At 67.0% G+C, this 57671-nt stretch carries 38 protein-coding genes and 6 pseudogenes; 19 read left to right on the top strand and 25 right to left on the bottom strand.

From position 1 onward, the window contains the following. Positions 1-316 precede the first annotated feature (316 nt). The gene (locus tag AB0M70_RS37785; RefSeq protein ID WP_365827609.1) at positions 317-502 is read right to left on the bottom strand and encodes a hypothetical protein; all 186 of its coding nucleotides are present in this window, start codon (positions 500-502) and stop codon (positions 317-319) included. 190 nt (positions 503-692) lie between these two features. Between AB0M70_RS37785 and AB0M70_RS37780 the strand changes: the two genes are divergently transcribed. The 5 genes from AB0M70_RS37780 (at position 693) to AB0M70_RS37760 (ending at position 5969) form a co-directional block, all read left to right on the top strand. Continuing rightward, complete coding sequence (locus AB0M70_RS37780; protein ID WP_365827607.1) at positions 693-1343, top strand: sigma factor-like helix-turn-helix DNA-binding protein; 651 nt, start codon at positions 693-695, stop codon at positions 1341-1343. Next, positions 1327-2277, top strand: a complete 951-nt coding sequence (locus AB0M70_RS37775; RefSeq protein WP_365827605.1) for an HAD family hydrolase — start codon at positions 1327-1329, stop codon at positions 2275-2277. The genes AB0M70_RS37780 and AB0M70_RS37775 overlap by 17 nt, the downstream gene beginning before the upstream one ends. A 585-nt stretch (positions 2278-2862) precedes the next feature. Continuing rightward, complete coding sequence (locus AB0M70_RS37770; protein WP_365827603.1) at positions 2863-3456, top strand: hypothetical protein; 594 nt, start codon at positions 2863-2865, stop codon at positions 3454-3456. A 440-nt stretch (positions 3457-3896) separates the two neighbouring features. Next, positions 3897-4436 (top strand): Scr1 family TA system antitoxin-like transcriptional regulator, encoded by a 540-nt coding sequence (locus AB0M70_RS37765; RefSeq protein WP_365827601.1) that lies wholly within the window; start codon positions 3897-3899, stop codon positions 4434-4436. A 399-nt stretch (positions 4437-4835) separates the two neighbouring features. Then, positions 4836-5969 carry a pentapeptide repeat-containing protein gene (locus AB0M70_RS37760; protein ID WP_365827599.1) on the top strand — a complete coding sequence of 378 codons (1134 nt, stop codon included), beginning with the start codon at positions 4836-4838 and terminating at the stop codon, positions 5967-5969. A gap of 1733 nt (positions 5970-7702) precedes the next feature. Here the strand turns inward: AB0M70_RS37760 and AB0M70_RS37755 are convergent. The 4 genes from AB0M70_RS37755 to AB0M70_RS37740 all read right to left on the bottom strand — a co-directional run bounded on the left by AB0M70_RS37755 (position 7703) and on the right by AB0M70_RS37740 (position 10298). After that, positions 7703-7846, bottom strand: a complete 144-nt coding sequence (locus AB0M70_RS37755; protein ID WP_365827597.1) for a hypothetical protein — start codon at positions 7844-7846, stop codon at positions 7703-7705. Between the two features lie 102 nt (positions 7847-7948). Next, positions 7949-8671, bottom strand: coding sequence for a hypothetical protein (locus AB0M70_RS37750; RefSeq protein WP_365827595.1), 723 nt, complete (start codon positions 8669-8671; stop codon positions 7949-7951). 103 nt (positions 8672-8774) lie between these two features. Then, entirely contained in the window at positions 8775-9209 is a 435-nt protein-coding gene (locus tag AB0M70_RS37745; RefSeq protein ID WP_365827593.1) for a lasso peptide biosynthesis B2 protein, read from the bottom strand. Between the two features lie 195 nt (positions 9210-9404). Next, entirely contained in the window at positions 9405-10298 is an 894-nt protein-coding gene (locus AB0M70_RS37740) for a LysR family transcriptional regulator (protein ID WP_365827591.1), read from the bottom strand. A gap of 101 nt (positions 10299-10399) precedes the next feature. Here AB0M70_RS37740 and AB0M70_RS37735 point away from each other — a divergent pair, with 101 nt between their 5' ends. Beyond that, positions 10400-11488, top strand: a complete 1089-nt coding sequence (locus AB0M70_RS37735; RefSeq protein ID WP_365827589.1) for an alcohol dehydrogenase catalytic domain-containing protein — start codon at positions 10400-10402, stop codon at positions 11486-11488. Positions 11489-11997: 509 nt separating this feature from the next. Here AB0M70_RS37735 and AB0M70_RS37730 read toward each other — a convergent pair. Next, positions 11998-12294: a hypothetical protein gene (locus tag AB0M70_RS37730; RefSeq protein WP_365827587.1), complete on the bottom strand. Its 297-nt coding sequence runs from the start codon at positions 12292-12294 to the stop codon at positions 11998-12000. A gap of 248 nt (positions 12295-12542) precedes the next feature. Between AB0M70_RS37730 and AB0M70_RS37725 the strand changes: the two are divergent. Further along, positions 12543-12737: pseudogene (locus tag AB0M70_RS37725) on the top strand (hypothetical protein); the annotation flags it as partial. 57 nt (positions 12738-12794) lie between these two features. Here AB0M70_RS37725 and AB0M70_RS37720 read toward each other — a convergent pair. Beyond that, positions 12795-13655: a hypothetical protein gene (locus AB0M70_RS37720; RefSeq protein WP_365827585.1), complete on the bottom strand. Its 861-nt coding sequence runs from the start codon at positions 13653-13655 to the stop codon at positions 12795-12797. Positions 13656-13826: 171 nt separating this feature from the next. Here AB0M70_RS37720 and AB0M70_RS37715 point away from each other — a divergent pair, with 171 nt between their 5' ends. After that, positions 13827-14114, top strand: coding sequence for a hypothetical protein (locus tag AB0M70_RS37715; protein WP_365827583.1), 288 nt, complete (start codon positions 13827-13829; stop codon positions 14112-14114). Between the two features lie 43 nt (positions 14115-14157). On the opposite strand, the gene AB0M70_RS37710 is transcribed toward AB0M70_RS37715, so the two are convergent. Beyond that, on the bottom strand, positions 14158-14520 hold the full coding sequence (locus AB0M70_RS37710; RefSeq protein WP_365827581.1) for a hypothetical protein: 363 nt from the start codon (positions 14518-14520) through the stop codon (positions 14158-14160). Between the two features lie 1125 nt (positions 14521-15645). On the opposite strand from AB0M70_RS37710, the gene AB0M70_RS37705 reads away from it, so the two are divergent. Both AB0M70_RS37705 and AB0M70_RS37700 read left to right on the top strand, forming a co-directional pair. Beyond that, a complete protein-coding gene (locus tag AB0M70_RS37705; protein WP_365827579.1) occupies positions 15646-15768 on the top strand; it encodes a hypothetical protein in 123 nt (40 codons plus the stop codon). A 75-nt stretch (positions 15769-15843) separates the two neighbouring features. Then, a pseudogene (locus AB0M70_RS37700) lies at positions 15844-16076 on the top strand (helicase associated domain-containing protein); the annotation flags it as partial. Positions 16077-16117: 41 nt separating this feature from the next. On the opposite strand, the gene AB0M70_RS37695 reads toward AB0M70_RS37700, so the two are convergent. Beyond that, positions 16118-16324, bottom strand: coding sequence for a hypothetical protein (locus tag AB0M70_RS37695; protein WP_365827577.1), 207 nt, complete (start codon positions 16322-16324; stop codon positions 16118-16120). Positions 16325-16492: 168 nt separating this feature from the next. On the opposite strand from AB0M70_RS37695, the pseudogene AB0M70_RS37690 reads away from it, so the two are divergent. Beyond that, positions 16493-16670, top strand: a pseudogene (locus tag AB0M70_RS37690) (IS5/IS1182 family transposase); the annotation flags it as partial. 246 nt (positions 16671-16916) lie between these two features. Here AB0M70_RS37690 and AB0M70_RS37685 read toward each other — a convergent pair. From AB0M70_RS37685 to AB0M70_RS37670, 4 genes are all read right to left on the bottom strand, one after another. Further along, positions 16917-18134 (bottom strand): MFS transporter, encoded by a 1218-nt coding sequence (locus AB0M70_RS37685; RefSeq protein ID WP_365827575.1) that lies wholly within the window; start codon positions 18132-18134, stop codon positions 16917-16919. After that, a complete protein-coding gene (locus tag AB0M70_RS37680; protein WP_365827573.1) occupies positions 18131-18538 on the bottom strand; it encodes a helix-turn-helix transcriptional regulator in 408 nt (135 codons plus the stop codon). Before AB0M70_RS37680 ends, AB0M70_RS37685 begins: the two co-directional genes overlap by 4 nt. A gap of 690 nt (positions 18539-19228) precedes the next feature. Then, the gene (locus AB0M70_RS37675; RefSeq protein ID WP_365827571.1) at positions 19229-21118 is read right to left on the bottom strand and encodes an ATP-binding cassette domain-containing protein; all 1890 of its coding nucleotides are present in this window, start codon (positions 21116-21118) and stop codon (positions 19229-19231) included. Between the two features lie 67 nt (positions 21119-21185). Continuing rightward, entirely contained in the window at positions 21186-21584 is a 399-nt protein-coding gene (locus tag AB0M70_RS37670) for a hypothetical protein (protein WP_365827743.1), read from the bottom strand. On the opposite strand from AB0M70_RS37670, the pseudogene AB0M70_RS37665 reads away from it, so the two are divergent. Continuing rightward, a pseudogene (locus AB0M70_RS37665) lies at positions 21525-21815 on the top strand (tyrosine-type recombinase/integrase); the annotation flags it as partial. The gene AB0M70_RS37670 and the pseudogene AB0M70_RS37665 sit on opposite strands and share 60 nt — an antisense overlap. 110 nt (positions 21816-21925) lie before the next feature. On the opposite strand, the gene AB0M70_RS37660 reads toward AB0M70_RS37665, so the two are convergent. The 3 genes from AB0M70_RS37660 to AB0M70_RS37650 all read right to left on the bottom strand — a co-directional run bounded on the left by AB0M70_RS37660 (position 21926) and on the right by AB0M70_RS37650 (position 33655). Then, entirely contained in the window at positions 21926-22387 is a 462-nt protein-coding gene (locus AB0M70_RS37660) for a hypothetical protein (RefSeq protein ID WP_365827569.1), read from the bottom strand. A gap of 4 nt (positions 22388-22391) precedes the next feature. Continuing rightward, complete coding sequence (locus tag AB0M70_RS37655; protein ID WP_365827567.1) at positions 22392-29243, bottom strand: polymorphic toxin-type HINT domain-containing protein; 6852 nt, start codon at positions 29241-29243, stop codon at positions 22392-22394. Between the two features lie 137 nt (positions 29244-29380). Continuing rightward, positions 29381-33655 (bottom strand): LamG-like jellyroll fold domain-containing protein, encoded by a 4275-nt coding sequence (locus AB0M70_RS37650; protein ID WP_365827565.1) that lies wholly within the window; start codon positions 33653-33655, stop codon positions 29381-29383. A 553-nt stretch (positions 33656-34208) separates the two neighbouring features. Here AB0M70_RS37650 and AB0M70_RS37645 point away from each other — a divergent pair. From AB0M70_RS37645 to AB0M70_RS37635, 3 genes and pseudogenes are all read left to right on the top strand, one after another. Further along, the gene (locus tag AB0M70_RS37645) at positions 34209-34829 is read left to right on the top strand and encodes a hypothetical protein (protein ID WP_365827563.1); all 621 of its coding nucleotides are present in this window, start codon (positions 34209-34211) and stop codon (positions 34827-34829) included. Further along, entirely contained in the window at positions 34771-35172 is a 402-nt protein-coding gene (locus AB0M70_RS37640; protein ID WP_365827561.1) for a hypothetical protein, read from the top strand. Before AB0M70_RS37645 ends, AB0M70_RS37640 begins: the two co-directional genes overlap by 59 nt. A gap of 1235 nt (positions 35173-36407) precedes the next feature. After that, positions 36408-37373 (top strand): annotated as a pseudogene (locus AB0M70_RS37635) (P-loop NTPase fold protein). A 143-nt stretch (positions 37374-37516) separates the two neighbouring features. Here the strand turns inward: AB0M70_RS37635 and AB0M70_RS37630 are convergent. Continuing rightward, positions 37517-39955, bottom strand: coding sequence for a hypothetical protein (locus tag AB0M70_RS37630; RefSeq protein ID WP_365827559.1), 2439 nt, complete (start codon positions 39953-39955; stop codon positions 37517-37519). Positions 39956-40171: 216 nt separating this feature from the next. Between AB0M70_RS37630 and AB0M70_RS37625 the strand changes: the two genes are divergently transcribed. Continuing rightward, positions 40172-40456 (top strand): hypothetical protein, encoded by a 285-nt coding sequence (locus AB0M70_RS37625; protein ID WP_365827557.1) that lies wholly within the window; start codon positions 40172-40174, stop codon positions 40454-40456. A gap of 96 nt (positions 40457-40552) precedes the next feature. Here the strand turns inward: AB0M70_RS37625 and AB0M70_RS37620 are convergent, their stop codons facing one another. The 3 genes from AB0M70_RS37620 to AB0M70_RS37610 all read right to left on the bottom strand — a co-directional run bounded on the left by AB0M70_RS37620 (position 40553) and on the right by AB0M70_RS37610 (position 44351). Then, positions 40553-41200, bottom strand: coding sequence for a hypothetical protein (locus AB0M70_RS37620; protein WP_365827555.1), 648 nt, complete (start codon positions 41198-41200; stop codon positions 40553-40555). A gap of 136 nt (positions 41201-41336) precedes the next feature. Then, the gene (locus AB0M70_RS37615; RefSeq protein WP_365827553.1) at positions 41337-41498 is read right to left on the bottom strand and encodes a hypothetical protein; all 162 of its coding nucleotides are present in this window, start codon (positions 41496-41498) and stop codon (positions 41337-41339) included. Between the two features lie 627 nt (positions 41499-42125). Then, on the bottom strand, positions 42126-44351 hold the full coding sequence (locus tag AB0M70_RS37610; protein ID WP_365827551.1) for a DUF262 domain-containing protein: 2226 nt from the start codon (positions 44349-44351) through the stop codon (positions 42126-42128). Between the two features lie 773 nt (positions 44352-45124). Between AB0M70_RS37610 and AB0M70_RS37605 the strand changes: the two genes are divergently transcribed. The 3 genes from AB0M70_RS37605 (at position 45125) to AB0M70_RS37595 (ending at position 48230) form a co-directional block, all read left to right on the top strand. Beyond that, on the top strand, positions 45125-46417 hold the full coding sequence (locus AB0M70_RS37605) for a sigma factor-like helix-turn-helix DNA-binding protein (protein WP_365827549.1): 1293 nt from the start codon (positions 45125-45127) through the stop codon (positions 46415-46417). A gap of 309 nt (positions 46418-46726) precedes the next feature. Continuing rightward, on the top strand, positions 46727-46903 hold the full coding sequence (locus tag AB0M70_RS37600) for a hypothetical protein (RefSeq protein ID WP_365827547.1): 177 nt from the start codon (positions 46727-46729) through the stop codon (positions 46901-46903). Between the two features lie 394 nt (positions 46904-47297). After that, complete coding sequence (locus AB0M70_RS37595) at positions 47298-48230, top strand: hypothetical protein (protein WP_365827545.1); 933 nt, start codon at positions 47298-47300, stop codon at positions 48228-48230. A 429-nt stretch (positions 48231-48659) separates the two neighbouring features. On the opposite strand, the gene AB0M70_RS37590 is transcribed toward AB0M70_RS37595, so the two are convergent. The 5 genes and pseudogenes from AB0M70_RS37590 to AB0M70_RS37570 all read right to left on the bottom strand — a co-directional run bounded on the left by AB0M70_RS37590 (position 48660) and on the right by AB0M70_RS37570 (position 57575). Further along, positions 48660-48953, bottom strand: a complete 294-nt coding sequence (locus AB0M70_RS37590) for a hypothetical protein (protein WP_365827543.1) — start codon at positions 48951-48953, stop codon at positions 48660-48662. Between the two features lie 381 nt (positions 48954-49334). Continuing rightward, on the bottom strand, positions 49335-49943 hold the full coding sequence (locus AB0M70_RS37585; RefSeq protein WP_365827741.1) for an SMI1/KNR4 family protein: 609 nt from the start codon (positions 49941-49943) through the stop codon (positions 49335-49337). A 261-nt stretch (positions 49944-50204) separates the two neighbouring features. Further along, positions 50205-50533: pseudogene (locus AB0M70_RS37580) on the bottom strand (transposase); the annotation flags it as partial. 287 nt (positions 50534-50820) lie between these two features. Continuing rightward, positions 50821-51378 (bottom strand): SMI1/KNR4 family protein, encoded by a 558-nt coding sequence (locus tag AB0M70_RS37575; RefSeq protein ID WP_365827739.1) that lies wholly within the window; start codon positions 51376-51378, stop codon positions 50821-50823. Positions 51379-51425: 47 nt separating this feature from the next. Continuing rightward, positions 51426-57575, bottom strand: a complete 6150-nt coding sequence (locus AB0M70_RS37570; RefSeq protein ID WP_365827541.1) for a LamG-like jellyroll fold domain-containing protein — start codon at positions 57573-57575, stop codon at positions 51426-51428. Between the last annotated feature and the right edge of the window lie 96 nt (positions 57576-57671).

Below are 57671 nucleotides of genomic sequence, written 5' to 3'. Positions count from 1 at the left end.
TCTCCCCCCATCGCCGAACTGCACCCAGCCCTGGCCGGACGGTCGCGATGCTGCGGCCCGAGAATGTGGAGCGACGTCATGCCTTTGATCATCCGCAGGGCTTCACTCGACACACTGGCCGTGATGAGCCTCGGCTGCAGCGCCATGGCCCGTCCGCCGACAAGATCTTCGGCCCTTTCAATGCGACCGATATCGATGCCGCCGCAACCAAGTAGCGACGACCGTTACGAGGGCCATGGCGACTCACCGGTTCCACAGGACCAGGAACAGGGAACCGTGAGTGACATGGGCGAGAGGCAATCTCCTGCCCCTGGCCTCAGCCGATGAGCTTGTGCAGTACGGGAATGGTCACTCCGGCTGCGATGGCACCCGCCAGAGCTGCGGCGATCGGAGAGCTGCCGTCGAGGCGGGTGAGGACGCCGACAAAAACGCCGAGGAGTACGCCGGTCAGCAGGACCAGTGCACTGTGCACCGTCAGTAAGGGGCTTTGTTGCGAAGGCACCGCTTCTCCTGTGGTGTTGGGGACTACGGTGCTGGTTCATATGTCGTCGGGAGCGCACCGCCCCACGGAGAACCTTTTTTCGAAGTGCGCCCCCGATTTTTTGGTCGGGCCGTGGGCTGTCGGCGAGTGGCAGACATACAAGGGAGACATGACCCCAAGTCCGTCTGGGCAGCATGGAGACGAGCAGCTGGTGAAGGCGCTGGCCGACGACGCTTTCGCCGGTCCGCGTTACGCGCGCTTCGCCGAGGAGCTCGCCCGTTACGGCATCTCGGTGTTACAGGGCTTTATGTGCACCGGCTGGGTGTTCGTCCTTACGGCTCGGCTCGGGTTCCCTCTGCATCCCACCGAGCGCGAGCAGGCGGAGCTTGCGGCCAACCCCGAACTGCGCCGGGACCTGGCGACCATGACGGTGGCTCAGACGCTGCCCCGCTTTCGCGCCGAGGCCCTCCTTGGTGGCGGCTGGAAGCCCACCGGCGCATCACTCACCTCCTACTTCACGGGCGCCTGCCTGCGTGTCTTCCCCAACGAATTCCGGCGCTACCGCACAGCGCAACGCAGGTGGGACCGATCCTGGGAGCTGGCAAAGGCCTGGGGCGAACCGCGCAACGACGCCGCAAACACCGAGGCCGCGCTGGGCGCTGCCCGGGTGCAGGACATATTGCGTAGCCTGGAACCACGTCCCAGGGCAGTACTGCTGCTGACCGCTCAGGGCTACTCGCAAGCGGAGATCGCTGAAATCCTTGGCTTCTCCTCGGCAAAGGCCGTCGAGGGCGTGCTGTACCGCCTGCGGCAGAGGGCGAAGAGGAGCGGAGAGGAGGAAGACGATGGCACGCACCACTGAAGCCGGCGAAGTGCGCATCGACAAGGATCCGCACGCCTTCCACGTCCTGGGATACACCACCGAGGACGACGACTTCCAAATACTGCTCGAGGGCTCGTCGCTGGGCACCGACGGCGCACGTCGCCTGCGCGGCCGCACACCGCTGGAGGACGCCCGCGAAGCCGCCGCGCAGAACGGCCCGACACCTGAAGGGCCCTGGCAGGTGCCGGGACTGAGGACCGTCGTGGTCGACGTCCACGATGACGGGTTCGCACGCGACCTGATCCGGCGGGCCAGGCACGTCATCTTCGACTTCGACGGACCGCTGTGCATGCTGTTCGCGAGTACACCTTCGGGGCAGGTGACACGCAGACTCGTCGACTGGCTCAGCGAGATCGGCCTGTCCCCCTCGCAAGACCTCGCCACGGGCAGCCCGTACTCTCTCCTGCGGGCGGTTGCTGTCCAGTACCCCGGCAGCGATCTGGTGACCGGATTGGAGGAGCGTCTCACCAACGAAGAGCTCATCGCCGTTGCAAGTGCGTGGCCCACCGAGTTCGCCGATCCGCTCATCCGCACCTGGAATGCGATGGGAGCACGCCTGGCGATCAGCACCGGGGTTTCCGCGGTCGCGGCCCAGCGCTATCTCGACGGCCGGGACCTGACCGGAACCTTCTCTCCGCATCTGACCGGCCGCACGGCGGACGATCTGGACCTGGACCTGAATCCCGAACTCGCCCGCCTCGAAAGCGCCATGAGCCTCATGGACGCCCACCCCGACCACACCCTGGTGATCAGCAGCAGCCCCGCTGCCGCCGCGGCCGCACAGCAGGCAGGCGTTGCCTTCTTCGGCTACGGACGCAGCCCACAGCTCGAGAAGGAGCTGCTGGTAGCCGGCGCCCCCTGCACCACGCCATCACTCGAACTCGTCCTGAGGACCCTGCGGGACTTCGCCTGACGCACACACGCACCACCCCCTCTTGCGGCCCCGGGATTCACACGCCACGGATCATCCTTCACCTGCCAAGCCCTCCCCCGCTACAGGCTCTCAACGACAAACCCGCCCGAACGCGGGGACGCTGGGATGACGTGCAGGAACCTCAGCCCGCCCGTCGGCAGGAATCCACAACGGCAAGCAAGATCCGCCCGTCCAAGTCCGTCGTACAGCACCCCGACGCACGGAGCGGGTCAGTCGGGCGCCCAGCACTCCACTCACCACGGCCAGGCCAGCGTGGAGCCAGCCCCGCCCTTTCACCCGGACTCCATACGTGTAAAGGCTCCTACGTGCGATCGACTGCAGCCCGGACCGTGACGCGCAGGGGGCGCGCCCGGGGCAGCCGCGAAGAGTAGCTCACGACCCGTGTGGAGGGGTGCTGCCGTATTGCGGTCGAGGTCGAGCTCGGGCGCTGCAGCAAGGACGGCGCCCAACTCCGCGTCGGTAGTGCGCCGATGGTGGCCCTGTGTCTGGAATCAGCCTGCACGCTGGCCTGGCCGCGCGTAGGTTCACCCTTAAACGTGATCAGGGGGATGCATGAACTGGGCCATGAGCAATGACTACGCAGCACTGATCACCACGTTCATCGTCGCGGTGATTGCGGTCGGCACGATCCAGGTCTACACGTTCTCCAGGCGTTGGGGAGATACCTTCACGGCGGAGGGCTCCAAGCTCATCGACGCCAGGCAGCGCCTCCTCGAACTGTTCCGGCAGGGGCACGACCCGACCAGCGCGGAAATGGAGGCAGCTGGGATGGGCCCCCGGTGGTATCTCTCCGTCCTGCTGAAAGGCTTCCCTCCATACTTGGCCACCGGCCTGTGGGTACTGGTCTGCGCTGTTCTCGTATTCGTCCAGGCCCACGTCTTGCGCTGGGCCGCCATGGAGAACAAGCCCAAGGGAGCAAAGCTCGCCGAGACGTCCTTTTGGGTAGTGGTGATTGCGGTGGTGATCTTGGTCGCCGAAGGGCTCATCCGCGGGCTTCTCGAGGCACAGGTGAACACCCTGCGGGTCCAGCGACGCCTGGCGCCGTACTCCAGGACGGAACGGCACGTCATGGAACAGGCGCTCAAGGAGTACCGGCGCACCGGTCAGCTTCCCGCGCCGTCCGCCAGCCACCCGCCCAGCACGCCACCCACTCCATGATCGCCAAACGCACCCACGAAGCCGCACCACCTGAACTGCACATGTGCCCAACCCCGACGTCGTGTGGCCCTCGCTCTGCGCCTACGACAACCCTCGTGCAGAGTCAGCCGGTCGTGCCGAAGCACGATAGTTGGCGCCAGCGGCGGGCACTGACCTGCGGCCCTGGTGGAACGAGGCTCGATAGTTGTCACCAGGTCAGCACGCTACTTGTCACCAGCAATGCGGAAGGCAGCGTAGTTGTCACCGGCTCCGGTGGCCCATCGGCCTCAGGCCACCTGCCCGCCATCACCATGCCTGACCGGTCTTGCGTCCGCGGTTACCACCGGGAGGTAGGGGCAAGCACCATGGCGAGGAACACCATGGCAGCGGGTGCGATCTGCGGAGGCTGAGGCTCGCCCGGGAGCAGTCCTGCGGCAGTAAAAGGTTGGGAGGTCTGCCCGTTGTCGCTGCTCGGTGTTCCCGCGATGCTCCACTACTGCGCCAATGTCATCTGGGGGAATCTGCAGACGCCCGCCTATGCCCGCTCCATGCTGCGCGTGGTCGCCGAGGCCCACAACACCGGCCACGACACCATCGAGGACGCCGTGGCCGCGCGCACCGCCCGGGCCGCGCTGATCGGCAAGGAGGGCCGCACAAGCCACCAACTGCTGAGCGAGCAGGCCCTGCGCACCAACATCGGTGGCCCCACCGTGATGCGCGGCCAGCTCGACCATCTCGCTGACGCCATCAGCCTCGACGGGCTCACCCTGGGAGTCATCCCGGCCCGCGCGCTGATGCCCTGCCCGCCCCCGGCGACCTTCACCGTGTTCGACCAGCAGCTGGTCGACATCGAGACCGCCTCCACCCTGATCCAGATCGCCGCCCCAGCCGAAGTCGCGGCCCACGTCCACACCTTCGAACTCATGCAAACCATCGCCCTCTACGAACACCAGACCCACGACCTGATCATCGCCGAACGCAACAAGCTCCCCTCCCCCTGACGCACACCCGACAGACCCGCCACATCCCCCAACGCCATCGAAGGGAGTGCTGGGATGTGGGCTCACGGCGAAGGCCCCCGCCCGGACACACGCCGAGGGGCGCCCCGGACGCGAGCCCGAGCAGATCCCCGAGAGGCAGTTCGCCGATCCCGCCTCCGTGCACCCCGCCGGGCCATGTGCTCCGGGCTTCGCGCACGCCTGGGGAAACCCGGAAGAACCCCGCCGCCCCTGGGCGCTTTTGCCATGTCAGGAGTCTGCCTTTCTCCCCCAGGGCGGTGCGCAGCCAGTCCAGAGGCGTTTGGGCCAGCAGCCAAGGCAAAGGGCACGCCAGCGGCGGGCCCTTCATTGTTCCGGCCGAACGGCTGCGCTCATGGCGGGACCTGGGTGATCCTGCGGGGTGTGATCCCCAAGCTGATATACCGCCGCCGGGAGCGGCGTGGCCTGAGGCTGTGGAACGTCGGCCTCGTCCTGGTCCTGGCCTTCCTCGCCGCGCTCGCTATCGCTGCCGCGGTGTTTTTCGCCGGGTGGGACCTGCTGGGCGCCCGCGGCCTCAAAGAGGAGCGCCGGCTGACCTCGCAGACACTGTTCGATCTGGTGAAGCTGGCGTTCGGGGTGGTGGCGGGGGCCGGTGCACTGGTGGCTTTGGTGGTGGCCTACCGCCGTCAGCGGGTGGATGAGGACGGCGCGCTGCGCGAGGCCACCCGCCTGCACACCGAACGCTTCACCACCGCGGTGTCCCAGCTGGGCGAGGAGTCCGCTGCGGTGCGCCTGGGCGGGGTGCACGCGCTGGCCGGGCTCGCCGACGACGCGCCCACCGACCTGCTGCGCCAGACGTGCATCGATGTGCTGTGCGCGTATCTGCGCCTGCCCTACACCCCCCAGGCCGACCTCCCGCCAGACGATACCGCCGCCCGGCATGCCTATCTGGCGCTGCGCGAGGTGCGGCACACCATCATCCGCCTCATCCGCGACCGCCTGTCGGTAGACCGCGAAGAGACGCATGTCTCCTGGCAGGGGCACGACTTGGACTTCACCGGCGTCGTTTTCGACGGCGGCGACTTCACCGGCGCAGTCTTCGCCCCCGGGGCCACGGTCTCCTTCCGCGGCGCGCAATTCTTTGACGGCATGGTCAACTTCACCCGGGCGCAGTTCTGTGGCGGCACGGTCAACTTCGACAGGGCACAGTTCTTGGGCTCCATGGTCTGCTTCGACGAGGTGCACGTCTGTGGCGGCGCCGTCGGCTTCGCCTTCGCGCAGTTCTGTGAAGGAAGGGTCGAATTCGACCGGGCCCGTTTCTCCGGCGGCACGGTTCGATTCGCCTGCGCGCGGTTCTCCGGCGGCACGGTGTCCTTCAACCAGTCCCAAATCTCCGCCGGTACGGTCGACTTCACCGCGGCGGACTTGTGCGGCAGCATGATCCGCTTCGATGGCGCCGAAGGCCACCCACCGACAGACCTGCTGCGCAGGACCGGGAGGCCGCTACGAAGGGGGCTGGGGGGCCTGCCGGCGGCATGGCTGACGTCGACACCCTGACGAACCCGACACCCGGCGACACAGCACCCCGCTCATCATGTCCTCCTCCCGGCCCACGTCCTCGTCCTCGTCCTCGTCCTCGTCCTCGTCCTCGTCCTCGTCCTCGTCGAGCAGGATTCCATCGCAGTCGAGCCGTCGGCCTCACGGCACTCGACCGTGCGCGCGAGGAGACCCTACCGGCCGTGACGGACTCCATCACGAGCGTCCCCACGATGGCCGACGGGTGGTGCAGCAGCAGGTAACACCGGCGCTGCACCAGCCAGGCCAAGCACCCACCCCCGTCATACACACAGGGACCACCTCCCCCACCCCGTGCGGCCCGGGCACCTTCGAACGACAACACGCCACTCCCGCTGCACAACCAAGACGTGACCTCGCCGACAGACCTCCAGGTCTCAGGCTGCCACCATCAGCCCGCTCCCACCGGCCGCCGCACAGCCGCCGCGGGCACGGAGGGACCGGTGCGGCAACACCGGTACCCGGCATTCCGGTCGTCCTGAACCACACCGGCCGCCGCACCCCGGCCCACCGCACCGCCCCTCCGCGGTCCATGACACAAGCGCCTCCCCTCGTCACCGAATTCGCCCGCCGCTCTCCTCGCCGCCGCGCGAGGCCCTCTCTTCCATCGGGAATCTTCGCGGGGACATCTGCCGCTCCCAGGTCCGGCCTGCCAGGAGCGCCGTTCAGGTAGCGGGCCAGGGTGGCAAAGACCCGTCGCCCGCCCGGCTTCAGTGCAGCGGCGCCAGCCGCCGGCAGTGCGCGCGGATCAGTGAAAGCAAACGGCCCGAAAACGCTGGAGAGCACGTACGCCCGCAGAGCGGACATCCTGCGAGGTCCGGCACCGGGCCCACCGCTTCCCGCCGGCCCCAGCACGGCGCCTGACACACAGCCCTCGCATCAACTGACGCCCGCAACGACACCGCTGCCGCCTTGCCCTCACGCACCCCAGGGAATCCGCAAGCGTGCAGGGCTGCCCGTTCACTGTCGGCTGCACAACACCGGGTCTCGCTTCGCGCAGCGACACACCGCATGGGCAGTGAACGTGGTCGGGCTCATCAACCTGGCGTGTGGCAACGACTGCGTCAACAAGTGAGCCGCATCCCACTGCGTTCCTCCACCTCATAGCCCAGCTGCTGCGCACCACCGCTGAACGGCTGCGCACCCAACTGACTTCCCACCCATGCACCGAAGGCCGGTTTCAAGGCGGTTCGCCCGGTGACAGGCGCGGGGCGGCCTGACGCAACCGCCCCGCAACGTCGCCTACGGTGCCTGCCGGTTCACGTACGCCACAGCGCTCATACCGGCAGAGAAAACGAACGCAACGACAGCCCCGCCCACAGAGACGGCGGCGAGCGGGGACTGCCCCAGAGCAGCGAAGCAGGCCCCAGCGGTAAGCCCCATCACCATGGAGATCAAAGCGACAACGACCACGTGATACACACGGTGGTTGCAGGTAGAAGTGTGTGCGGACAAGTAAGGCACTCCCAGGCATCGTCAGAGCGCCGTCACGGAGCCAGGGCAGGATGACCTACCGCCGGATCTGTGTCACGACGTCGCCGCCCAACGGGCGTCGCCACAGGAGAGCGCCGGCCAGGCGCCCCTATAGGTGCGGTGCCACCGCACCGTGAAAGTCAGCCACCTGCACTGATGCACCTCGCCCTTCGAAAATCTCCTCGTCCGCGCCCATCCTAGCCAACGCCACCGGGATGCGCACGAGTTGAGGCCGCCACAGCTCACACCCCGGCGCTGCGGGTCTCGGCTACACACAGCAGGTCGGGCCGCTGCTCCGCGTCCTCGCCGAAGGTCTTCTCGCCGCCCCGGACGCAGGCGCCGCACGCTGACGTGACGCCGCCCACCAAGCACGACGACGCAGACATGGACCGCCCCTGCAGCACCCCACATAAACGAATCCAGGAATCCAAAGCGTTTCTGGCCCTCTCGGTGACATCATGCATGGCGGTGAGCTGGTTCTTCCAGGCCTACAGGGCGCCCTGGGCTGCCTGGGGGCTCACGCAGACCTCGCCGATGAGAACCTCGCAGTGCGCTTCCTGCTGGTGGCTGGTGCACCCGCCATCCCGCCCCGGCGTCCCTCCGAACAGGTCAGGTGCCGCTGGGGGGTCGAGCGCTGGTTCGCCTGGCGGGTGGCCGTTGGAGGTCCGCATCGCGAACAGGGCGGTGCCGGCGGCGGCCAGGGCGATGTGTCCGGTGGCGACGAGCATCCCCAGTACGATCCATGCGGTGATCATGGCCAGGCTGGAGAGGGCGTCTCCGCCCAGCCGTACCCGCAGGGCGCGCAGCGCGGCGGACAGTGCCTCGTTCTCGAGGCGGTCGGAGACCTGCCGGTAGCGTTCGGTGAGGAATTCACCCATGTTGCAGGCGCGGATTTCCGCTGCCGTGGTGCGGGCGGTGGAGTAGTTGCGCGCAGGGCGGAGCGCAGCCGGTTGTCGAACAGGGTGGCGTGGGCTGTGGCGTGTTCGATGCGGGCGGCTTGCAGCCAGCACGGCCGTGGCGGCCTGGGCCGCGAGCATGGTGCACAGGGCTCTGCGGTCGGCCGCCCAGCCGAGGCGGGCGGCCGACCGCAGAGCCGACGGGAGTCGGCGGGCGATGGCCCAGCTGCTGACCGAGGCAGCGGCGGTGTGATGCGGGTCGGCCTTGAGGCGCATGACCGGTGGCGCGCCGGGAGCAGATGCGGATGTCGTCACCCATCCCGGTGTAGAGACAACTCCTCCCGTGTGCACACGAGTTACGGTTCTGCACGACGACGAGGGCCACCTCAGGCACCACTGGCGTCAACTTGACGCCTCTTCATTCACCCTTTCGAGTCGGCGGTTCGGGTGTGATGAGGAGGGGGGTCCACGGGCGGACGGGGTCATCCTCGTCCAGACCGAGCGTGAATCCGTCGCCCTGGATCCAGGCGTGTGCCTCGTTGGGCAGGGCACGGGCACCCAGCACCCAGGAGACGCGGCGCCTGCACAATCCCAGCGCGAGCACCGTGGCCAGGGACACCTCCATGCAGGCGATCCGCCCGCCCCACCAACTCGGACGTGCCGCGAGGGCCGCTTCGTGCACGCGGCGGGCGAAGTCGGGCTCGGCCGGCGGGAAGCGCCGCAGCACGCTCATGGCGCGCATCAGCCAGGGCAGCGGGAAGCGATGGCCTGGGATGGCCAGGGCCAGGCAGATGACGGCTAGCGCGCACACCAGCAGCGGTGCGGCCGAGGCCGTCGTGTGGCGCGGAGCCATCAACGGCATGGGATTACCCGCCGCCCCCACGGCCTGCGCGAGGCTGCCCGGTGCTCGGCCAGCAGTCCATGTTCGTGCAGGGCCGTGACGAGGGCGAGGCCGATCGCCAGTACTGCGAAGAACAGGCCGACGGTGACCGCGGTGCCCACCCGCGAGGGGAAGGGGGACGCGATCGTGCGCGGCCTTGGCTGCGGTTCAGGCGGTCGAAGTGATCGCTCGGGTGACGGTCATGATCGCCGGGGCGGGGTGACCGGGGAGGCGTGCCACGAGCACTCTGCGGATCTCGGGGGGTGCGCCGTCGATGCGCAGCAGGCTTACCCCGGGCGGCAGCACCGGTGAGAGCCGGGACGGCACCGTCGTCACGCCGAAGCCGCCGGCGACCAGCTGGAGCTTCGTCAGCCAGTCGCGCGTGGAGTGGATGACGCGGGGCCGTCCGGGCAGGCCGGGCCAGACGCCGAGCAGCGGCTCGGAGCTCGATGACGGGGTGGCGATCCACGCGGCGTCGACCAGCTCGTCGACGTGCACCGTGGTGCGTCCGGCGAACTCTCCGGTCGAGGGCGCTGCCACGACCAGTTCGGTGTCCGCGACGGTCTCGACGTGCAGGCGCGGTGAGTCGCCGTCGAAGGGCCGGTGGGGTGGGCGGGACGTCAGCACGGCGAGGTCGAGCGAGCCGGCGCGCAGCGCCCGGATCAGAGTGGGCGTGGTGCTCTCGCGGGTGGTGACCGTGGTCTGTGGGTCGGCCACCGCGAGGTGTGCGAGTGCGGCGGGCAGGATCGCCGCGCCCGCGCTCGGGACTGTCCCGAGCCGCACCAGTTTGGTCCGCGGGACGGTGCCGGCGAGCTCACGCTCGGCTGCTGCGAGCGAGGCCAGAACCGTGTGGGCGTGCCGCAGCAGGGTCAGACCGGAAGGAGTGAGCCGTACCCCGTCCGGGCGACGTTCGAAGAGGGTGGTGCCGGTACTGCGTTCGAGGGCGGCGGCCTGACGTGAGACGGCCGACTGCGTGTAGCCGAGTCGCTCGGCTGCCGCAGTGAAGCTTCCGGACTCGGCGATCTGCCGCAGGACCCGCAGTCCCGCGCTGGAGATGTCCATGCGACCTACGCATACCACGGATGCCAGATCTTCGCTTCCGGCATGCCCACCCAGCTCCTAGTGTCGATCTCACGAACACGGACGAACATGGAGGTCATCACGTGCGAGCAGCAGTTCTGACGCGGTTCGGCGCGCAGCTCACGGTGCGGGAGGTGCCCGACCCCGAGGCCGGGGGCGGCGAGGTGGTGGTCGAGGTTCTCGCCGCCAATGTGGGGCCCTACGCGGGCGAAGTCTTCAGCGGCCAGCGGAACTACCCGCTTGTCCCGCCTGTCGTGCCCGGTGTCGGCGGCGTGGGGCGGATCGTCCACGTCGGCCCGGACACCACCCGGCTGCGCGTCGGCGATGTGGTGTGGTGCGACTCGACGGTGCGCTCGCGGGACGACGCCCTGACGCCCGACATCACGCTCCAGGGCTGGAGCTCGCGCGGCGAGGGCGGCGCGCGGCTCGCCCGGTATTGGCACGACGGTGCGTTCGCCGAGCTCATGCGGGTCCCGACGGAGAACGTTTTTCCGCTGCCCGCCGCGGCCGGGGACGATCCGGCCCGCTGGGCCGCACTCACCGTGCACGCCATCCCCTACGGCGGGCTGCTGGCAGGCGGGCTCGCAGCCGGCGAGACGCTGCTCGTCAGCGGGGCCACAGGCAACCTCGGCAGCAGCGCGGTCGCGGTCGCGCTCGCGATGGGAGCGGGCCGCGTGGTCGCCCCGGGCCGCAACAAGGCCGCCCTCGACCTCCTCGCTGACCGGTTCGGTCCGCGTCTGCGCCCGGTCCCGCTGACCGGAGACGAGGCCACCGACCGCGCGGCGATGTCCGCGGGGGCCGACGGCCCGATCGACATGGTGATCGACTTGCTCCCGCCGAGCGCACCCAGCTCGGCGTCGCGCGCGGCGGCCATGACCGTGCGCGAGTACGGCCGCATCGTCCTCATGGGCGGCGTCGGCATGCTCGGTGGCGACGACCTCGCACTCCCGTACCCATGGATCATGCGCAACTCGATCACCGTGCGCGGGCAGTGGATGTACCCGCGCACCGCCAATGTCGGCATCATCCGGCTCCTCGCCTCGGGCACTCTGGATCTCGCCCCCGAACGAGTCCAGTCGTTCGGCCTCGATGCTGTTAACGACGCCATCGCGTACGCCGCCGCGCACGGTGGCCCGTTCGACCGCACCAGCCTCACCCCATCGGCTGGCTGACAAGGCCCCTGATCCCCACCATTCGCACGACCGCCATTCTTACGAGCGCAAGCGGCTATACGGCTGCTGTTTGACGTGCACGAAGCCAATCGGGGCTCGGCCGATTACTGCCTCCTGGCGAAGCTGCCAGTGTCGACCTCGGTGAGGATGCCGAGTTTGACCAGGCGTTTCAACTTGGCTCGGGCGCCTTCAACGTTCTTCGGCAGCAGGTTGTGGTCGAGGGCTTCGCAGATGCCCTTGGCCCGCAGCGCTCCGGTCGCATCGTTGAAGACGGCGCGGCCACCCCGGCCAGGCTGCCGGCCTCCTGACAGGCCTGCGGCACCGGGCGTGGCTGCTCGGCCTGACCGAGCCCGAAGCAGAAATCGTCGAGGACACCCTCGCCCGCGCCCTGTGCGAGGATGACCGGCCGGACGAAGCCGCCGAGCTACTGCACACCGCATGGACACCCGCACCACCCACGCCTACGAACGCATGCCCTGCACCGCCCTGTCCTGAACCGAGCACGTCGCTCAGCCCACAAGCCGAGGCCCCGGGGACAACCCGGTGTCCTCCGGCCGACCGGGCTGCCTCCACGGTCCTGCATCGGCGATACCCGCCAGCCGCAGCATCCGCGCGAACGTGTCACCCTCCACGTCCTGCTGCGAAGAACGCCCGCGCATCGCTATCGCCCGGTCTCGCATCGCCTCCCCCCTCTCCCGCATCTCCACAGCCCTGGCCACCACCTGCTGGGCCTTGTCCCGCATCTGCATGAACCGTTCGGCTGCGCGGACAGGGTCTGTCAGCTCCGTTCCATCACGCTCTTCCATCAGCAACCCCCGGGGGCCGGGCGAGAACCAACCGTCCTGGCGACATACGCATGATGCCCACCCGAACGGCAGCCCGTGAGGCTTTCGACGGCCTGCGGCGTCAAACAAGGATGAATTGACCAATCCCCATGCATCCACACCTACAGCCAGTCGGCGAGTGACATCAAAAGACGTCGCGATTGATCACGCTGAGACGTGATCAATGACTCCCCAACGCATCGCGAAACGACTCCCGCTCGGACCTCCACAGCCAGTGGGTGGAGCGGGAAGGCGCGGACCGGCCGGTGCCACGCGGCCACGGCGAGCAGATCGCCATCGACGGCGAGACGGAACCGGTGACCGTGAACTGGGGCGTGTGGGTCTCCAACACTAAGTCCCGGCGGGACAAGCTCAGCTCGGAGCAGCAAGAGGCGCTACGGGAGCTGGGCGTGGAGTGGGCGTGATCTGCCCCGTGGGTGAGGAGCGCGCGGGGCAGCGCTACGGCATTTCGCTGCCGCCTATCAGCCGACTGACGGCGGCAGCGAAATGTCGTAGCGCTGGTAGAGCTCTCGGAAGAAGGTCGCGACTACTCGTGGACCGTTGTGCCCGTCGAGCTCATGGCCGCCGAATCGGTAGACCTCGTAACCGGCCAGGCTCAGCTTCCGGTCTTCCGACACCATCTCGGCGTACAGCTGCGGGCTTGCCTTGCCGTCGACGGAGTAGTGCTGCTGGCCGTCGACCTCCAGGACCACGCGCACCCTGTTCGGCAGCAACAGCAGGAAGTCCATGCGCTGGCGAGCCAGGGGGTCCGGCTCGGCCCGGGTCTTCGCCGTGTACGGGTCGTAATGGAGATACACCTGCGGGATCAAGGCAGGCAGCGCGTCTCCGCCCTCCCGGAAGTACAAGGCCGCGTAGGTGTGGAACAGGACCTCTTCCGGCGGGAAGGCGAGCGATTCCGCGAGCCGTGCACACAAGCTTGTGGCGGCCGACTGCTGATCCTTCGCTCCGGCCGGGTCCGTCTGCTGCCACCAGCTGACGAGCTCTACCCATGACAGGCTAGCGGCGGCGAGCGGCCGGGTGTACGCCAGGCAGTATTCGGCGTTGCGGACGATGTCCAGGCGGTTGCTGACCGCGTCGCGCAGAACTATCTCGGGCTTTTGACCGTTGGCTGCGAAGATCAGGTTCTTGAACTCGCCGTCGACTCCGGTCATGCCGAGCGAAGCAAGAACCTGCTCCAGCTCCGGGACGTCATACTCCTCAACCACCTTGCGAGCCACAGCGGTCAGTTCCAGGATCGCTAGCGGCCTCAGCCGCGTGAGGACATAGCGGAACTTGCTCTTGAAGGCCTCGTCCCCTTCACCTGGCGCGAGCCCCAGGCGCATGCATTCAGCCGGAACCTCGTTGGACTTCAACTCGGCTACAGCGCTGGCTATAGCGGAGCGCAGCGTTTCCGGTTTTGACCGCATCTCCCATGGTCGGAGATTACTGGCCCGCGTCCAGACGATCGACTGCCTTCCATACGTGCCTGCACGTGGCTGCAGTCCACCCTGTGGGTGCGCAACAACCGGCACCCGCGCCGGGCCGCGCCCACCGTGCCGCTCTTCCGTGGCGGCGACCTGGAGTTGCTCCTGGTCCACCCGGCAATCAACTTCGAGCAGGCCAAGGCGACGCCGAAAGGCCGGCCCTCCCTGCTCGCCAAGCTCACCCCGCATACCCCTGTTGACGCCGACGCGACGGTGAGCCGAGGGCCTCTGACAAAGGCGTATGAGAGCACGGTGGCCCTCTCCTCGACCACGGTGAAGCCCCCGTCTGCTGTATCGCGGACGGGGGCGCTGTGGTAGTGAGCCGGGGACTGGGCGCGTCCCGCGGCTTGTGGCCGGGGCCTCAGCAGTCGGCGCGGAGGCTGTAGACAGGATTCCAGTTGCCCCTGACAGGGCCGTAGTTGGCCGGCGTCTCGTAGATCCGGGTGCCGTTCGAGCCGAACATCTTGACCTTGCCGTTCCCGGGCAGGCGGTTGTTCCAGTACCCGCCTCCGCTCCAGGACCGCGTGCTCTCGGACATACCGCAGTACAGGACGAGCCTGTCGCCACTGTCGGTGGTGGCACAGAAAGCGCCGGACACGGTGCACGAAGCCGCCGCCGCGCGGCTGGTGCCGGGGGTGTCGGTCGCGAGGGCGCTGGTGGCGGCGCCCGTCAGCACAGCGGCCGAGGCAGCGAGGAGTGAGACTGTATTGCGTATCTTGCGCATGTACGCCTGCTTTCGTGTTGGTCCGGATGCTGTGACAGCACTGTGCCGAAACAGTCCTGTAGAAGGCTGGGACAAACCTTGAATCCACTGATGGCCTCATATGCGCACCCGCAGCCGCACCCGCCCCGGCCTGCAGCTCCCGAGGCCCCGCTCCCTGATGGGGGCAGACCGGCTCGTCTCAGCGTCGGTAGGTCCGACCGTTCGAGTGAGGACCTGCTAATGAAGCCTGCATGCACGTTCGAGTTCGGCCGCACAGGGTGTGCAACTGGCGACCTCGCGTATGCAACTGGCGCGTATTCGGTGGGCATTGGGGCGTTGCCCTTGGCTGTACGCTCCGAGCTGGCTGACTGGGCCGTTCTGTCACCGGGTACGCAGTCGTTCATCTGCCCCACCGCCGCAGGTTGGATGGCCGCCCGAGCATTCCCCGAACGGCCACCCAGCGCACCAGCAGCTTCTAGGGCAAGGCCTAGACGTACTTGCCGCTCACTCCAAGGGCTCCGAGTCCTGCCGGGCAGTCGGCCACGGCACCTTCGAAACCCGTATTCGTGCGCCTGACCGGGTTAGCTGGGTCGCCGCACCGCACGGTGACCTGCACGTCGCGGCCACTGCCCGGGCAGAACCGCAGGCCCCGGCCGTGGCCGTACCTGTGGTCTGTCCACATGCTGCAGTGGGCTGCGGCGGTGTAGGAGGCCTGGGCTACGGCGGTGTAGGAGGCCTGGGCCGCGGGCGCAGACGCTGCCTGGGCGGGCACAGTCATGGAGACGGAAGCAGCTGCAGCACCGAGTGCGGCGGCTGTCAGGGCATGGCGAAATCGCATGAAGGGTCCATTCCTGTCGGGTTGAGCCCTCCTGCTTCGGTGCAGGAGAGGCCGGTGAGCTGACGGCCGGCGACTGCATACCGTCACTGCCGTCCGTCCGCGTCAAGAGCAGGCCACCAACGATCGGGGCCCAAGCAGACCGTGTTCGTCCTCGCTCGTGGGCAAGAGTGACTCAGCGGTTGATCGGGGATCGACGTCATTTGGTCTAGCCCAAATAAGGACATCTTGATCAGGCTCCACATGCCTTTCCTTCTCCACTTCGCCGCCGCGGCCTGGCCCGCTCCCGCTTGGCCGGAGGACCTCGGCCGATGACGGAACTGGAAATCGCGCTGCGTCGGTTGCAAGAAGGCAGCCATCCCACTTGGTTCGCAGCCTGGCGCGAACAATCGCTGCGCCGTCTCTCGCTGAAGCCGCGGCGGCTGTTCGACTGATCCCGCAACTCACGGACAGATCCACAGCAACCACAGGCCACGGGTTACGTGTACCAGGCTTCCAATTCAGGTTCTGAGGCCGCCACGCAGTACTACGAACGCGAAGGGCACCTACAGGTCCCCAGGAAGCACGTCGAACGGATCGTCATCGGCGGCGGGGCCGACGGTCGCGACGGCGGGAGCGGCGGAGAGCAGGAGGAACGAGGGATCAAGCTCGGGGCATGGGTCGGAATCAGCGGAGCAGGGCCGAGACGCTGACGCGGGAGCGGATGGAGCAGCTCTCCAAGATCGGGATGCGCTGGACGTGATGGGCAGGCGCAGCAGTGGGCTGGCCCACTGCTGTTTGGTCTCAGCGACGGGTGGTGTACATGTGCAGGATGACGCCCATCGGCTCTTCCGAACCATCCGGGTTCTTCTGGATGCCGGGGCCCGTGTTGAAGCGCAGCGTGGGCCCTCGCTTGGCCAGCTGGACCCTGTCGAGCGCAGCATGCCGGTCCGGATGCCCGACTACAACCTGCTCGCAGCTGTCCGTGGGGTCCTGGTTGCAGTTGATCACTCGGCTGAGCTTGACCTCTTCCGCAGATGTGCCTTGGCCGGGGACGAGCACGAGCTGAGCCCTGGGGCTGACCGGGAACCTGATCTCGTGAGCTCCCTCCAGGCCGAACCCCCGGTAGGCGTCGCTCGGAGTATCCGGGCGCCAGAGTACGAGGGGACTGATAGCCAGAGCCCGGTCGACCGTGCGCGGCCGGGCAGCAAGCACCACCTCGTCGCCGACAGCCAGGGCACCCCGCTCGCGGTGTCGCTGACCGGCGGAAACCTTGGGCGACGTCACGCAGTTGCTGCCTCTGCCGGACAAGATCCAGCCGGTGGCGGGCGTCGTCGGCAGGCCCAGACGCAGACCCGATGCCCTGCTCACCGCGGCTGGGACCTGCACGAGTACCGCTATTTTGCGCTGACTCGCTCGGGGAGCAGGGAGCCTGCCTGCGTGATGCGGATGGCCCATGTCCTGGCACCAGAAGCCAGAGCACGTGCGCCGCTACTTCGAGCCGTCCCTCGAGGCATTTTCGGAGCTGACGATCCTGCCGGCCGCCGGCGGTGCGTGCCGCTAACCGGGCCCGGGCGGGTCGCGGGCGCCGGGGCCGGGGCCGTTACGGGCAGCGTGAGGCGGCCGGCGTGTGCTGTGCCTCGGGAGTGTGCGGGAGAGGGCTGGTATGCGGCGTGGCGGATCCGGGGCGGGGTGTCAGCCGGGCGGTGAGCCAGGCGAGCACGAGGGCGCCCGCGGCGGCGAGGGCGCCCCATCCGGGCAGTGCGCCGGGGCTGGTGCCTGTGGCGAGCAGGGTGCTTCCGGCTGCTGATCCTGCGGCGGAGCCCAGGTACATGGCGGCCATCTGGAGGGCGATGAGGGTCATGGCCTGCTCGGGGCGGTCGCGGGTGAGGGTTTGTTGCAGGATGGGCACGCTCATCCAGCCGCTCGCGCCCCACAGTGCGGTGGCGATCAGCCAGGCCGCCGGGTGGTCGGTAGACCAGAGGGTAAGGAAGGAGGCCAGGAGGAGGGCCGGGATCAGGGGTAGCAGCCGGCGGGGGCCCCAGGTGTCGAGGGGTTGGCCGATCAGGCCAGCGCCCAGGACGCCGCCGATGCCCCAGGTCCAGATGAGTGTGAAGCCCCAGCCGTCAAGGCCGCGCCCGTCGGCCATGGGCAGCAGGTAGGTGTAAAGGCCCAGGCTGGCGGTGCCCAGGACGAAGGACAGGGCGATGCCGGATGCGGCGCGCGGGCTGCCGAGCATGGGGCGGGTTTTCCTGCCGCGGGCGGCGGGCAGTGGGGGCAGCGGGCTCGAACGCAGAGCGAGGGCGAGCATGCTCAACACGCCGATGAGCACGACGAAGCCCATCGTGGCGCGCCAGCCCATGTGCTCGCCGATCAGCATGCCCAGCGGCACACCGGCGACGGTCCCGGTGGACAGGCCCAAGGTCACCAGCGCCATGGCGCGCCCGCGTTCGTGGCCGGCCACCAGCGCTCCGGCGGTCGCGGTGGCGACCGCTGTCAGCACGCCGGCCCCCGCACCCGCCACGAGACGCGAGGCCAGGAAGACGCCGAGGGTGGGGGCCAGCGCGGTGGCGAGATTCCCGAGGTTGAAGGCGCCCAGCGCAACCAGCAGTGCAGTCCTGGCCGGCCGGCCGGCCAGGGCGCGGGAGAGGAAGGGGCCCGCTACCGCGTAGGCGGCGGTGAACGCGGTGACACCTAGTCCGATCGCCCCGGCCGTCGTGGCCAGAGAGCCGGCCATGTCCGGCAGGACACCCGCCAGGACGTAGGCGTCGATCCCCAGGGAGAGCGCGGCGACCACCAGCGGCCACACCTTACCGATCACGCGGCACCCCCCGCGGCCCCGACCTGGCCGGCATCGTCCGCGGCGGCCTCGTCCTGGCCGGCGCCCCCCGCGGCTTCGTCCTGGCCGGCTTCGTCCGCGTAGCCGGCCAGGACGGTTCCCACCAGGCCGGGAAACCGGCTCTCGAGATCTGCGGTGCGCAGCCGGATCAGGCACTTGCGTCCCTCGGCGCGCACGAACACCACACCGGATTCGCGCAGCAGGCTCGTGTGGTGGGTCAGCGTCGAGCGCGGCAGATCCGGGCCCAACTCCAAACTGTCGACCTCACCCCGCTTCGCCAAGATGCCCACCATCGACAGGCGCAGGGGCTCGCTGAGGGCGAACAACACACGCGCCAGCGCGATGTCAGCCGTGTCGGGATGCTGGTACGTGCGGGCCGCAGCCATCACACCACTCCAATCGTCCGGGAATTCCCGCACAATATAGTGCGGGAATACTCGAACGATCAACACCGGCGCCCCACAACATCCCGGGCCGCACAAAACGACGTGCCACCCCACTCCCCCACCCCCGCCCCGCCGGTGAGGGCCGCCGGCCGCCGGCCACCGCCCACAAGCGGTGGCTAGCGTCGCGATCGTCGCAAGAACAGCGTCCCGATGATGATCAGACCGACCACAGCGGCCACAATCACCAAGGAGCCGACCCAGTCAGCCCCCCAGGGCTCAGAGCCATAACGCTGTAGGCGTGAGCATGGAGACCGGTCGTAATCGCTTCCTCATCTCTGCGTGGCCCTGGCCTGGGTCAGAAGCCGTCTCGCCCCTTGACGGAACAAGAGGGGCTGGAGTGGAACTGGGTACCCACCCCAACGCGCCGGCTACCCAAAGCGGCGAGCGTGTCGGGATCCGCAGCGTAAGAGGAATTGGCTGGGGCGGGATGTCCCTTGCCGAAGCAGCCTGACCACCCGGTGCAGCCTGCTCAGCACATCGAAAGAGCAGGACCCGCGGGTCTACGCCGACGGTTGTATGCGGCGGGTCAGCCACGTCGTAGATCACGGTGGTCGGTGGCGAGGTCCGCGGCGTCAGACGAGGGTGGCGAGTACACAGAGAGTCATCCGAACCGCCGGGGTGGAATGTTGTTCAGCGGTCTTGTGCCAGCTTGTAGAGCTCGGCGAGAAGCCCGCCTTGATCCATGAGTTCTTGCCATGTGCCCTCTTCGCGGACCCGGCCCTCGTCGAGAACGATGATCCGGTCAGCGATGCGGGCATTCTCAAGGTTGTGCGTCACAAAGACGGCGGCCCGGCCCTGGGCAAGTTCCTTGAACCGGCTGATCACCAGGTGTTCGGCTCGGGCGTCCATCGCGGAGGTCGGCTCGTCCAGCATCAGCATGGCCGCCTCCCTGTAGAAGGCCCTGGCGACCGCGATGCGCTGCCATTGGCCGCCGGACAGGTCGGTGCCACCCCAGTTGGAGCTCGCGACCAGGGTGTCCAGGCCGTAGGGGACTTGTCCGATGACGCTGTCCGCGCCGGCGGCCCGCGCGGCTGCCAGGAGCAAAGCGTCGTCCTGGGTGCGAGGTTGGCCGAGGTGGATGTTATCGCGCAGGTTCATGGGCCAGCGGGTGTAGTCCTGCGGGACCAGGCCCACTCGGGGCCAGAGGCTGTGCGGATCGGCTTCGGCCAGGTCCACGCCGTCCCACGTCACCTTGCCGCCGGTGTTTGCGACGCGCAGGCCCGTGAGCAGGGCGGAGAGGGTGGTCTTGCCCGAGCCGTTCTCTCCGACCAGCGCGATCAGTTCGCCGCGGCGCAGTGTGAGGCTGACGTTGTCTACGGCCGGGACGTCGGCGCCGGGGTAGGTGTAGGAGACGTTCTCGGCGCGGATCTGTGCGGGTGCCCCGGCCGGAATCCTGGTGGTGCCGCGTTCTGCGCGTAGGGCTGTGGCGCTGCGCAGGAAGGACTGCCAGTCCTCCAAGTACAGGGAGGTGCGAAAGAGCCGGGCTGCGGCCATGACCAGGGAGGTCAGGGCGCCGGTGGAGGTGCGGACCGCGATGACCGCGGTGGCGGCGATGGCCAGTTCCATCCGCCCGGTGGCGGCCAGCCACCCGAGTGCGGCCCAGGTGGCTGCGAGCATCAGTCCGCTGAGGGTGGAGCCGAGCAGGGTGACGCGCAGGACGCGTGGGGCCGCGCGGCGGTGGGTGGCTTTGATCCGGTCGGTGATCTGCCGGTACCAGGTGGTCAGGAAGCCGGCCATGGTGGTGGCGCGGACCTCGGCGGCGGTGCGCTGGTTGGTGGAGTAGTAGCGCACCAGGTAGCGCAGGTGGTTGTCGGAGATGTTCTGGTAGTCGGCGCGGTGTTGGATGCGGGCGGTGGTGATGGCGGCCGCGCCCTTGGGCACGACGGCCAAGACGAGCAGCGGCAGTAGCAGCGGGTGCAGGATCGTCAGGACGGAGGCTGCGGCGATGAGTTGGGCGAGGGCGGACGTCAGGGCCTGGGCGTCGCCGATGAGGGTCTCGGTTGCCTCGGCGCCCTTGCCGGCGGCCTGGAGGCGGTCGGTGAAGCCGGGCCGGTCATATGCCTCCAGCTCCACCTGCGGGGTGGCGGCCAGGATCTGCAGGTCGGCTTCGGTGGCGACTTCCGGGGCCAGGCGGGCGGAGGCGTAGACGGCGAGCGCGTCCGCCCCGGCCCGCACCCCGGTGGCGACAGCGACGACGATCAGCGAGCCGGTTGCAGCACTCACCCGGTCGGCGACCGGTCCGCCGGTCAAGAGGTGGTTCATCGCACCGGGCAGTGCGGCGAGCGCGACGGCTGAGGCGAGGGCGACGACTAGCTGGCACAGTGCGAGCCAGAGCACGGCGGCGGGGTCAACGGCCCAGCCCAGTCGTGTGGCGGCGCCGATCGTGCGGGGCAGGCGGGCGGCCATGGCCCACCAGGAGGCGTTCGCGATGTCCTCGAAGCGCGCATCGCTCTGGTAGCCGACTTGCTGCGGGGAGCCGGACGGTTTCGGGGCGGGTGAGGACTGCGTCACCCGCCCCATCCTGGTGTGTCCGCCCAGGACTCTGGGGCCTATTGAGCCGAAGTCGCTCGTGTGATGGACAGGACGTCTACAGGGACCGAAGGGCCAGTTCGACAGCCGTGATCAGGAACAGTCCCGTGCGATACGGGGCCGCTTCGGCCGGGCTCAGCGCGGCCCGCTCGACCGTCTCGGCGAGCACCGCGGCATCGAGATACCCCAGATCGATGAGGTGCAGGTCCTTGCCCCACCCGCGCAGCAGACCGGTGGCGTACTCGTGCACCGCGCGGTTCATCAAGTGGCCGAAGTTCTCCCGTAGCGCCGGCGTCACCACCGCCTCGGGCAGGCCTCGCGTGGCCAGGCGCTGGTGCAGGAGGAGCTTGTCCTTCTTCCACACCGTCGGCAGGCGCTGGCCGAAGCGGACCGGCACTTCACCGCCCTGCTCCGCCGGGCCAGGCTCCGCCGCATCCGGTTTCACGACCTCCGTCACTCGGCGGCGACGCTCCTCCTGGAGCAAGGGGTGGAACTCGTCGTGATCAAGGAACTCCTCGGCCACGCCCACATCGGCGTCACCGCCACCGTCTACGCCCACGTCCGACTCCGCCTCCAGCGCGACGCCATCGACACCCTCAGCACGGCCCTCTACCGCGACCCGGCGGACGGCCGTGACACCCCCCACGACGGCGATCGCCCGCCCCTCGCCAGAGCCGCTGTCCGCTGACGTTGCCGTCAACTGCTGCCGTCAAGCCCACCGGAATGCCCCACCAGGAACAATCTCTGGTGGGGCATTCCGGCATTTCTTTGCCGCCCACAGACGGCCGTATTTAATTGTTAGAATGACGCAGAAAACCGGTCGAGATCCCTACGTATCGGTCCAGAGCACGGAATGCGTCTCCACCACCATCCACGCGCTTGAGATTCATCGCCATTGAGCCGAAGAATGATACCCGCTTCATCGTCTTCTGTATAGGAGAGAAATCTCGAATCCGCCTCATTTAGGGCGATGAGGAAATTTCTCGACTCATCTTCAGGGACCAATTCCAGTCCTCGGGCGATGAAATCCCGCAGGGAGTCGGCGGCAATCAAGTCATGCGCGCCCCAGACAGACCTGTCAGAATCTGGAAGGTCAAGCTCTCTCTCCATCCGGGCCACATGCTCGTACCACCCAAGCAGCAGCGTGACCAGGTCCAACGAACGAGTTGGGGCGACGCTGACAGCAGTTCGCTCAAGGTGGGCTGCTTCAGCAACTCCCAGGTGGCGACCTAGCCAATCACGTGCTTCAACTTCTGACATGACATCACCTTCCCGGATAGTAGGCTGTCGACTTCCATGGCATATCCCAGTTGACGATGACGCGAACGCCATTATGATCGAATCGGGATGAATTCTGCTTCTCCAGTTGGCGCGGCCCGGCTTGCCTCAACGTGGTTTCTACCTCTGCCACCGAAGGTCTACCCATTGCCGAATTCCCATCACCCGTATGCCCGTTCACGAATTGAGTGATCTCATCCAGGGAATATTCGCTGCCGTGGAAGTCTTCCCCGCCAAGGCGATCACCGCTCTTCCCGCCAAGCGGAACCCCGCAGTTCGGTCCTGAATTGTGAACGAGAACCGGCGTCTGTCCGGCGAGCACATAGTACGTGTGGAAGCCCTCAATGGTGAGGTTGTAGGTGCGCTGATGGTCCCTGTACTCACGACTGGCGTTCACGGTGACGGTGCGGCCGTCGTCCGTGCGCAGGGTCGTGCCTGGCTCAAGGTCTCCGGCCTCGACCCAGTCCTTCTGGTCAACGGACCAGAAGGGGTGCTCATACGTGGCGGTCAGCTTCTCGGCGCCGTCAGGCGTGGCGATCGTGAGTTCGGTGAACTGCTTGTCATCGTCAGTGACGATCGTCGCGGTGACTTCGCGTTCTCTGGTCTCACCAGTCTTCGGGTCGGTGGCCAGGACCTTGTCGCCGAGCTCGACATCCTCGATGTTCTTGCTCGTGCCGTCGGCCATGAGGACGTCGGTGCCGGCGAGGAAGCACTTGCAGTCGGATGATCGGCCCTTCTTTGTCTTCCCGACCGTCTCTGCTGCTTCCTCACCTTCCTCGAGCTTGCGCAGCTTGAGGAGTTTCAACGCTTTGGCGGGTGTGGGCAGGTCCGCGAGCGTGCTAGCGCAGTCCCCCAACCCGTGCTTGTTCCAGCAGCCTTTCCATGCGTCGGTGTCAGGTGCAGCGACAACCGCTATGACTGTGAGGAAGTCCAGGACCGGGTCATTGGCGTCGGGGTAGGGGCCGGGAACAGGGGCTGGGTTGGCACTGGGGGATGGCTGCGGACTGCTGTATCCACGGCCACCGCCACCGCCACCGCCGCCTCGGTAACCTCCGCCACCGCCGCCACTGCCCTTGCTGGTTACGGTGCCCTTCTTCTTGTTGCCCTTGTGGTAGTCGCCGTGGCGGTCAATCCAGTCCTCGTCGGGCCTGCAGTAGTCGCCGGCGCACTCCTTCAGCCCTGTGGGATCGCTGAAGGTAAGAGGGTTGTTGCTGCTGTAGCTGTAGCCGTTGATCTGCTGGGGGTTCGTCAGATCCATGATCGGGTCGACGGAGATGAACCGGCCGGTGGCAGGATCGTATTCGCGGGCGCCCAGATGGGTGAGCCCTGTGGATTTGGTGTCGTCGGTGCCGCCGACGAAGCCCTTGTTGCCGGGCCAGGACTTCGGTGCTTCACCGCGCGGGCTGCCGAAGGGCAGCGTGCGGCGCTGGGTGAGGGCCAGGTCGTTCGCCTTGATGGAAAGTTGACCGGTGCCCTGGTGGTCGGCGGTGGTGAAGGTGACGGCGCCGTTGTCTTCCTTGACGGCTTGGTGGCCGCCGCCGAGGGGGGTGTAACGGGTGGCCTTGGCCTTGGCTTCCCCCTTGGGCAGGGTGACTTCGGAGTGGCCGAGGTAGAGGGTGTTTTCGGTCGGAGTACGCGCGATCAGGCGATTGCCCTCGGTGTCGTAGACGTACTCGGTGACCTTGTCCTTCTCGCCCTCGACGGGTTCGGTGACCTTGGCGAGGTGACCTTCGGCGTCCCAGGCCAGCTTCTGGGTATCTCCGCGCACCGTGCGCGTGTTGGTGTTGCCGGTCTCGTCATACCCGTAGGAATCCTGGGTGGCAGTTCCGCCGGGGAGGTGCGTGGTGACCGAGCTCAGGGTGTGCGGCTGCGGATCACCCGGCTTGGGATATTCGTAGTCGCGCTGGGTGTTCTTGGTGCTGTTGCCGCTGGTGTCGTGGAGGGTTTCGGTGAGGCGGTTGCCCGCCTTGTCATAGGTGTAGGAGTGCCAGTAGGGCGCGGGGCCGCCGGTTTTGTCGCCGGCCGGAGCTGTGGCGCAGGTCTTTTCGCCCTGGGTCCACGCCTCGGTCATGCGCCGCAGGTAGTCGTAGGTGAAGCACTGCGTGTCGGTGCCGGTGCGGGAGACGTCCGAGACGGACAGGATGTTGCCCGCCTGGTCGTAGCCGTAGGTGTCGAGCTGGTCGACGCCGGGCTGGTCCTGGCGGTCAATGCGGGAGGTGGCCAGGCGCTGGGTGCCCCACTCGTAGGTGTTGGTGGCCCAGGTCTTCTTGCCTCCACCGGTGCTTCCCAGGGCGTACTGGAGCGGCTTGCCGGTCAGCGAGTAGCTGGTGTCGGCCTGGAAGCCGTCCCCCAGGACGGAGATGGGGCGCAGCGTCTCCTTCTGGTAGGTGGTGGTGTAGCTGCCTCCGGGCAGTGAGCCCGCGGCGGAGTAGCTCACGGTGCCCACCAGGCCGGAGGGCAGGTAGTCGGTGCCGGTCTGGTAGGTGCCTGCCAGGGCCCCTTCCTTGTCCGGGATCACTATGGCCGTCTTCATCGGCCGGTACAGACGGTCGTAGCTGGTGACCTTCGAGGTGTAGGCGGCGCCGTCCACGTAGCGGGTGGACTCGGCGAGCTGTCCCTTGGCGCCGGCGATGGTGTCGTAGACCCATTGGGCGCGCAGTTCGCCCGAGACGCTGTCCTTGCGCAGTTCGGTCTTGCGTCCCAGGTTGTCGTAGACGCTGGCCAGGACGGTGCCGCGGGCGTCGGTGGTGGTGGTCAGCTGGCCGCGGTCGTCGTACTTGCTCTTCGTTGTGCCCTTGTCCGGGTCAGTGGTCTCGATCTGGCGGCCCAGTTGGTCGTAGCTGTAGGACCATTTGTTGCCCGCCGGGTCGGTGACCTTTTCGAGCTCGCCTCGCGGGGTGTAGCCGTACGAGGTGGTGTCGAAGGCCGCGCTCGGGCTGGGGGTGTGGTGTTGGCGCAGCTGGGTCGTCTTGCCCCGGGCGTCGGTGAGGGTGGTGGTGGCGGTGGCTCCCTCGGGCGGGACGACCGTGGTGCGGTCGCCCCCGTAGATCGTCTTGGTGATGCCGAGTACGGTGCCGCCGTCGCCGTTTCCGGCGATCTGCCGCTCCTCGACGGGGCGCTCCAGGCCGTCGTACGTGGTGCGTGTCTGGGTCTCCACGCTGAGCGCGTCGGCGGGCTTGAACAGTCCCCGGTTAGGTGCGCCCTTTGTGTAGTAGGGCGCGAACGCCTTGGCTTTCAAGCCGCGTTCGTCGTAGAAGATGTCGGTGAGGACGCGGCCAGCATCGGGGCCGGGCGCTTGAGTCTGTCGCTCGCGCAGGAACCCGTCGTAGAGCGTGTATGAAGCGACCTGCCCGCCCTCGTTGTTCACGCTCTGGGTGCGGACTGCAACCGGTTGGCCCTCGTCCACGAAGTAGGTGAACTGGTGGCTGGGTATTTCGCTGGTCTTGCGATCGGCCAGCCAGACCTTCGCTGAGCGGCCGAGCGCGTCATAGGTCATCTCGGTGCGTTTGGCGTTCGTGTCCACGACGGCCTTGGGCTGGCCACGCAGCGACTCAAGTTCGGTGACCATGGTCTGAACCGATGCGGCATCGGCGGCCCTGGCCGGCGGGGTGGTTGCGGTGACCTTCGTCGGGAAGCCGGTGGCCGGGCTGTAGGCGGTGGTCGACTTGCGGCCGTCCGAACGGACGGAGCGGGTGGGAGCGTCGCTGCCCGAGGCGGTGACATCGGCTGTCAGGTCCGTGGTGGTCAGCTGACGGCCGTAGCCGTCGAAGGTGGCACCGGATTCCAGGTAGGTGGCCGTCTTGCCGTCGTGCTTCTTGAGCGTGGCGGTTGCGGTGGCATCACCCTTGCTGGGCGCTGCCCCGTAGGCACCGCCGTCGTAAGCGGTGCGGACGTCGGAGATGACCAGCTTGGTGCGGTCAAGCGTGGTGTCGGCGCACTCGGCGGCGACGGTCTCCACCCGCGCGGGCAAGGTGAGGATGTTGTCTTCGGTGTTGGTGGCGTAGACGGTGCGAGTGCACTGGTTGTCGGCCGCCGTGCCGTTGTCGCCGAAATCGTCGACCTGAGTGGCCCGGCCCGCGACCGTGTCGAAGTCTGTCGCAGTCGAGGTGATGCGCCAGTCGGTGCCGACGCCGTCGTCGAGCGAGGTCCAGGTCTTGGAGTGCCCGGTGCCGGTGAAGTTGGCCGTCACCGTGCCCCAGTCACGGGTCTTCTTCGCCGTTTCGTGGTGCCAGGGGCGGTTCACCGTCTTTTCCAGAGCCTTGCCGCCCGGCCCGGAGTAGGTGACGGTCTTGTAGGCGAAGCCCGCAGCGGACTCGTGGTCGGTGATCGGGTCGCCTTCGCCGCTGCCCAGGCTGACCGAGACACTCTTGGTACCGCCGGAGGTGTCCTTGCGGTCGCCGTCCATGCCGCGCAGGAAGTAGGTGTCCTCCTGCGACTTGAGCGCGTCGCCGCCGCCCTGGCCCCCGCTCTTGACCCGGACGTGGCCATAGCCGCGCCACTGGGACCAGGTCTTGGATTTCTTCTTGGTCAGGCCGTCGTCATCGTCGTAGTGCCATGCTGCGTCGCCCAGGTACTCGTAGGCGATCTTTGCGTCGGCCGCGCCGCCGGTACGGTCAGTGCTGGTCGTGGACGTGACGACATACTTGTTGAACCAATGACGTTCCGGGTCGTCCGTGCTCGAGCCACCGATGTACTGCGGGAAGCAGCGCGTGGTGTTGGACTGCGGAGTGGGCAGTGCGCCCGCGTCACAGGCCGGCGCCGAGTAGTTGACATCGACCTGACCGCCGGACTCGTCGGCGACCGTGGACAGACGCTCCTTGATGAACGGTGCGTAGCCGTCGCCAATCTTGTCCAACCGGTTGGCGAGCTGGGTGTACGAGAAGGTGGTCTTCGGCAGCGTCACCGCGGGCGTGGCCGTGTGTCCGGTGCGTTGGATGGAGTCGAGTAGCAGCTGGTAGTCGACGTCCGCCATGCCCCACCGATGGCCCAGCTTCCAGGAGTCGACGTCTTTGTAGGTGTCACCGTTGAGCACTTGGGTGGTGACGCCGGTCAGTCGCTTTCGGGTGAAGAAGGTCGGGGACAGCCGGCCCTCGTCGCAGTCCTCCGCCTCGGTGCAATTGAGGTCCCAGGGCGTGTCGTACCAGTAGAAGCTGTCCTTGCCGATGTCCGAGCAGGTGGTCTTGCTGTCAGGCAGGCAGCGCTCCGAGGTGGCGAAGTCGACCTTGGCAAGCGGCTTGGCACCGTACATGGCCGAGGACTTCAGGCCGTACTCGATGCGACTGAGGGAACCGCCGCGGGTGTAGCGGGTGTTGTCCTTGGCCTTGAGGTTGCGGCCGTAGGAGTTCTTCTCCTGGTCGTAGTAGTACGCCATCGCGTTGCCCCGCGGATCGACGACGTAGTCGAGGTTCCAGCGCCAGGCCTGTTGGCACCAGGAGTCGGCGAAGGTCGCTTTGTGGCAGGGCTCGTCGGCGTTGTTGCCGAAGACCGGGGCCGTCCAGGTCGAACCGGTAGTGGCCTTGCCGTCTGTCCAGCCGGGCAGACGGTTGTAGCCGAAGTAGTAGCGCACGCCCTGCGGGTCGGTCAGACGCCAGTACTCGCCGTCGTCGTCGCCGTTACCGCGATCGGCCGATGCCCTGCGGACGAGGCGAGTTCCATCGTCCTGCTTGAGCTTGAACTCTTCGGTCTTGGGATCCTTGTCGGGGTCACCGGCTAGGTGGACGAGTTCTCCACCTTTGCCGTTGAAGGTGAGGACGGCGTTGTCGTAGTCCCAGCACTGGTCGGCGGGCTTGTTGCCGTCGGCGTGCTCTACGCCATCGTCAGCGCATGTCTTGTAGCGGCGCTCGATGTAGCCGGGCCACAGATCGAACCCGTCACCGACCCAGGAGGACTGGTTATTCGTTGATCCCGTCCGTCCGTCGACGGAACTGGAGGAGTACGACAGGCCCACGTCCGGCTTCAGGTCGCCGGGTACCTCTGGAACCGGCATGTCGTAGGACCACGAGAAGTCACCGGTGTTCAGATTCGTATCCCAGGTCGCCGACGGGGACAACGAAGTGGCCTTGTAGTCGCCGCTCACGCTCTTCTCGTCCGCTACTGCGGCCAGCACGGTCGGCCCTGACGCTCGCAGGGCCACCGAATTGGCGGTCAGGGTCTGCTTCTCCGTGTCGTTGACGGTCCGGACCATCTCAACGGCGCGGCATTGCTGCTCTTCCGGGGTGGTCAGAGCGCAGGCCGGAAGCTGAACCAGGGTGAGGCGGGCGGCGTAGCCACCGCCGAATGCCTCGGCGAAACTGGAATAGTCGAGTGTCGTCCGGACGTTGCCTGGCTTATCGCTCTTCTCATCCCCCGGATTCACGCTGAACAGGACACCGTTCACCCCGGCCCGCTCGGCGGCCTTGCGGCTCAGCACACGGGCCTCGACACCGCCCTGTGCCGCCGACACTGCCGCACCGGAACTGCGGTCCGCACGCTTGGAGGCAGCCACCTTCGGCGCCCCGACTACCAGCGGCAGCCCCTTGGCCTTGACAGGCTTCCCTGTTTCCCTGGCCGACGGTTGCCGGACGTCCACCACGGCGGACCCAGCCTTCGGCCAGGCCGCCTTCGGTGCCTTCTTCGGGGTCTTCGGACCCTTCGCCACCGTCCGCGGCTTGACCTTGACGCCGTCCTCGCCCTTGATCGGGTTCTCCGCCGAGGGAAGGCTCGGTCTTCCGCCGCCGTCCGCTGTAGCCACCGGTGCGCTCACTGCCTGCAGCAAGGTGCCCACCATCACGGCGGACACCGCCAGGGATGCCCTGCGCCGCAACGAGCCGAACCGGCCCGGTCTTGTTATGCCGTTCATCTTCAGAATTCAGTCCTTCACGCCACAACACCAGGCCACACAGGTGCGTAGCACGGCGTTGAAAGATTGGTAGGGGATACCTGACATCGCGGGTGCGGCCTGGGGAGGATGACCGATCCCCCGGCCGCATCCGCGGTTCAGCTGTCGCCAGGCACGTCGGTGGGAATGTCGAACCAAGAGCCGGCCAGCTTCTCGATTTGCGCGTCATTCAGCGCGCCCTGGAAGGCCCACACGTCATCGACGGCACCGGCGAAGTACGTTCCCGCAGGGTCCCCCTTGGCCCTGCCGACCTGCAGGGCCATAGGAGCCTTGAAGGTCAGCACGTTGTCGGCCCAGGCGATGAGATCCTGGCAGGCGGCGTCGTCCGCGTCGCCGTTGCCGTCCGCATCCCCGCAGGCGACTTCCTGAAGGACACCGTTGACATAGAGGCGGGCTTCCTTGGCGAAGCCGTCATAGACCACCGCAAGATGATTCCACTCGCGTGCGTCGTAGAACTCGGTGTTGCTCACCACGGTGACGGGCGAGTCGGTGCTGTCCTTGGCAGCGAGCGTCAGTTCCCAGCGGCCCAGGCCCTCGGGGTCCTTGGGGTCAGGTTGGAAACGGACCGTGAAGGCGCTTCGCTGCAAACCTGTCCCGCTGACCAGAGCCACGCCGTGGTCCGGGATCGCCGCCGCCTGAGCCCAGGCTGTGACGGTGAAGCTGGCGCTCGTGTCGATAGGCGACAGCGTGGTGCCTGCATACGCGTCGGTGCCGTTCAGCTCCAACCCGCTGTTGTCGATCATCCCTGAGCCTAGCTTTGCGCCCCCGCTCAGGTTCATCGGACGCTTCACAGCCGAGAGATCCGGTGTGGTGGAGCCGGTGGCGTTGGTCTCTTCGAAGTTCCAGCGGCCCTTGACCAGCGGGCGCTGCTTGAACATCTGCTGGACTTCCTCGGCCGAGACCGGCCGGTCCAGCAGGCGCACGTCATCGATGGTGCCGGGGAAGTGGTTCTTGATCTGGCCGCTGTAGCTACCCGCCCCGAGGTACATGGACTGATCGGCATAGAAGGCCCCGGCCAGCGGGACCGATCCGGCCTTGGCGCCGTTGACGTACAGCGTGAGGGTGTTGGCGACGGTGTCATGCACGCCCACCAGCTGTGCCCACTCCCCCACGTAGGCGCTGTCGCCCTCTGGCTGCATGGCACGGATCGGCGTGGCATCGGCGGCATCAGCCGAGTACTGGTTGACTGCCCAGCGGTTGTAGGTGGAGGAGTAGTACAGCTCGAAGCCGGGGCGTTCCTTTCCTGCCTGCGCGGTGATGATCGCTGCGCCGTCCGGTTTTTTGTCGAGCTTGGCCCAGGCGGAGACGGTGAAGCTGCGTGAGGTGTTCAGATGGGGCCCGTTGGTCTGGCCGATCTTCGCGTAGCCGTCACTGCCGTTGAACGTGGCGCCCTTGCCCGCGATGCCGGGGGCGCCGGTGGTGACACCGCCGTTGTACTTGGCAGGCAGTACCCCGCCGTGTCCGGCGATCTCCTTGGCCTCGGCAGCCTCGTCCAGTTCGAAGACAGCGAGCGCGGGACGGCCAGGGTCTCCGACGGTCTGCTGAGCGTGCAGCTTGTCGATCTCGTCCTGGGCCAGCGGCTTGTCGAACAATTGCACATTGTCGACCGCGCCGGGGAAGAACGCCGAGGGCGCGCCGTTGTAGGAGGCGGCTCCCAACTGCAGGCCGCGGCGTGCCTCCCACGGGCTGTCATAGGCGGTCTTGCCGACCAGCTTGCCGTCGACGAACAGTTCTAGTACGTCGCGGACGGAATCATAAGAGCCGGCCAGATGCGTCCACTTGTCCGGCGCAACACCGCCGGGCTGGTCCGCCATCGCGCGGGCGATCCCCGCATCCGCGGTATCGGACTTGTACTGGTTGAACGCCCAGCGGTCATACGTCTTGGAATAGTAGAGCTCGAACCCCGGCGAATGGTTGCCCGGCTCGGTGGCGATGACCGCCGCCCCTTCGGGCATCTTCGACAGTTTCACCCACGCCGAGACCGCAAACCCGCCGCTGGTGTTGACCACCGGGATGTCGGTGGAGGCGTAGCCGTCGGTACCGTTGAGGGAGAGGGCTGTGCCCTGCACCCCGGCTGCTCCCAGGGTCGCCCCGCCGTGCAGTTGCGCAGCGCGCGGGGGTGTGGAGCCCTTGGATTCACCGGTGCCTTCCGCCTCGTCCAGTTGCCAGGTCGCCCGGTCCGGCTGGCCGGCCTTGACCCGGTACTGATAGGTGCGGATCTCGCTCCCGTTGCCCGCAGTATCGAAGGCCTGGGCCGTGATGAAGTTCAACCCCGGCTTGGAAGGAAGTACTTTCGCGCTCTTCGCGGCACCACCGGATGTAGTGACCTTGTTCTTTGAGCTGGGGTCGGTGTTGATGCCGTACCGGTATGACGTCACATCACTGTCGGCGGCCTTGAGCTCGAACGACCCGTACTTTCCCACCCCGTCGTGCCATGGATCGTTGGGATCCTCGGAATCGGAGGCCGGGTACTCGCCCGAGGACACCGCCGGCGCCTTGGGTACCTTCGTGTCGTAGACGAAGTAGCAGGCAGTCGGGTCGCCCGCATAGGACCACGGGGAGTATTGCGCCCCGTCGTAGACGCGGGCGTACCAGTTGATCTGCTTGTTAGTCGGGATCTTCGATGACGGCAGGCTGACCTTGAACTCAGAGTTGGACTTCTTAGATGAGGTGCGGGCCGGACTCCAGCTGCCGCCGTCCCACTTGGCCTGGAACTGCACCGAGACGCTATCGCCGTCGGGGTCCTTCACCTCGTTGGCTTCGATCTTCCCCAGGGTGCGGACGCGCGCGGCGTCGCCAGACCGCTTACAGGTGCCTCCGTACTCCATCGTCAGCTGCGACATCTTGAGCTGAGCGGGCGGCCGGTTGTACTTCACCCGCAGGAACGCCTTGTCCGAGAACCGCTTCCAGCCGTAGGCGTCCGTCTCGCTGTCCGCGCGCAGACCGAAGGTCATCGTCGAATCCCGCCCGTTGGCGGCATCCTGCACGGCCGACTTCACCGAGAACTCGGCATCCTTCGCCGCACAGCCGGAGTAACCGTAGGCAAACGATTTCGTCGACAGCTTCTTGTCCCAGAACCCGGAAGCGTTCTGCGAGTTCCACGTCGTGGACGAGGAGATCCCCTTGGTCTGCCACAGCTCCACACTGCGATCGGAACACGAGGCAGACCAGGTGTTACGCACCACGAACTCCGCCGAGAGGATCGACTTGCCTGCGAACTCGGAGACCGGAATGCGGTAGAAGAGCCGCTTGGTGTCGTTGGGTTGGCAGTAGTACCAGTTGCAGTAGCCCATACCCGCGTCGCGATCGCCATTGAATTTCCACTGCGGCGAGGAGGCCCAGTACTTCGAGGCCATCGTCCATGCCCCTGCGCGCGGCGATGACCACTGCGGATCGATGAAGACCGGATAGGTGGTGTCCTTGCCCTTCAGTACCTCCGCATCCGGGGTCAGCACCAGTTCCTTGCCTCCGGCGGGAACATCCACCCCGACCGGTGCGAGCTTGCCGGACTCACCGGCCGCCGGCTCCTCACCGTTCTGCGACGCGGGCGCCGCGTCCCCCGCTGCACCAGCCGCTCGCGGCGCGGACTTGCCGGTCGGCGCGCTCCCGGAACCGGTACTGGAATCCCACATCATGGGCTTCGGCGCCTCGAACACCGCACCTCGGGCGCCCTTGTCCACGGCCTGCAGCTCGCCCTTCGCGGTTTCCTTGACCTCCACGCCCGCGGTAGCCATCTTCAGCCGCAACTCCGCCAGGGCGGAACTCTCCGCGGCCTTGGCCGACTTCACCACGAGCAGTTGCGTGAACCCATCCTCCTGGGCCCCCATCCGCAGATCCACGTCGGGAAGCACATCGGTATAGGTGGCCGTGTCCCCCTCCAGCCGCGGAGCGGGCAACTTGCCCGGCCACGACAGCGCCAGCTCACGGCCGGACTTCTCCATGCGCACCAGTGGCGTCTCCCCGCCACCGGAGAACTCCAGCCCCACCGTGGTCACCTTCGGCGCGACCGCGCCCTCGGCGGACTTGACCAGGTCGGTGTCGACCGGCTTCCACGCGTCCCCCACCCGGGCCCGGACCGGGCGGAGATGTTCCCGCGCCTCAAAATTGCCGTCGGCCGTGGCATACACATCGCGACTCGTACTGCGCAGCGACGTCACCTCCACCGGCTTACCGGTGCGCTTGGCCTCCGCCAGAGCCGCCTCCGTGCTCGACTCCTGCGCATCGGAACCTTCACCCGCGGACTTCGTCCCCGCGGATACGGCACGAGGGGCGTTTGTCGCGGTTGCCGCCGGAGCGAGTCCCGCCACGATCGCCACACTGACCAGACCCGCCAACGCCCCGGCCCCACCACGCGAACGCACGCGCCTCCACATATCCCACCCCGGTCCATCACAAAGATGAAAATTGCCTGAACATGGCAACCAAGCGGCGACTGTATGTAGTCATCAAGTAAAAGATCCAGGAGGAGTACTTGGGGCGTATGGGGCAAAGGGGCAACCCTCCCCTGTGGCGTTACTCACGGTTGTATTGAGGTCGGGCACAGGTTGATAACGGTCTTGCGCCCACGACCTGACGGCAGCTCAATCTCGCCACTAGCAGCGGCCGAAAAGCAAGCACCTGAGGGGGCTGTCGCCTCCGAGGCCGGCCAGTAGAGCGTCCTGTCGCCCACAGCCGACTCCTCGCCACCTCTTAGCCCTGGCCGGGGATGTAGACCGCAGTACCGACGCCCTACGGCAGCACCGTCCCAGCTCGGCACGGACTCTGGGGCGCCACGTAATCGAGCGGCTTCAACTCACCAGACACACCGTTCGTGCGCTCACGACGCATACCCCGGCCAAGGCGAATGCTCTCTACCCGACGACATCAAAGTGGTGGGCGGCAACCTCATACGTCGCCCTCGGGGAACTGGACGAGGCCCGGGCAGCGTTGGAGAACGAGCTCGGCCACCTGCGCACCCTCCAGGAGCCCGCTCCTCTGCTGGAACTCAAGACCCGTACGCAGCTCGCCGGCATTCTCTACAACACAAGCAAGCCGGCGACCGCGTGGCTGCCACACCTCCACCACGCCCGCGGCCTCGCCCAACAACTGGCCCAATCACGGCCCGAGGACGTCTCACTCGTCACCACGAACTGCCTCACGATCCTCCTCAACCATACGGGCCGCGAAACTGCCGACGCGGAACTACGGAGCCTTGTCGAAGGCTTCGAGGCGCTGCACGAACAGCTGCCGCACACGCCGCGCTCGCACGCCCAGCGCGAGATCAGCCGGATCAACGCTGCGTTGAGCTCGGGAAGCCTCACGGACGCGGAAGTAGAGCGACGTTGCCGAGTACTTCTGGACAGCGGCGATCTGGCCCGCCCACAGAGCCTCCAGGTAACGATGTTCCTCACCGAGGCCCTGGTGTTCCAGGGGCGGTGGAGCACCGCCCCTGGAACACCTGCAGGCCATCCACGAGTACTTGGCCGAGTGGCCGCTTCACCCACAGGTCATGGCCAGAACCCTGCACAATGTCGGCCTGCGTGTCGGGCTGACCGTGGCGTCGAGTGAGCCGGCTTGCCATGCCGCATGCATCGTTCTGCTCGGCAGTGCCGAACCTGCGCCTGCGCCTGAGTGCCGACCGCTGCTGTCCCTGCTCGTCACCATGGCATCGCGCATGCCCGCCGGACACCTCAGCCTGGAAGCCGGGATGACGTGCATGCCGTACAAGATGCAGGCACTACGCCTCCTTGAAGCAGTGTGCGACCAAGACCACGACAGGGTCCGTGGCATCTACCAATCCATGGCCGATCAGGACACAGAAGACCTCAACCAAGAGCACGAAATCGGTTGGCGCACCCTAACCAACATCGTCACGACCTCAAGCGTGAGCATCTTGCTCGCCGGCTCCTGACCTCAACACACCCTCGCCCGTCGATACAAAGTTTCCCGGCGTGCCTGTACGACTCCGTCCGGGTACGAGCCGCTGCCGTACCCCTGTCTTCCGGCCACGAGCATGCCTGCCGCACCGTGCAGTACCTCACCAGAGCGTCGGACCTCCATCTCCACGACCGCCTCCACGCGGCAAGACGGCTCGCAACCCAGGGCCCTGGAGCGGCCGTTCACTAAGGGCGCCGGCGGCCAGTGCTACAGCGGCCAGGCTGGCCCCTCCCCGGCCAAAGCAATGCGACACGTGAGCGTTTCTAGCGTCGGTGACTTGACGTAGAGGGCATTCCGCCCCCTTCCCTCCGGCTGCTCAGGCTTTCCAGCCTGCAGTTCAAAGCCCGGTCGCCGACGTCAGCAGTGTGGTAGAGGCAGGCTTTGACGGCTCCTCAGTCGCGGCCGCCCAGCGTCAAGCTCGATTGGGGCGCGCTCACTTGCGAGCCCTAATATTCGTCCTCCCGTGGGAATTGCTGGGCAAACCCACGGAGTGTAGGGACGTGTGCCACGAGGTGCCTCACCGTACGGCCTTGGCCTTGGCCTTGGCCTTGGCCTTGGAGCCAGTGCGGAGGAAGATGGCGACAACGGCGGGTGGAACGCTGGAAAGCTCGCCCTTGTAGTCACCAATTCTCGCGTTCGAGGCGCGACTTCTAGCACGATTTCCGTGCGGTACGGCCCATGCCGCCGTACCCCCTTGCTTACAGAGCGGGCGCCCTGTCAGGCTCCAGCCACGTAGTTGCTCAAGGCAGTGGCCCCTCTGAGGCAACCAGAGGGGCCACCTGATCACCATCGCAATATCCGAACAGGAGTTCCGTACGTGGCAATCTCTAACGAGTCTAATGAGGATCACACGCGAAATTACATGGTGGATGTCCGAGAGAACGGGTCTGGCCCGCATGGGCCTCGGTGGAAACGCCACCGACCGCCCTCACACTAGGAATTCTAGGTGGTCTCGGCACAGTGATCGGGACGGGAACAGGACAATGGCTGTGGGATCTGCTCCAGCTGCATCTGTGATCCGTGCTGGAGGGGGCGTTTCCTCGCCACCGCTCCTGGCGGGGGAACGGCCGAGGTCGTTGTCTCTCGAGACCCGCACGCCCCTGCGCACCTTGCCTCGTCAAGGGTGTTCCACTGGCATGGCCGACCACCGCCTCATTGTCAGAGGGCAGCGTTACGCTCGTTCGCTTCGGACCCAAGGACGGGTGGGGTATGACTGACAGCGCATCGAACAATAGCGGCAGCATCCTCAGCGGAGATGATCCGATCGATAACGCCAGCCAGGACTTGCTACAGCGGACAGACCTTGCTGACGCTCTCGCGGAGGAAATCGGTCGAATGTCCGCGAAACGCGGCGCAGTTGTCGCTCTGACAGGAACGTGGGGTTCGGGCAAGACGTCACTGGCAAATCTCACCCGCGGCGCTCTGGACACGGTTGATGACATGCAAGTCGTCGAGTTCAACCCCTGATTCTTCTCCGGCACCGACCAGCTCATGCGGTTCTTCTCCGACGAACTTGCCGGCCAGTTGCGGAATGGGCGCCGGCTGAAGGACAAACTCAAGAGCGCGGGCCGCCCTGTCGCTGAGCAGTTAGGCAAGTACTCGGCCGCCCTGTCGCCGCTGAAGTTCGTCCCCGGGGCCGGCGTCGCCCTAGAGGGCGCAAGCGCTGTCGCGGCAGGGACATCCAAGCTCCTTGGCGAAGAACAGGAAACCATCCATGAGCGAAGAGTGCAGATCTTTGAGACCCTGGGCGGACTGCCGGGGCGGATTGCGGTGTTCATCGATGATATTGACCGGCTGTCCCAGCTGAAGATCTCGGTAGGCGATGAACACCACCAGTCCACCCAGTGCGAGCAGCACCAGGGCGGTCAGGCTCATGTCGTCGTTGAAGCGGTTCACTTGCTCTCTCCGCTGCGCTTCAAGACTCGCCGCTGCGCCTTGGGCTGGCGGGTGGGCGGGTCAGCTTCGGCCCCGATCCCGCGGAAAGCAGTGGGGGCCCCGACACCCCCTTCACCGGGGAGCGGCGGCGCCTCAGACAGCGAAAGGACCCACTCCCCCGTAAAGGAGGATGTGGGCCCACCAGACCTGTTCACCTGTACAACGCCCGGGCCCCGCCGGGGTTACGGAAAAGAGCCGCCAGAGATGAAAACTGCGCTGGAGAAACGATTTCTCATTTGAGCGACCCCCGACAAGCCTGGCCCGCCGTCCCAAGGACGCGCTAGCCGGCGCCATGCCTGGCCAGCTCAGTGAACTGTCCGGCGTTCGCCGAAATCTTGCGCCCGCATCCTCGACGCCCATGAGCTGCCTGTCGCCGTGGGCTATCAGAGCCGCATCAGTTTCCCCGCGCCCGTCAGAGGGCCTGCACAGCAAGCCCCTGGACGCGCGGCTATGAGGAGCCTTGGCTGCGCCGGTGCCGTCCGCGGCGACGCCTGTCCGGCGCCACCTGCACCAAAGGCCTCCTCTGACCCAGGGGCGAGATCGGGTGCGTCGCTCTGGCTCCTCCAAAATCTCGTGGAGAGGACCTTCTGCTCGTTTTTGGTGCGCGCTTTGCGCAGGCTGGAGGTGAAGGCGCCGCTATGGCGGGCACGTGCGCTGCGGGTCAAGGTGGCGGCGTGCAGCTGGAGGCTGGCGGCCTCCAGGGCTAGGACGAGGCCGACAAGGTCTTCCACGGACATCAAGTCCAGGCACGCATGCGCGAGGCGGCTGAAGATTCTGCCGCTCATCGGAACCGGGTGGCTGTCCAGGCGCTCCACTCGCCTGAGCAGGATGGTGATTGCACCGGCATCCCGTGCGGCTCCTCCTTCGCGCAGGACGATGTCGAGGTGCCCATCGAGGTGAACGGAAGCAAGCGCCAGCGCCCATGACGCCACCGCTGTCGGGGCCATGGTACGGGCGCGCTCCCCCAGCGCCTGCAGGTCAAGGGCGGCTGCCCCGGCGTGGTGGAGGATGCGCAGGAAGTGCCCGGCGTGTCCGGTGGGCCGTTCCTTGAGCGTGCAGGCCAGCACGATCTCGGCGTGAGAGGGCGGTGCGACCTCGTTCACGGCGCGAAAGAGGAGGGCCGCATCACTGGCGCTGCTGGTTCGGGCGGTGTGCTCGAGCAGCCACCGCACCTCGCGGTGTCCCTCGTCCAGGGCCTCCAGAAGGGCCCAGAAGTCGCGGGCCGAGCGTCGGGCCGCGGACTCGATCAGGACGTCACAGGCGAGCGTCTGGTTGCCGGTCGCCCGGAGATCGTTGATCAGGACGGCAATGTCAGCGGGCGCACGTGTCAGGGCCGCGCGTTGCAGAACGGCTGCGGCCGCGACGTGGTTGCGCACCATGCGCAGGGAGGAGACCAGCGCCACCAAGTGCCCGGTGCTGCGCGACTGGGCGCTGTCAAAGACGAAGTCGGCGTCCTGCAGCAGGCCGTGGCGCGAAAGGCTCTCGATCAGCTCCGTGACGTCTGTTGCGGAGCGGGTAGCCACAGCGGCGGCCTGAAGGGCGCTGGTGAGGGCTCGAAAGTCGTGTGCGCCCAGTGTGCGGCTGAGCTCCACGATGTCTTGTGCCGACCGTTCCGCCGCCGCGGCACGCAACGCGTGCGGCAGGGTCGTAGCCAGATCGGTGGGGGCCAGCACGGTGACCAAGTCCAGTACGTGCGCGACGGGGCGAGTGGCGCAGAAAGCACCGAGCAGGACGGTGACGTGGTCGCACAGCTCCTGCTGGTTGAGGGCCACGGCGAATGCGGCGATGTCCTGCGCTGTATGGAGCTGCACGGCCGCCTGCAGCAACTGGGCGCCGCAGTCGATCAGGTTGGAGCGGTGCAGCTCGGCTGCCAGCAGGCCCAGGTCGCTGATGGAACGGGTGAGCGCCAGGACCGGAAGCGCCGCCTGGGCATGCGACCCGAGTCCTGCTGCGTCAAGACCGGCCAGGAGCGCCGCCACTTCATGGACGTTACGGGACTTGCTGACGGAGGTGACCAGTTCGCTGGCCATGGCCCGGTGGGTCCTGGACTCCAGATCGCTGACCACGGTGAGGAGTTCGGGGATGGAGGCGCTGCGGTCGGTGGCCTCCAGTGCAGCCATCAGCGAGGGCACACCCACTGCTTCCTGCCACAGCCCTTGCACGGTCTCCAGCTGGGACTCCAGCATGTGGCACTGATCCTCGGCGGCGATCAGTTCGGCCTGGGTGACGGCCAGGGCCTCCTTGAGGTAGGTGATCTCTTGCTGGAGGTCGTCAAACTCCCGTCCCAGCTGTTCGTATTCGCCCTGCCACACGTCGACTTCTGCCTGATGCGCCCGGGCCTGCTGCTCGAGTTCGACGACCAGCTTGTGGCAGCGCGCCTCGGTCTGCGACAGACGCTGCACCCGGTCAACCAGGGCCTCCTCCAAGGCCTGGGCGTGCGCCCGCTTACGTCGGGCTTCCTCATCAGCCTCCGCCAATTGGTCTTCCAGCTTCTGCCTCTTGCTCGCCGGGCGGTTGGACTGCTGGGCCTCGCGGTGCAGCTCACGGATGCGCTGCTCCGCCTCAAGGGTGATCGGTGATCCGTCCTCCCGAAGATCAGCGATCAGTGTGGCGACGAAGTCCCAGGACGCGAGCCGCTCCCCCTTGAGATAACGGGTGAGCGTGCTGGCGTCCAGGTGACGGCGCGCGGCATAACGCCGCACGCTCACGCCCAGACTGCAGAACAGCATCCGAAGGTCCTCAACGAAGGCCCGCTTCTGCGCTGTGAGGTCTGGGCTCAGCGGTGACAGGCGCGCCGTCCCCGTGGCGTTGCTGGTGCTCATGTCACCGCCCTTGTCTGGTCAACGCCTCCCATTATCAGGGACGTTGCGTGCCGCAGCAGCCGAAAAGTGTTGACACCTGCAGCCGGCAACACCTCTGTCGCTGCCATCTCGCACCGTCAACAGCAGACCCTTTTGGGGCGCGCGGCAAACCGGACACCATGGGCACCTGACCGAGAAGAAGATGGCCATGACCGCGCACAGGAGGACCAGGGCAGCATGACCCAGCACAGTGAACCGCAGCCGCACCCCACCACCCCGCCTGCACCCCACCCGCAGACCACGCCACCTACGCCGCACGCGCAGAGCACGCCGCCTGCGCCCACCCCGCCAACCACGCTGCTCAGCCAGCGCGCCGCGATCATCCTCCTGCTGGGTGTGCTGGCCGCCGCAGCAGCGGCAACCCTGACCGTCCTTGCCGGAGGTGCACTGGCCAGCGGACTCCTCGCCGGAGGCGGCGCATTCATCGCCGGCGTGCTGTTCTTCAACACCATCATCACCTGACAGCCGCAAGTCGAGGCGGCGCCGCTCTGCCAGGATTTCAGCCGTCGCCGACAGCGGCCCAGCTGCGGGCGCACTCCAGCTTCCTTTCGCCTGAAGTCAGTCGGGCGTACCCCCCAGCGGAAACCGTTGCATGATGAGGGTATGAAGCGCTGCTTGCACAGTCTCCAGCTGTTCCGTGGTGGCAGTCATCTCGTATCGAAGCTCTGAAAGCCGACCATCACCGCGTCTGTTTCGGATCACTTCGTCGAGCTCGGCGTGATGACTGTCGATCCACGTTACCCGCGCTTCAACGGCTAGATCGAACTCCTCCAGGAGATCGGGGCAGTAGACGTGCATCATGCTGCGCAGGTTCCGCCGGGCGGCCTGGCGGCGCTTTGTCGGGCTCCATTTCTGGGCGACAGGAGCCGAAGGAGACATCAGGGCGGCGATCTCGCGATGGGTGCGACGCGCCATGGTGCTCCGGGCGAACGAACGCCGGAAAGGAATGGGCCCACCGTAGTCATTGCTGCGCGGATGCGCGGCTCGGGCCAAGTGAGGTTGATCCGCAAGGATCAGGTCGACCACCTTGCCCGTGGTCCGCGCGGCCTCGCACCACTCGCGAAGAATCTCGTGCAGCTCAATCAAGCCTTCGTGCACGTTCGGCAATGCGGGCGTCCCCGTGCTCTGGTTCACGACGCTCCGCAACACGCTGCTACTGGCCCTGACGACCGCGGCTGCTTCGGGTGCCACCATGACGAGCTCCATCCCAGTGTTGTGCGAGGGCTCAATGATGCGCAGCCCAGTGGCGCCGAACAAGACGACCTGATGCCCGGCAAAAGCCTTGACCGCGGCGGAACCTCGCCGAAGGCGGGGATGCGAGCAGTCATGGAGCCGAGCGTGCTCAGGACTCCTCGTTGTCGGCTTCCTGCTCGCGCAGTGCCCTTCTGGCTCGATGCCAGGCGGCAAAGACTTCGGGCAGCTGATCCAAAATGCCCCGCACTGTAAACAGGAGCACGCTCGCTACGCCCGCCGCGGCCAGGATCCACAACGTGAGCACGTCCACCGATTCGACACCTTCGCCACAGAGGCCGAACCAGCGACGGATGTTGCCCAGTTCGACCAGAAACGGTCAGAACTGAGTTCCACGCCGACAGCAAAGCCCAGGTACCGCAGGGGAGGATCAGGTGGACACGCACGCGTGCGCCACAAACGGACGGTGGAGGGCAGGAGTCCGGGTCGTGGTTCACGGATCGCACAGAATTCCCCGCGACATGTCGGCTCGCCGGTACCTGCGCCTGCACACCCCACGCTAGATGGCCGCCCACACCACCACGCCCGATCTGTAAATATGACTACACCGTGGGCCGCCCCCTGCTATAGCAGCCCTCGGCCGTCGGCGCGAGCTCTGTCAGGATCCGGTCTCCCCTGCATCTCCTCGAGCGACGCCAGCTGATGGTGTCGAACAGAGCTTTGCCGCTAATGAGCACGATCAGGTGGGGACTCGTTGCATTGTTCCAACTCGCAGGCTGGTAGTTCCTACCGTCTGAACTGCGGCCCCCAGCTCAGTGGGCTCCGCATCGGCAACGTGGCGGCCCGTTACGAAGGTGTCCTCGCACGGGTGCTCCCCGCCGACGCGGCCTGCGGTCCTCCCCCAGGCAGAATCCGGTACGTGCCGTTTCGTGGGAGGTTGTTACAGGGCGCCGGGCGTTGTCGAGCGGTCTCTCAGGGTGCGCAGGCTGACGCGGTTGCCGTCGGCGTCCTGGAGGTGCCATTCGTTCATGCCCTGGCAGGTTTTGGTGCCGCGAGCGACGGCGCCGGCCTCGTCGACCCGGCCGTAGGGGGTGCCGCCGGTGGCGTTGAGGATGATGCCGCCGTTCTCGTCGATGGTGGCCCAGTGTTCGGTGGAGCGGTAGGTGAGCACGATCTGGGTGCCGGGCTTGAGCGTCCCCGCATCGATCATCTTGGCGACATCGGTACGCCGCCGGCCCGATGCCGGCCTGCGCCGCAGCGCAGCCGGTGGTTGGTGGGCTGCGGCCGGCGCGTTGCCGGCCTGGGGTTTGGGGTGCTGGGGGCGGGTGGGGGTGGACAGGCCCAGGCGCTCGGGGTTCCAGATGTGTTCGAAGAGGCGCAGGTAGAGCTCTTGGCGGATCTGGATGACGGCAGTCATCGTTTCCTGGGGTCCGAACGGCCTGAGGATTTTGTCCAGTCGGTGGGTTTTGATGAACTCGCGCAGGATCGGGTTCCGGCGGTCGTATCCGGGGGCGATGATGCCCAAAAGGACGTTGCTGCGCGGGTAGAGCTGGGCTTTTTCGTGCAGCGGCAGGTCGTTGAGGCTGGAGTTCTCGCGGCCCTGGAGCAGGCCGAGGCCGCCGAGTTGGTTGCGGCGGCTGCGGAAGAGGACGGCATCGGGGATCTCGTCGGCGACTCGGTGGTGGTGGTTGGCGTAGAGGTGCTCGATGTGGAAGCGGTCCCGGTCGAGGTAGGCGAGCACGTCGTGCGACCGGTGGCAGCCGTCCTCGACGTAGGCGGTGGCCCGGGCCAGCAGGTATCTGATCTGGTGGCCGTTGTTGCCTCGAAGCCCCAGGGTGACGGCGTCGCCCGGTGAGCCGCCGTCTTGTTCGACCAGGCCGCCGAGCGCGGTGGCGACGTCGCCCGTACTCCGGCAGGGGCGCAGGAGGGGCACGAGGATGGTGTGGATGAGGGCATCGGTGTCGGCCGCTTGCACGGGAAGGTCCTGCAGGACCCGCAGGGCGTACCAGCGGTCCAGGTAGGAGGCGATGAGGCGGCCTTTGTCTTTGGCGTCGGAGGGCTGGTCGCCGGGGTTGATGGCGGCCAGGATGGCGACCGCCTGTTGGTGCAGGCCGTTGCGTTCGTTGTAATGCACTGCCTCGAGACGGTCGCCGTCCTTCTTGAGGTCGCGGCTCGCGGCCAGCAGGGGCCTAAAGAGTCGCGCCGTGTTCAGCAGGTCCTGGACGAACTGCAGGAACCGGTCGGGGCGTTCGGGCACCAGCGCGAGATGGGCGGCGTTGCGGCGGACCCAGACATTCAGATTGGTCTCGATCTGCCGGCGGTCCTCCTCGTGGTCCTGGCGGGCGCAGCGGGCCAGGAGGAAGGCTTTGATGAAGCGGGAGGCCGCTGTGGGGTCCTCGCGGTCGGTGGTCAGTTCCCTGAGCATCTCCTGCCACTGGGTGTTCAGCAGGTCCTCGTTGGCGCCGACGTGGGACAGCAGGTGGCTCTTGAGGAGATCGACGGCGGTCAGACGGGCACCGCGGTCGTTCATCGTCTCGAACATCCGGTAGCCGTGATCGGCGCCCGAGGCCCGGATCCCGACCAGAACCACCCGCTCCAGCAGCCACTCGGTGAAACGCTGGAGCCGCTCCGCATCCAGGTCCTCGACGAGCTGGGATTCGATCTGCTGGCTGCGCGCCCACAGGTTGCGGCGCGAGAGCGAATCACCGGCGCCCGTCTCGTAGGTGCGGCCCTCGGCCACCGCCCGCAGGACGGGCTCATGATCGGCGATGCCGACCGCGAAATGCTCGCCATCGGTGGTGATCACGCGGTTGAGCCGGTCGACCGCCCTGGGGTATCCGAACTCCTGGGCGAGGCGGCGCAGTTGCAGGAACATCAAGTGCAGAGTGACGAAGCGCTGCTGCCCGTCGACGAGGCATCGCCTGCTGCGCGACTGCTCGTAGTAGACGAACGGGCCCAGGAAATACTGAGGCGCCGTCGCGGGCCGGCGCAGGTAGGCGGGGTCGCTGGCCCAGCTCTTGAAGGAGTCGCACAAATCCCGCAGCAGGGTGCGGACCTCATCCTCGCCCCAGGTGTAATCACGCTGGTAATAGTCGATCTCATAGGTCATCTCACGAAATAGTTCCTTCAGGCTGAAGCCCTGGGACCTGATCTCGTCCAAACCCATGCCACCACTCCCCCACCGCCCGGCGCACCCCCTCATGCTGCCAACTCCGCCCAGCGCCGTACAGACAGCGCGCAGCACACCAGACCGGACAACGCTCAAAACCGCCGGGCCTTTGCACCCCACCCAAAAGACAACGGGCCGGGACACGCCTGCCCCTGCCAGCCGGTCGGGAACCCCGGGGGCGGCTCGAGGTCGCCCTGCAGGGATGAAAGGCGCGCAACTCCCCCGCGAACGCGGAACCCAGCACCGCACAGGCGGCCAGCACAGGCTGTTGTCGCGGCCCGTGTCGTCATGAGGGCACGGCCGCAGACACCGCGTGAAGGCCAGGTCCGGCCGGGGAAAGCAGCCACCGCGCCACCACCGCTGCGTGCTGCGGGGAAAGGTCATGGCCGGCGGCGCCTCTTACGCACAGGGCGCGGTGACCGGCGAGGCGTGATGCTGAGATCGTGCGTGCGGCGTGAGCGGCCAACCGGCCCGTGGGACACACCGGCCGGCTCCCACGGGCGCAGCGAGTTCGGTGGAGAAGGTCATCGGCACCGAGAGGTACTGACCGCGGTGCCAGAACTTCAGGCGCGCGACCCGCCTGAAGATTGCAGCCCCAGTTGTCTGGCAATGTCGCTGGACAACTCCTAGACATCTCTACGCTCGTCCAGACTTGTGCTCCCGGCGAGCGCGAGGAGGAGTAGATGGCAGGGCGGCGGACTCGGCCGTGGGGCCCTCTCAAGGGTAATAGTGCACAAGAGAGGCAGGCTGCGGCCCTGGTGCGTACATGGATGGATGAGGCAGACCTGACCGTGAGGGCCCTGCACTCGGCCATGGTCGACGGGTCCGTGGGTAAGGGGCCCGTCCCGAGCCGGGCGACGGTTGCCGACCGGCTGGCCGGGCTCAATCTCACCGGCGAGTTCGTCGACGCCGTGGCCACGGTCTGCTTCTGCGCCAAGAACGCACCAGCCAGGGCGCGGCAGGCACGTCACATCCTCAACGGCGGCGGCCGGTTTGCCCCCGACGAGGCCAGCAGCAGGCCTGCCCCACTGACCCCGATGACACTGCCGCAGTCCACCCCACCGATTCACCGCGCGAGAAGAGATCTTGGCCAGGAGCTGCAGTCCAAGGACGCAGCCGAGCTCCATCGCGCTTTGAGCGCCACGAGCCGGCAACTGGCTGCTTTGCGCGCCGAGCGGGACGCGTTGGATGAGCGCTGCGCGACCCTGTACGGCGCGTTATCAGCGGCCGAGGCGATGGTGAAGTCCCTGACCGAACGGCATGCGCCGCCCGACGACACGGTCCATGAGCCGCCCGCGCCGCAGGCAGCTCCCGTGACGCTGCCCCCGGCGGACTTAGGCCCCGATGTCCGGTGTAAGGCCACAGCGCCAACAACAGCCACCGCTAGCAGCCCCCGCCCCCAACCAGACCCCGGGAAGAGCGAGGGCTTGACGCATCGACGGCCTTCGGGCGCGGCCGACACGCCCGTGCCGTCAGGCCTGTCACCCGCGCAGAGGCACGCACCGGCGCACCCCGGATGGGCACCGGCCGCAACCCTCCTACCCGGTGACGTCAAAAGTGAACAGGCGCTGACGCTACCGCTCGACTTCCAGGCGTTCTACAAGATGAACGTTGAGGCCTACATCCAATACGCCCGCTTGCATCTGCGGGATGACCTGGCGCAGGAGGCGGTCCACAACACCTTCCTCGCCCTCTGGCGCGAGTGGGCGGTCTTCCTGGGCCACCCGGAGCCCGCAGCCGGGGCGTGGAAGGTGTTGCGGCGCTGTGTGGCAGAGCAGACTGGTCGCGCCACAAGCAGCCATGTGGTGGCGCAGGTCATGCGGGACGCCCGCGCCACCCTCGGCGGAATGACCAGCGATCTGGGCCTCTTCAGCGCTATCGCAGAACTGCCGGTGCGTCAGTTCGACGTGATCGTGCTGCGGTACGTGCTGGGCTATAACATCGCGAAGATCTCCGAACTGCTCGGCGTCAGCTTGACTACCACTCGCTCCCAGGAGCGGCTGGCCAAAGGGCGTCTGGCCAGGAAACTTGACCTGCCCGCCAGTGATGGTCAGTCGTCATGAACGGCTCTTGGGAAAGGCCTGGCACCCAGCAGGCAACCGCGGGTGCGCGGCCGCGCGGGCCCCCAGTCACGCTGCCTGCGGCAGCACACAAAAACCACCCACCGAAAACCGGTGCCGCACATCGGGGGCCGCAGCGCCACTGCGCCCCCCGACGCATCGAACACCCGAGGAGGCACCCCTTGAACAGGCCCGGCCTCGGCCCAAGCAGTCCCGAGATGGAGACCCACTTGACTGACAACCCGCACCCCGCACCCCGCGCCCCACGCAGCCGCCGTCAACATCACGGTCAAGGGCGCGGCACGGCTGGTCGTGGCGACCACCATCGCAAGCGCCGACCACGGATCGCGCAGCGAGATCAACGCGCCCACCATCGCCGAGCCGGACGCCGACCGCCCGTTCTGGCACCGCACATCCGTGCTCTGGAGCGCCCTCACGGCCCTGGCCGCGACCACTACCGCCACCCTGGCATGGATCCTGGGACGCTGAAAACGGCCTAAGGGCCGCCGGAACCCCCGTTCCGGCGGCCCACACCCCCGCAAGCCTGAAAGCCTGTTAGTGATCCCCGATGGGGGTAGCTCTCTTCCGCGGACGGCCCCGATGGTTTGAGCTGGGAGATCGTGGTTGTGGGTGATGGCGGCGTGGTCGGGTCTCTGCCGTGTGGGTGCAGGAGGCGACGCTGATGGGGTCGTTGATCGGGGAGTTGGAGGCGCGGGCGGCGGCCCGGGTGCGGTCGCCGCCGTCCTGGACGAGTGACGGAACCGCCAGGGCCGCACCGTGCCGGGGCCGAGCGGGGCGGGCCGCCCACCGACTAGCATCGCCGAGTTCGTGCCGCCCACCGGCCCGGGCATCGCGGCACGGCCTACAGGGGAGCTGACACGGCATGAGAACGAAGAGCGCAGCGGCGTGGGCGGTAGCGGTGCTGATGCTCGGCGTAGCCGTCGGCGGCTGTGCCGAGCAATCGGACAGGGGGCCGTCCGGCAGCAGCGCGCAGTACACGAAGTCCCCCCGCGAAGGGGAGGACAAGCCTGATTCACGGGTCGTCGAGGACGACGACGACCACACCGTCCTCGAACTGTCCGACGGCCGGCAGGTGTCCCTCCGCTTCACTCGTCGCGGCCTGGAGGCACAGCATCGCCACGCCTCTGACGACGCCTGGTCCGCCCAAGAAGCGGTCTATGAGACCGGCACCACACCGTGCCACGGCATCAGGGCAAAGGCGTACCGGGACACCGTGTGGCTCGCGGCCGGCTTTGGCGCGTACTGCAGGGACGGCGAAGAACCGCAAGAGGTGATCGCGGCCGTCGCCACCGGGGACCTCTCCTCCTGGACCACCGACCCGACCAAAAACACCATCGCCTGGCCCAAGGCCCGCATCCGCGACGGTGGCGCCCGAGTGGACTTCGTCGATCCCAGCATGCTGGAAACCACCACGCTGACCTGGCGCAAAGGCTCCGGATTCGCCCAGGTGGCCACGGAGTACAAGTCCATCCACCGCTGGTTCGTGGGCCGGTGGCGAGCCACGGACGGCAGCCAGCAGCTGACCCTCCACCAGGTCGAGCCGGGCAGACGCGCACGCGTGGTCATCGAGTCCCGCACCGGCCCGCGATGCAAGGGCAGCGCCACTGTCTCCGGCATCGACCAGCACGACCTGTCCATGAGCAACTTCACGCTCGATCAGGGCACCAGGACCGTCAACTGCCCGCCAAAGGAAACCGAGTACTCCTTCGACGTGAAGTCCTCGGACGGCCCGCTGCGCCTACGCAAGATCGGCAACCACCCGAAGACCGTCCTCACCTATGAGCGGGCGGACTGACATACGACTGCGCATGAGGGACGGCCACGTGGTCGGGTCTCTGGGGTGTGGGAGAAGTACGGCAACTGGCGGGGCGTCTGCAACCGGCTGTGGATGTGGTCCGCCGATGGCGCGTGGGAGGGGGTGTTCACCGCGCTTGTGGCACAGGCCGACGCTGACGAGGAGCTGAACTGGGTCGTCTGTGTGGACTTCACGACCGTATGGGCCATCGGCACGCGGCCGGAGCCCGCAGGCCTCGGCCGACGAACCGGACGACCACGCCATCGGCCGGTTCCGTGGCGGACTGACCACGACAGTTCATGCTTCGGGCATACCGCGACGCTCATCTGTCAGGCCTCCGCGACTCCCCGCCCGGAAGGTCGGTGGCCTCGACAGGGGTCCATCGCCGTGGGCGCGGGGAGCAGGTCAGCACCGAGGAACAGGGCGCCATCATGGCGGGTCCATCTGCGCGAGCTCGGGGAGCAGGAGAGTGACCGCCGCCGACAACTCCTTGCTGACGAACGGCTCCAGAGCAGTCCAGACCTCAATGTACCGACGGCGCAGCAGCGCGCCGACGAACCGCTCGTCCAGGGGCGCCTCGACCAGTAGCCCACCGCATGACGAAGGCCCCGCCCGGAACCAGGCGCTGTCGCCTGCGGTTGGACGGTGTCGGGCTGCCCACGGGTCGCCAACCACGCGGATCCTCTCGGTATTGGTGCGCTCCAGCTGAACGAGCAGCACCATCTGTTGCCCAGTCCGCAGGTGGGGTCCGACATCGGGGGTGAAACCGATTCCGGATCGAGGTGAGATCGCAGGCTTGAGCTGAAACCGGCGACGCCATCCGCGCCTCCACCCTTCCGCGCGGACTGCTCACTTCGATCCATCCGGTCCTCGAACGGGGGCTGGCCCCCCTCTGCGGCTCCCGGCCGCCCTGGCTATTCACAGCCATCGCCGCAAACGTCGAGCGCCTCAGCAGACGGCCGCCGACCGGAGAACCGTCCCCGCCCCGGCCACCGGCCGTCTTCCAGACCTTCCTGGATCAGCACGGGATCCCATGGCCGAGATCTTGGGGCTCTGCCTGAGAGAGCAGGCGACACCAAGGCTCCCGACAGAGTCAGCGTGCACTCAACCCTGCCGGCGCGGGCCGAAGCGTGGCTCGGGGCGGTCGTCCGGCGTCATGGGCAGGTCGCGCAGCACCACTGGGCCGGGATAGTACACGCCACCATGGGGCCCCGTTACGTGCTCACCAACCAGCCAGCGGTAGAACCACTCGGCGACCCCCATCTCGTACTCGAAGAACTCCCCCTCTCCGGGCTCGACGAAAAGCGAGCCCTTTCCCCCTGCCGCCTTGGGCCCGTAAAAGACCATCTCCGAGCGGTCGGTGCCGAAGAGCGGAATGAGACCGTCTGACGTGCCGAATACGAGCTCGCTCACCCCCAGGGAAGCACACGGGTCTCCCTCGGGCTCGTCCTCATCGAACTCAATCTGCGACCAGGCCTCAGCGGTGTCCCGCATCCACTTGCCCAGGTTCCACGGTTCTGTCGCGGGGTGGTGCAGATACAGATGTCCGTTGATGTGGAGCGGGCCGTAGCCGTCGACGATCTCCTTGTAGTCCACCGGGAGGCTGGTGCCGATGGCCTCCTCAATGGCCTGCCAGCTTTCCTTGCGCTGGTGTGTACGCGGCGGTTCGCCGAGCATTGCCATGACCTTCCGCAGGTACATGTCCTGTGTCACGCCTGTCACCTCCTTGGGCACGTCGCGCTGCCTGTGGTGACGCCACCGGACGGTGTCTGTCGGATCACGCAGTGCTTCCTCCTTCGATCTTCGAGGACAGAGCAGTCGTACTCGATTCTCGTCGGGATTCCCACTGCCACGTGCTTGCCGGATGTGACGGCTTTTCTGATGTCCTTTCCCCGCGCCACAGCTGAGGTAGGGGCGGTTCGTTTGCGGCGATGATGTGTTTCGCGGCGTCGGTGCCCTGGTCGGCCAGGGGCGCGATGGTTCCCTGTTGCGGCCCTCGGCCTCGAGCAGGAGACGTCGCAGCAGCCCGGTGAGCTGCTCGAAGACTCCGTCCTGCTGCCACTTGGCGCAGTATCCGCAGACCATGACCCACGAGGCGAAGTCGTGTGGCAGGTAGCGCCACGGGACGCCGGTGCGGTCCACGTACAGGATCGCATTCATGATCTGCCGCAGGTCGTGTCCGGTCGGCGACCGATGTCCAGCGTGGCCCGGCGGCGCCGGACCTGCCAGGCGAAGAGGACGGGTTCGAACAGCTTCCAGCGCTCGTTGGACAGATCGCTGGGGTAACCGTCGGGCGGGGTCATGCTTCCGATGTACCGCGCGTCGAACCGACTGACGAAGGGGCAAAGGCCATGGAGTCTGGGCGAGTTGCGGTGAAACAGGAGATGCCGGAACGAAACACCCCTCTTCCGGCACTCTCCGATCGCGCTACCCACCGGCCTCTCTCGTCTCGCCACGCCACGCCACGCCGAGGCCGCCAAATCGCAACGCATCTGCATGAAAGAGCGCCTACAACCTAGTAGCTCCTGCATCAGATCAACAGCAGGCCATGACTCCGGGGCTGCCGCCGGTAACGTTCACCGCCACCTCATTAGTGGCCTCGACTGGGCCCGCTTCGGACAATGACCCTCTCCCCCTCACTCAGCGGGAGGCTCTCCAGGACCACAGGACCAGGATAGAAGACCGCACTGTCCGGGCCGAACATATCCTCACCCTCGAAATATCGGAACAGCCACTCGGAAAAGGGCATGCGGTACTCATAGAAATCTGGCTCTTCCCCATCGCAGACCAGGAGCCTCCAGGCGTCACTTCCGCCGCCCACGACACCGAAAACGTACTCACCTCGGTCCGTGTCTGCGAGCGGGATGAGCCCGTTGGCGACACCGAATACGGGGCCGCTAGGGAATCCCGGGCACTCCGCATCGGAAAGGTCGATCTCCTGGAAATTCGACACGGTGCTTTCCATCCAATCGGACAGATTCCATCGCGCAGTGCCAGGATGACACAAGTAGAGATGGCCATTCAGTTGAATCGGACCATAGGCATCCACCAAGGTCTTGTAGTCATCGGGGAGGGGCACTCCCAAGCGGCGTTCGAGTCTGCCCCACGCGACCGAGGAAACATGGGAGCGGTCCGGAGCTCCCAGCATTTCGATCACTGATTGCACGTAGTCGCGGGACATACTTTTCTCCACTCTCACGGAACATTCGGGCAGCTGCTGGACCCAGTCGTTCGCCCACCTGTTGGCTGGTTGTGAACGACACAGTGCTTGGCGACACCTGTGCTGAGGTCCGAGTAGTTGTACTCGATGCTCGATGGAATTCCAGAGCCTGTCTTCTTGTAGCGCGGGGTGATCCAGAGTGCGACGTCATGACCGGATTCAAGCGATTCTCGAATATCACCCTCAACACCATCCCGAATATAGGGACTGTTCACGTGGCTGTACTGAGGTACCAGATTACGCAGGTCTTTGCCGTCGCCGCCTCCCAGTTTCGGCTGAAGGTGGCCATTGTTGGGACGATACCCCTGGCTGCGCATCTCCTCATAGCCGGGTGGCCTCTTGTGGCTTCCCGTTCCAGTGCCCGGCCCAGGGTGCTTCTTCGTGGTCAGATCCTGTTGGTCGATCACACCGTAGATGCCCAGGGCCCTGCACTCCTCCTGCTTGGAGAAGGTGTCGTAGTACCGCTCTCGCGGAAGGTAGGTGACATGACCAGTAGAGCTGAGTCCTGGCCCGTCGTCGCATTTGTTATCTGTGCGGGAGCGTCCGTCGTTGCCACCTCCCGGCTGATCGGATCGATCAGGCAGGGGGTAGATGTCCTTCCCGTCGGCAGCAGTCGGCGTGAAGAGCGCTACAGCCGCGAGGTTTAGCATGGCCTGCGCCGTGACGGTGGCACTTACGCCCTGCCCCGTCGTCCACGTCGCCGCGGTCCAGACGGCCTTGGCCGCCGGGCGGGTGGGCGCGGGCCTGGCGTGCGGGCCGTTGTTGGGGTTCTGGTCGATCGGGGGCTTCGGGGGCTTTGTTGGACGAATGTATGTGCCGTTGCCGGCATAACGCGCCCCGCCGCCTGCGAAGTAGTAGCCACCGCCGTAGTTATAGCCGTAGCCACCGCTAGGACCGGAGTACTGGAGGGACGACCTGCCGCCGGCGAAGTGGAGCTGATTTAGCATCCACTGCCGGGTGTTGGATATCGAATTTCGCAGACCGCTGTTGAGCTGGAACCATTGGCTGCAGTCCACGCCATATCTGCTGGTGCAGTCGCTGGATCCTATGCTGTCGTGCCCCATGGTCCATGTGTTCCAGAAGACCCCGCCCGCGCTCCTACTGGCGACCGAGATTCCCCATCCGACTATGTCCCAGGCATCGTGCCCTGTGGGGTCGATCCCGTTGAGCGGGCTGGCGTGGCCGTAGGTGTACCGGTTGCCCCTGACCGATGGCTGTGCTTCGAGTAGCCAGGTGTCCCGCGCTTCGAAGGAGCCGGTGCCCGGCTGGTACCAGCGTGCAGCCATGTTGACGTCGCCGGTGTCCGGGTCGGTCCAGCCGGACTGGTAGCCGACGGCTGGGGTGGTGCCGTCTGTCGCGGTTTCCGTGCCGAAGGGGTCGTAGGCAGTGGAGCTGCTGACCTGCTTTCCGTCGGCAGTAAGACCCGCGACCAGGTCGGTGTGCTGGTCAGTCAGCGCCCACTGCTTGGTCGTGCCCGTGGAGGAGGACAGCAAGGCTCCGTCGGGGGTGCGGCTGTAGGTGCTGGTGCCGTCGGTGGCCAGGTTGTTGGAGCCTCCGTCGTAGGTGAAGGCAGTTTGACCACGCGTCTGGACGCGGTCGAGGGCGTCGTAGGTGTATGTCGCGCCACCATCAGTGATCTTGCGCTCGAAGGCATCGAAGGCGAGCTTGCGCCGGGTTCCGCTGCCGTCGTTCACCGAAGCGAGGGTGCCGCGTGGGGTGTAGGTGAAGGCAGAGGTGCCCTCCGTCAGTTGACGGTTGCGGGCGTCGAAGTCCGCAGAGATCGCTCCGGCCTTGGTCCGGTTGCCGGCTGCGTCCCATGCGTAGTCCGTGGTGCTGCCGTCGTGAGTCCACGAGGTCATGCGTCCGGCGTCGTCGTAGGCGTAGCTGTTGTCTCCGGCACCTGCGGTGCCGGTGGTGTTCTTGAGTGTCAGACGGTTGTCGACGTCGTAGTCGTAGGTGTTCGACGTGATCGTGCCGGTACCGTCCGGCAGGGTGACCTTGTCGCTCTTCAAGCGGCCGAGGCCGTCGTACTTGTAGGTGCGACGGGCCGATTCGGCCCGGGATGCCGAGCCCTCGGGCTTGGTGGTGTACCGCTCCAGCTCGGGTCGTCCGGCAGCGTCGAAGTCGTACCAGATGTCGTTGCCGGTGAGCTCGTCCCAGGCCCAGTCGAGTCGGCCTGCGCTGTCGTAGCCGTAGTCGGAGTCGCCTGCCGCGGTGGTGCGGTGCGTCATGTTTCCGTCGGCGTCATAGGTGTAGCTCGCGGCTCCGCTCGGACCCTTCGCGGTCAGGAGCTGGCCCCGGTCGTTGTAGGTGTAGGTGTTCTGGTCGAGCACGCCGCCGGTACCGGTGAGGCGCCCGGCCAGGTCGTACGTCAGGGTGCGGTCCGCCGTCGCGGCCTCCGCTCCGGAGCCGGTCTCGTGGGTCAATCGGTCCAAGCCGTCATAGGTGCGCTCCCGCTTGGCCCCGCCGGGAAGCGTCTGGGTGACATCCAGTCCCGCCTTGTTGTACGACGTCGTCCAGGTGCGGTCGGCCGCGTCCGGGTGGGCGTCCGTGGCAGGCTCGACGGTCGACTCGGGCAGTCCCCAGGCGTTGAACGTGTATGTCGTGGAGTTGTGTCGGCCGTCCGTCAGACGGGTGCGGTTGCCTGCGGCGTCGTAGCCGAACGCCGTGATGATCGTCTTGGTGGCGGAGACGGGCTCGACCTGTTCGGTCATGCGGCCCAAGGCGTCGTAGGCGTAAGTGGTGCGGGCCTTGGTCGCTGTCGTGGCCGACGTCTGGTTGCCGTCGGCGTCGAACTCGGCCGACGTGGAACGCAGTGCGGTTGTCGTGGTGCCGTAGTCCGCCGTGCCGGTGACATTGCCCAGGGCGTCATACGACACCGTGCTCCTGCGTTGGGTCGCGTCGGTGGTCTCGGTCCGGCGGCCCAGGCCGTCGTAGCCGAACTTCGTGGTGCCTGCCGGGTCCGCGACGGATATGACGTCTCCGGCCGGGTTGTGGTCGGTCGTGGTGGTGCGTCCCGCCGGTGTGGTCGAGGACGTCTGCCGGCTCGCGTCGTCCCAGCCGAAGCGGGTGGTCAGGTTCTGCACGGTCGGATGACGCTCGACGGTGGTGGCCGTCAGCCGGCGGCCGAGTTCGTCGTACGTGGCCTCGGCCCTGGCTCCGGTCGGGTCGGTGGTCGAGAGCTGGAGGCCGGTGGGCGTCCAGCCGTAACGCGTCACGCCGCCACCATCGACGCCGGAGGCCGGCCCCAGCAACAGCTGCGGGGTGGCGTCCTTTTGGGCGGCGGCCGTGGCTGCGTCCGGCACAGGGTCAGTCTTGCTGGTCTGCTGCCCGAGCTGGTCGTAGCCATAGCGGGTGGTCCGACCGAGCGGATCGACGGTTGTCTGCGGAAGGCCGAGCGGGGTGTACGTGGTCCGGGTGGTCGCGGTGATCTTCGCGCCGCCACTGGGCGGGGTGTAGTCGGGCAGTGTCACCGCGGCCGTGCGGCCGAGCCGGTCGACCTCGGTGCGGGTGACGTGGCCGCGCGGGTCCTTGGTCTCGGTGGCCTCACCAAAGGTGTTGTAGCCGGTGCGGGCGACCGGGCGCGCCGAGGTGGCAGCAGCGCCCTTCTCCTCGGTCCGCACCTGGGGCGAGGTGCGCTGGACCAGGCGTCCCAGTGCGTCATACCGGTAGCTGGTGGTGTGGGCCTGGGGGTCGGCGCCGGTGTCGTTGCCGCGCGGGCTCACGGAGGTGAGCAGCAGGCCACGCTCGTCGTAGGTGCGGGTGGTGGTGTGCGTGCTCGAGCCGTCGGTGATGGTCTGCTTCTCGGGGTTGCCTGCGGGGTCGTACTCCGAGGTCGAGGTCAGCTTCCGGTCGCTGCTGATGGTCTGAGTCTGCTTGTTGACGCGGTCATCGCCGTCATATTCGACGGTGGTGGCACGGTCGAGGCCGCCCGGGTCGAGAACGCTGTGCGTGGTGCGGCCCAGGGGGTCCACGGCGAAGGTCTGTGTGGTCTCGCCGCCTCCGGTGACCTGACGGGTCAAGTTGCCCGCAGCATCGTAGGTGTTGCTCTCCAGCTCGATGTCGTGCTTGGCACCGGCGCCCTGTGTGACTTGCTTGGCCGTGGTGGTGGCCGCCAGGCCGTCGTCGAAGTAGGTGTACGCGGTGGTCGCGCCCATCGCATCCGTGGTGGACGCCAGCCGTCCGGCCGGATCGTAGGCATTGGACACCATGACCAGGTCCCGCGGGGAGCCGGAGGGATCGCCCGTCCAGTCGTTCAGGATGGTCGAGAAGTGCTGGCCGCGTGCCGTGTAGGTGTACGTGAAGTGCGCGCCGGCCGCGTCGGTCTTGCCGCTGACACGGCCCAGCTCGTCGTGTTCGAGGCGCGTGGTGTTCTGCTCGGCGTCGGTGATGCTGTCGTTCAAGCCGTCTTGGTTGTAGTGGTAGACGGTGCTGCGTTCGGTGTCGCCGCCGGTGGCGTCCTTGGTCGACTCGGTCAGCAGTCTGCCGTCCTCGTCAAAGGTGCGCGTGATCTTGGCGGTGTGGGTGGTCTTGGTGATCTCGTTCTCCACCCCCGCACCCGTTTCGGTGACGACGTGGGAGGCGGTGTCGTAGCCGTAGGTGGTGCTCACCCCGGCCGGGAAGGTGTCGGAGACCTGGGTCTCGGAGGATTTGCGGCCCAGACCGTCGTAGGAGTACTTCGTGCGGAGTCCGGAGGGGGATGTCACCTCTGCCAGGTCGCCGTTGGCGAAGTAGCGATTCTTGGTGACGGCGCCGCCGGGTGTGGTCTGTGTGGCAACCAGGCCGGCGGGTGTAAGGCCCGAGCCCACCGCGCTCTCCTCGCCCGTGGTGTAGGTGGTTGCTGCGGTGCTGTTGTCGGGGCGCACTGTGCTGGTGAGCAGGCCCTGCGCGTTATAGGAGTGCTCGGTGCGGTAGCGGGCGTCCTTGTGGTCCGACGAGCGCTGGTCGCGGTAGGTCAGCGGCTTGTCGTTTCGCGGATCGAGAGGGTCGTTCGGATTGAGGTAGTAGGAGCGGAAGTCCGTCCAGCAGGAATCTGCGTCCCGACAGGTCGTTGTCGACACCACGTTGCCCCGCGCATCGTGCCCGGTGACAGTGGCGTGCCCGTTGGGGTCCGTGACGGTGTGCAGGTTGCCGCCGTTGTCGTAGGCATATCCGGTGATCGCGCCGGTCGCATCGGTATGTGAGATCGTGCGTTGCCCGTGCAGGGCGTCGTAGCTGGTGCTGCTGGTCTTCTGCTTCGGGTCGGTGACCCGCACCGACGCCGTCAGACCGGAGTCGACGCCTTCGGCCTGTGCGCGGTAGTGCGCGGAGACCTGCTCGGCGCTCAGCGCCCCGCGATACAGGGCCACCTCGTCGACGTCTCCGCGCAGGTAGTAGGTATCCGCGGGCTGATCCATCCAGCCGGCGTTGGCGTATCCGCCGCCCACGTAGGCGTGGGGGCGGGCCTGGTCGGAGATCGGTCCGGTGATCGAACCGATACGGGCGCCGTCCAGGTACAGGGCCTGGCCCTTGGAGTCACCGCTGAGCACGACATGGTGCCAGGCACCGTCGGTCACTGCCTGACTTGAGGTGATCGGGCCCTGCGCACCGGTGGCTCCCTGCTGGCGGAACTCGCCGCGCAACTTGCCTGCGCCGTCGATGTTCAGGACCGGGCGGTAGGAGGTCGGTGTTTCTCCGATCTTCGCATCCTGCAGTCCCATCAGAACAGCGGAGTGGCTGGAGGTGCGGAACCACATCTCCACGGAGACATCGCTCGCCCCGGCGAGAGTGGAGCCGGGCAGCTTGATGTGACCGCCGCTGCCCAGGTGGGCCGCTCGGTTGTCACCGGGGCCAAATACCCCGGTCGCATCCAGCGTTGACTGGAAGACGGTACCTTGGTCGCGTGCGAACGTCGCGTTCGTGCCCGGCCCGCCGACCTCGCTTCGGAGGGCGGTTCCCTCGCTCTCGCCCAGGCGCCAGTAGGCGGCGGGGGCGTCGGCGACGGCCACTCCCTGGTACTGCTCGCCCGTTCCCTTGACGAGGGCCGTGCGGGCCTGGACGTGCCGCTTGGGTGTGTCCGTGTAACCGGGCAGAGAGGCTACCGCCGGTACGTAGGTCCAGAAATCGCCGATTTTGGTGAACCGCACCAGTAGGACTCCGTTAGGTCTTCCCGTTTGCGCTGATCAAGAGCATGTTGAGGAGCGTGGACGTACATGAAGTGGAGCGTATGCGGGCGGCGTTGG

Source organism: Streptomyces sp. NPDC051214, assembly GCF_040682375.1.
Taxonomy (GTDB): Bacteria; Actinomycetota; Actinomycetes; order Streptomycetales; family Streptomycetaceae; genus Streptomyces.
Note: the sequence above shows the minus strand (reverse complement) of the source record. Positions and strands in the feature narration are given on the sequence as shown.

What these genes read in the sequence shown, in the direction of transcription:
- AB0M70_RS37775 (WP_365827605.1), top strand. Translation starts at nt 1,327, where the DNA reads ATGGCACGCACCACTGAAGCCGGCGAAGTGCGCATCGACAAGGATCCG.
- AB0M70_RS37770 (WP_365827603.1), top strand. Translation starts at nt 2,863, where the DNA reads ATGAGCAATGACTACGCAGCACTGATCACCACGTTCATCGTCGCGGTG.
- AB0M70_RS37755 (WP_365827597.1), bottom strand. Translation starts at nt 7,846, where the DNA reads ATGTCTGCGTCGTCGTGCTTGGTGGGCGGCGTCACGTCAGCGTGCGGC.
- AB0M70_RS37745 (WP_365827593.1), bottom strand. Translation starts at nt 9,209, where the DNA reads ATGGCTCCGCGCCACACGACGGCCTCGGCCGCACCGCTGCTGGTGTGC.
- AB0M70_RS37740 (WP_365827591.1), bottom strand. Translation starts at nt 10,298, where the DNA reads ATGGACATCTCCAGCGCGGGACTGCGGGTCCTGCGGCAGATCGCCGAG.
- AB0M70_RS37730 (WP_365827587.1), bottom strand. Translation starts at nt 12,294, where the DNA reads ATGGAAGAGCGTGATGGAACGGAGCTGACAGACCCTGTCCGCGCAGCC.
- AB0M70_RS37720 (WP_365827585.1), bottom strand. Translation starts at nt 13,655, where the DNA reads ATGCGCCTGGGGCTCGCGCCAGGTGAAGGGGACGAGGCCTTCAAGAGC.
- AB0M70_RS37710 (WP_365827581.1), bottom strand. Translation starts at nt 14,520, where the DNA reads ATGCGCAAGATACGCAATACAGTCTCACTCCTCGCTGCCTCGGCCGCT.
- AB0M70_RS37705 (WP_365827579.1), top strand. Translation starts at nt 15,646, where the DNA reads ATGACGGAACTGGAAATCGCGCTGCGTCGGTTGCAAGAAGGCAGCCAT.
- AB0M70_RS37680 (WP_365827573.1), bottom strand. Translation starts at nt 18,538, where the DNA reads ATGGCTGCGGCCCGCACGTACCAGCATCCCGACACGGCTGACATCGCG.
- AB0M70_RS37675 (WP_365827571.1), bottom strand. Translation starts at nt 21,118, where the DNA reads ATGGGGCGGGTGACGCAGTCCTCACCCGCCCCGAAACCGTCCGGCTCC.
- AB0M70_RS37660 (WP_365827569.1), bottom strand. Translation starts at nt 22,387, where the DNA reads ATGTCAGAAGTTGAAGCACGTGATTGGCTAGGTCGCCACCTGGGAGTT.
- AB0M70_RS37655 (WP_365827567.1), bottom strand. Translation starts at nt 29,243, where the DNA reads ATGAACGGCATAACAAGACCGGGCCGGTTCGGCTCGTTGCGGCGCAGG.
- AB0M70_RS37650 (WP_365827565.1), bottom strand. Translation starts at nt 33,655, where the DNA reads ATGTGGAGGCGCGTGCGTTCGCGTGGTGGGGCCGGGGCGTTGGCGGGT.
- AB0M70_RS37640 (WP_365827561.1), top strand. Translation starts at nt 34,771, where the DNA reads ATGGCCAGAACCCTGCACAATGTCGGCCTGCGTGTCGGGCTGACCGTG.
- AB0M70_RS37630 (WP_365827559.1), bottom strand. Translation starts at nt 39,955, where the DNA reads ATGAGCACCAGCAACGCCACGGGGACGGCGCGCCTGTCACCGCTGAGC.
- AB0M70_RS37625 (WP_365827557.1), top strand. Translation starts at nt 40,172, where the DNA reads ATGACCCAGCACAGTGAACCGCAGCCGCACCCCACCACCCCGCCTGCA.
- AB0M70_RS37620 (WP_365827555.1), bottom strand. Translation starts at nt 41,200, where the DNA reads ATGGAGCTCGTCATGGTGGCACCCGAAGCAGCCGCGGTCGTCAGGGCC.
- AB0M70_RS37610 (WP_365827551.1), bottom strand. Translation starts at nt 44,351, where the DNA reads ATGGGTTTGGACGAGATCAGGTCCCAGGGCTTCAGCCTGAAGGAACTA.
- AB0M70_RS37605 (WP_365827549.1), top strand. Translation starts at nt 45,125, where the DNA reads ATGGATGAGGCAGACCTGACCGTGAGGGCCCTGCACTCGGCCATGGTC.
- AB0M70_RS37595 (WP_365827545.1), top strand. Translation starts at nt 47,298, where the DNA reads ATGAGAACGAAGAGCGCAGCGGCGTGGGCGGTAGCGGTGCTGATGCTC.
- AB0M70_RS37590 (WP_365827543.1), bottom strand. Translation starts at nt 48,953, where the DNA reads ATGGTGCTGCTCGTTCAGCTGGAGCGCACCAATACCGAGAGGATCCGC.
- AB0M70_RS37575 (WP_365827739.1), bottom strand. Translation starts at nt 51,378, where the DNA reads ATGCTGGGAGCTCCGGACCGCTCCCATGTTTCCTCGGTCGCGTGGGGC.